The organism is Bacteroides sp. RCH18, assembly GCF_058231005.1.
Window position 1 is genome coordinate 749,730 of the sequence record NZ_JBIPTC010000001.1, and the last position, 57,671, is coordinate 807,400.

General features: G+C 46.6%; 47 protein-coding genes and 1 pseudogene (2 of these 48 cut by a window edge). 26 read left to right on the plus strand and 22 right to left on the minus strand.

Annotation, left to right across the window (positions count from 1 at the left end):
- From pyrI to glyA, 4 genes are all read left to right on the plus strand, one after another.
- On the plus strand, positions 1 to 118 hold the 3' end of the coding sequence (gene pyrI, locus ACHLI0_RS02850; protein ID WP_008761415.1) for an aspartate carbamoyltransferase regulatory subunit. The gene continues 344 nt to the left of window position 1, outside the view; 118 of the gene's 462 nt are visible here — the last part of the coding sequence; its start codon lies off the left edge, out of view; the stop codon is at positions 116 to 118.
- 34 nt (positions 119 to 152) lie between these two features.
- A complete protein-coding gene (locus ACHLI0_RS02855; RefSeq protein ID WP_008761414.1) occupies positions 153 to 719 on the plus strand; it encodes a flavin reductase family protein in 567 nt (188 codons plus the stop codon).
- A gap of 16 nt (positions 720 to 735) precedes the next feature.
- Complete coding sequence (locus ACHLI0_RS02860; protein WP_022471292.1) at positions 736 to 1,473, plus strand: porin family protein; 738 nt, start codon at positions 736 to 738, stop codon at positions 1,471 to 1,473.
- Positions 1,474 to 1,692: 219 nt separating this feature from the next.
- Entirely contained in the window at positions 1,693 to 2,973 is a 1,281-nt protein-coding gene (glyA, locus tag ACHLI0_RS02865; protein ID WP_008761412.1) for a serine hydroxymethyltransferase, read from the plus strand.
- Positions 2,974 to 3,359: 386 nt separating this feature from the next.
- Here glyA and ACHLI0_RS02870 read toward each other — a convergent pair whose 3' ends face one another.
- Positions 3,360 to 5,027, minus strand: coding sequence for a formate--tetrahydrofolate ligase (locus ACHLI0_RS02870; protein WP_055218080.1), 1,668 nt, complete (start codon positions 5,025 to 5,027; stop codon positions 3,360 to 3,362).
- Between the two features lie 206 nt (positions 5,028 to 5,233).
- On the opposite strand from ACHLI0_RS02870, the gene aspT reads away from it, so the two are divergent.
- Together aspT and aspD are read left to right on the plus strand one after the other, a co-directional pair.
- Complete coding sequence (gene aspT / locus ACHLI0_RS02875) at positions 5,234 to 6,928, plus strand: aspartate-alanine antiporter (protein WP_008765607.1); 1,695 nt, start codon at positions 5,234 to 5,236, stop codon at positions 6,926 to 6,928.
- A 60-nt stretch (positions 6,929 to 6,988) separates the two neighbouring features.
- A complete protein-coding gene (gene aspD / locus ACHLI0_RS02880) occupies positions 6,989 to 8,617 on the plus strand; it encodes an aspartate 4-decarboxylase (RefSeq protein ID WP_187324009.1) in 1,629 nt (542 codons plus the stop codon).
- 6 nt (positions 8,618 to 8,623) lie between these two features.
- Here the strand turns inward: aspD and ACHLI0_RS02885 are convergent, their stop codons facing one another.
- Positions 8,624 to 10,732, minus strand: a complete 2,109-nt coding sequence (locus ACHLI0_RS02885) for an outer membrane beta-barrel family protein (RefSeq protein WP_490748403.1) — start codon at positions 10,730 to 10,732, stop codon at positions 8,624 to 8,626.
- A gap of 133 nt (positions 10,733 to 10,865) precedes the next feature.
- Between ACHLI0_RS02885 and ACHLI0_RS02890 the strand changes: the two genes are divergently transcribed.
- From ACHLI0_RS02890 to ACHLI0_RS02900, 3 genes are all read left to right on the plus strand, one after another.
- Entirely contained in the window at positions 10,866 to 12,380 is a 1,515-nt protein-coding gene (locus ACHLI0_RS02890; RefSeq protein WP_490748404.1) for a sensor histidine kinase, read from the plus strand.
- A gap of 12 nt (positions 12,381 to 12,392) precedes the next feature.
- Complete coding sequence (locus ACHLI0_RS02895) at positions 12,393 to 13,088, plus strand: response regulator transcription factor (RefSeq protein ID WP_016267442.1); 696 nt, start codon at positions 12,393 to 12,395, stop codon at positions 13,086 to 13,088.
- 202 nt (positions 13,089 to 13,290) lie between these two features.
- Complete coding sequence (locus ACHLI0_RS02900; protein WP_008765599.1) at positions 13,291 to 13,827, plus strand: hypothetical protein; 537 nt, start codon at positions 13,291 to 13,293, stop codon at positions 13,825 to 13,827.
- Between the two features lie 149 nt (positions 13,828 to 13,976).
- Here the strand turns inward: ACHLI0_RS02900 and ACHLI0_RS02905 are convergent, their stop codons facing one another.
- Entirely contained in the window at positions 13,977 to 14,993 is a 1,017-nt protein-coding gene (locus tag ACHLI0_RS02905; protein ID WP_490748405.1) for an SDR family oxidoreductase, read from the minus strand.
- Positions 14,994 to 15,241: 248 nt separating this feature from the next.
- Here ACHLI0_RS02905 and ACHLI0_RS02910 point away from each other — a divergent pair, with 248 nt between their 5' ends.
- From ACHLI0_RS02910 to ACHLI0_RS02920, 3 genes are all read left to right on the plus strand, one after another.
- Positions 15,242 to 16,144 (plus strand): helix-turn-helix domain-containing protein, encoded by a 903-nt coding sequence (locus ACHLI0_RS02910; RefSeq protein WP_008765597.1) that lies wholly within the window; start codon positions 15,242 to 15,244, stop codon positions 16,142 to 16,144.
- A 33-nt stretch (positions 16,145 to 16,177) separates the two neighbouring features.
- Positions 16,178 to 17,077 carry a helix-turn-helix domain-containing protein gene (locus ACHLI0_RS02915; protein WP_490748406.1) on the plus strand — a complete coding sequence of 300 codons (900 nt, stop codon included), beginning with the start codon at positions 16,178 to 16,180 and terminating at the stop codon, positions 17,075 to 17,077.
- Positions 17,078 to 17,424: 347 nt separating this feature from the next.
- Positions 17,425 to 18,606, plus strand: a complete 1,182-nt coding sequence (locus ACHLI0_RS02920) for a clostripain-related cysteine peptidase (protein WP_490748407.1) — start codon at positions 17,425 to 17,427, stop codon at positions 18,604 to 18,606.
- 225 nt (positions 18,607 to 18,831) lie between these two features.
- On the opposite strand, the pseudogene ACHLI0_RS02925 reads toward ACHLI0_RS02920, so the two are convergent.
- A pseudogene (locus ACHLI0_RS02925) lies at positions 18,832 to 18,948 on the minus strand (RtcB family protein); the annotation flags it as partial.
- A gap of 206 nt (positions 18,949 to 19,154) precedes the next feature.
- Here ACHLI0_RS02925 and ACHLI0_RS02930 point away from each other — a divergent pair.
- The 3 genes from ACHLI0_RS02930 (at position 19,155) to ACHLI0_RS02940 (ending at position 21,489) form a co-directional block, all read left to right on the plus strand.
- Entirely contained in the window at positions 19,155 to 20,063 is a 909-nt protein-coding gene (locus ACHLI0_RS02930) for an SDR family oxidoreductase (protein WP_490748408.1), read from the plus strand.
- A gap of 530 nt (positions 20,064 to 20,593) precedes the next feature.
- A complete protein-coding gene (locus tag ACHLI0_RS02935; RefSeq protein ID WP_008765593.1) occupies positions 20,594 to 20,872 on the plus strand; it encodes a LysO family transporter in 279 nt (92 codons plus the stop codon).
- Positions 20,869 to 21,489 carry a LysO family transporter gene (locus ACHLI0_RS02940; RefSeq protein WP_008761396.1) on the plus strand — a complete coding sequence of 207 codons (621 nt, stop codon included), beginning with the start codon at positions 20,869 to 20,871 and terminating at the stop codon, positions 21,487 to 21,489. The genes ACHLI0_RS02935 and ACHLI0_RS02940 overlap by 4 nt, the downstream gene beginning before the upstream one ends.
- Positions 21,490 to 21,587: 98 nt before the next feature.
- Here the strand turns inward: ACHLI0_RS02940 and ACHLI0_RS02945 are convergent, their stop codons facing one another.
- From ACHLI0_RS02945 to atpD, 11 genes are all read right to left on the minus strand, one after another.
- Entirely contained in the window at positions 21,588 to 24,146 is a 2,559-nt protein-coding gene (locus ACHLI0_RS02945) for a helix-turn-helix domain-containing protein (protein WP_490748409.1), read from the minus strand.
- Positions 24,147 to 24,381: 235 nt separating this feature from the next.
- Positions 24,382 to 26,286 (minus strand): LruC domain-containing protein, encoded by a 1,905-nt coding sequence (locus ACHLI0_RS02950; RefSeq protein ID WP_490748410.1) that lies wholly within the window; start codon positions 26,284 to 26,286, stop codon positions 24,382 to 24,384.
- A 164-nt stretch (positions 26,287 to 26,450) separates the two neighbouring features.
- Complete coding sequence (locus ACHLI0_RS02955) at positions 26,451 to 27,347, minus strand: F0F1 ATP synthase subunit gamma (protein ID WP_195567880.1); 897 nt, start codon at positions 27,345 to 27,347, stop codon at positions 26,451 to 26,453.
- 89 nt (positions 27,348 to 27,436) lie between these two features.
- Positions 27,437 to 29,020, minus strand: coding sequence for a F0F1 ATP synthase subunit alpha (atpA, locus tag ACHLI0_RS02960; RefSeq protein WP_490748411.1), 1,584 nt, complete (start codon positions 29,018 to 29,020; stop codon positions 27,437 to 27,439).
- Complete coding sequence (locus ACHLI0_RS02965) at positions 29,020 to 29,580, minus strand: F0F1 ATP synthase subunit delta (protein ID WP_055218113.1); 561 nt, start codon at positions 29,578 to 29,580, stop codon at positions 29,020 to 29,022. Before ACHLI0_RS02965 ends, atpA begins: the two co-directional genes overlap by 1 nt.
- 5 nt (positions 29,581 to 29,585) lie before the next feature.
- Positions 29,586 to 30,089 carry a F0F1 ATP synthase subunit B gene (atpF, locus tag ACHLI0_RS02970; RefSeq protein ID WP_055218115.1) on the minus strand — a complete coding sequence of 168 codons (504 nt, stop codon included), beginning with the start codon at positions 30,087 to 30,089 and terminating at the stop codon, positions 29,586 to 29,588.
- 12 nt (positions 30,090 to 30,101) lie between these two features.
- Positions 30,102 to 30,359, minus strand: a complete 258-nt coding sequence (gene atpE / locus ACHLI0_RS02975; RefSeq protein ID WP_004295758.1) for an ATP synthase F0 subunit C — start codon at positions 30,357 to 30,359, stop codon at positions 30,102 to 30,104.
- Between the two features lie 58 nt (positions 30,360 to 30,417).
- A complete protein-coding gene (gene atpB, locus ACHLI0_RS02980; RefSeq protein WP_103877764.1) occupies positions 30,418 to 31,524 on the minus strand; it encodes a F0F1 ATP synthase subunit A in 1,107 nt (368 codons plus the stop codon).
- Complete coding sequence (locus ACHLI0_RS02985; RefSeq protein ID WP_008765589.1) at positions 31,508 to 31,942, minus strand: hypothetical protein; 435 nt, start codon at positions 31,940 to 31,942, stop codon at positions 31,508 to 31,510. The genes atpB and ACHLI0_RS02985 overlap by 17 nt, the downstream gene beginning before the upstream one ends.
- Positions 31,943 to 31,949: 7 nt before the next feature.
- Entirely contained in the window at positions 31,950 to 32,195 is a 246-nt protein-coding gene (atpC, locus tag ACHLI0_RS02990) for an ATP synthase F1 subunit epsilon (protein ID WP_032840972.1), read from the minus strand.
- A gap of 18 nt (positions 32,196 to 32,213) precedes the next feature.
- Positions 32,214 to 33,731 carry a F0F1 ATP synthase subunit beta gene (gene atpD, locus ACHLI0_RS02995; protein ID WP_008761388.1) on the minus strand — a complete coding sequence of 506 codons (1,518 nt, stop codon included), beginning with the start codon at positions 33,729 to 33,731 and terminating at the stop codon, positions 32,214 to 32,216.
- 589 nt (positions 33,732 to 34,320) lie between these two features.
- On the opposite strand from atpD, the gene ACHLI0_RS03000 reads away from it, so the two are divergent.
- The 7 genes from ACHLI0_RS03000 to ACHLI0_RS03030 all read left to right on the plus strand — a co-directional run bounded on the left by ACHLI0_RS03000 (position 34,321) and on the right by ACHLI0_RS03030 (position 45,660).
- On the plus strand, positions 34,321 to 34,857 hold the full coding sequence (locus tag ACHLI0_RS03000) for a DUF3575 domain-containing protein (RefSeq protein WP_490748412.1): 537 nt from the start codon (positions 34,321 to 34,323) through the stop codon (positions 34,855 to 34,857).
- Positions 34,858 to 34,874: 17 nt separating this feature from the next.
- Positions 34,875 to 35,816, plus strand: a complete 942-nt coding sequence (locus tag ACHLI0_RS03005) for a hypothetical protein (protein ID WP_490748413.1) — start codon at positions 34,875 to 34,877, stop codon at positions 35,814 to 35,816.
- Positions 35,817 to 35,874: 58 nt separating this feature from the next.
- Complete coding sequence (locus tag ACHLI0_RS03010) at positions 35,875 to 37,092, plus strand: hypothetical protein (protein WP_490748414.1); 1,218 nt, start codon at positions 35,875 to 35,877, stop codon at positions 37,090 to 37,092.
- A gap of 107 nt (positions 37,093 to 37,199) precedes the next feature.
- Positions 37,200 to 41,489: a hypothetical protein gene (locus tag ACHLI0_RS03015; RefSeq protein WP_490748415.1), complete on the plus strand. Its 4,290-nt coding sequence runs from the start codon at positions 37,200 to 37,202 to the stop codon at positions 41,487 to 41,489.
- Between the two features lie 47 nt (positions 41,490 to 41,536).
- Positions 41,537 to 42,694 (plus strand): FimB/Mfa2 family fimbrial subunit, encoded by a 1,158-nt coding sequence (locus ACHLI0_RS03020; protein WP_490748416.1) that lies wholly within the window; start codon positions 41,537 to 41,539, stop codon positions 42,692 to 42,694.
- 80 nt (positions 42,695 to 42,774) lie between these two features.
- A complete protein-coding gene (locus ACHLI0_RS03025) occupies positions 42,775 to 43,185 on the plus strand; it encodes a hypothetical protein (protein WP_234118035.1) in 411 nt (136 codons plus the stop codon).
- Between the two features lie 99 nt (positions 43,186 to 43,284).
- The gene (locus ACHLI0_RS03030) at positions 43,285 to 45,660 is read left to right on the plus strand and encodes a DUF3987 domain-containing protein (RefSeq protein ID WP_490748417.1); all 2,376 of its coding nucleotides are present in this window, start codon (positions 43,285 to 43,287) and stop codon (positions 45,658 to 45,660) included.
- Between the two features lie 598 nt (positions 45,661 to 46,258).
- Here ACHLI0_RS03030 and ACHLI0_RS03035 read toward each other — a convergent pair.
- On the minus strand, positions 46,259 to 46,504 hold the full coding sequence (locus tag ACHLI0_RS03035) for a DUF4248 domain-containing protein (RefSeq protein ID WP_008761384.1): 246 nt from the start codon (positions 46,502 to 46,504) through the stop codon (positions 46,259 to 46,261).
- 278 nt (positions 46,505 to 46,782) lie between these two features.
- Between ACHLI0_RS03035 and ACHLI0_RS03040 the strand changes: the two genes are divergently transcribed.
- From ACHLI0_RS03040 to ACHLI0_RS03050, 3 genes are all read left to right on the plus strand, one after another.
- Positions 46,783 to 47,292, plus strand: a complete 510-nt coding sequence (locus ACHLI0_RS03040) for an HU family DNA-binding protein (protein ID WP_054959328.1) — start codon at positions 46,783 to 46,785, stop codon at positions 47,290 to 47,292.
- A gap of 64 nt (positions 47,293 to 47,356) precedes the next feature.
- Positions 47,357 to 47,806 carry an N-acetylmuramoyl-L-alanine amidase gene (locus ACHLI0_RS03045; protein WP_016267798.1) on the plus strand — a complete coding sequence of 150 codons (450 nt, stop codon included), beginning with the start codon at positions 47,357 to 47,359 and terminating at the stop codon, positions 47,804 to 47,806.
- Between the two features lie 69 nt (positions 47,807 to 47,875).
- Complete coding sequence (locus tag ACHLI0_RS03050; RefSeq protein ID WP_149192761.1) at positions 47,876 to 47,977, plus strand: smalltalk protein; 102 nt, start codon at positions 47,876 to 47,878, stop codon at positions 47,975 to 47,977.
- A gap of 130 nt (positions 47,978 to 48,107) precedes the next feature.
- Here the strand turns inward: ACHLI0_RS03050 and ACHLI0_RS03055 are convergent, their stop codons facing one another.
- The 5 genes from ACHLI0_RS03055 to ACHLI0_RS03075 form a co-directional block, all read right to left on the minus strand.
- A complete protein-coding gene (locus ACHLI0_RS03055) occupies positions 48,108 to 49,046 on the minus strand; it encodes an outer membrane beta-barrel protein (protein ID WP_055229865.1) in 939 nt (312 codons plus the stop codon).
- Between the two features lie 101 nt (positions 49,047 to 49,147).
- Entirely contained in the window at positions 49,148 to 50,314 is a 1,167-nt protein-coding gene (gene purT, locus ACHLI0_RS03060; RefSeq protein WP_008765582.1) for a formate-dependent phosphoribosylglycinamide formyltransferase, read from the minus strand.
- A 50-nt stretch (positions 50,315 to 50,364) separates the two neighbouring features.
- Entirely contained in the window at positions 50,365 to 51,588 is a 1,224-nt protein-coding gene (locus tag ACHLI0_RS03065; RefSeq protein WP_490748418.1) for an acyloxyacyl hydrolase, read from the minus strand.
- A 36-nt stretch (positions 51,589 to 51,624) separates the two neighbouring features.
- A complete protein-coding gene (locus ACHLI0_RS03070) occupies positions 51,625 to 52,248 on the minus strand; it encodes a CatA-like O-acetyltransferase (protein WP_490748419.1) in 624 nt (207 codons plus the stop codon).
- 341 nt (positions 52,249 to 52,589) lie between these two features.
- Positions 52,590 to 54,107 carry a DUF4301 family protein gene (locus ACHLI0_RS03075; protein ID WP_008765579.1) on the minus strand — a complete coding sequence of 506 codons (1,518 nt, stop codon included), beginning with the start codon at positions 54,105 to 54,107 and terminating at the stop codon, positions 52,590 to 52,592.
- A gap of 106 nt (positions 54,108 to 54,213) precedes the next feature.
- On the opposite strand from ACHLI0_RS03075, the gene ACHLI0_RS03080 reads away from it, so the two are divergent.
- A complete protein-coding gene (locus ACHLI0_RS03080) occupies positions 54,214 to 56,430 on the plus strand; it encodes a RelA/SpoT family protein (RefSeq protein WP_008765578.1) in 2,217 nt (738 codons plus the stop codon).
- A gap of 130 nt (positions 56,431 to 56,560) precedes the next feature.
- Here the strand turns inward: ACHLI0_RS03080 and ACHLI0_RS03085 are convergent, their stop codons facing one another.
- Positions 56,561 to 57,671, minus strand: partial view of an MFS transporter gene (locus ACHLI0_RS03085; protein WP_490748420.1) — the 3' portion only. The gene runs 47 nt beyond the window's last position; 1,111 of the gene's 1,158 nt are visible here — the last part of the coding sequence; its start codon lies beyond the right edge, outside the window; its stop codon occupies positions 56,561 to 56,563.

The window sequence follows — 57,671 nt, forward strand, 5'->3', positions numbered from 1 at the left end:
TATCACGAACAATGAACCTATGCCTACGTTATTTCATGTGATAGACAAGGATAATTGCATCGTGAAGTGCCATTATTGCGAGAAAGAACAGAAACGCGAGGAAATCACCATCCTCTAGTTTCTCCATTCCTCATTCTTAATTTTTTGTTAAATTGAAACAAGACTGGAAACCGGGAACGATGATCTATCCGCTGCCTGCCGTATTGGTGAGTTGCGGAAAAGATGAAAGTGAATATAATATTATAACAGTAGCATGGACGGGTACGATTTGTACAAACCCGCCCATGTGCTATATATCCGTACGACCGGAACGACACTCCTACGACATCATCAAGAAGAATATGGAGTTCGTCATCAATCTGACAACTAAAGACATGGCGTTCCCTACCGACTGGTGCGGAGTACGTTCGGGACGGAATTATCGTAAATTCGAAGAGATGAAACTCACTCCGGGACGCTGCACCGTAGTCAGCGCACCGCTGATCGAAGAGTCTCCCCTCTGCATCGAATGTCGCGTGAAGGAAATTGTTTCGCTCGGTTCGCATGATATGTTTATCGCCGATGTGGTAAACGTCCGTGCAGACGACCGGAACCTGAATCCCGAAACCGGCAAGTTCGAACTGGCGGAAGCGAACCCACTGGTATATGTACACGGAGGATATTACGACCTGGGAGAAAAAATAGGGAAATTCGGCTGGAGTGTAGAAAAGAAGAAATAAAGAAAAAAGTACTGCCATGAATATACTGCGCAACATAATTCTTTTCGGTTGGATGGCGATAGCTTGCACAGCTTTCGCCCAAGATCGTAACGCAGATAAAGTGGAACGTCCCAACACAAAGAAAATTAACTTCGGTATCAAAGCCGGATTTAACTCCTCCATGTTCATGGTATCCGAATTGAAAATCAAAGACGTAACCATCGACGAAGTACAAAATAATTATAAGATCGGCTATTTCGGCGCGATCTTCATGCGCTTTAATATAAAGAAGCACTTCATTCAGCCGGAAGCATCCTATAATGTCAGCAAAGGCGAGATCACCTTTGACAAACTCGGTTCGCAGCACCCTGCCATCGAACCCGATTATGCTTCGGTACAATCCGTACTTCACAGTATCGACTTCCCTGTCCTCTACGGATATAATGTAGTGAAAAAAGGACCGTACGGAATGTCTATCTTTGCCGGTCCCAAACTCCGGTATCTATGGGGAAAGCAGAACGAAATCACTTTCACGAACTTCGACCAGAAAGGGATTCATGAAAAGCTGTATCCGCTCAATGTCAGCGTCGTGATCGGCGTCGGCGTCAATATCTCCCGCATCTTTTTCGACTTCCGCTACGAACAGGGGATAGGAAATATCTCCAAATCCATCGTATATGACAATATCAATTCAGACGGCAGCACGGGAGTCAGCCCTATCATTTTCCGCCGCCGCGACAGCGCATTAAGTTTCTCGTTCGGATTCATTCTTTAAGGGACATCCGACAACCGGCTGATTAACTTTTGATAGTCGGCAACCGGCAAAAACAGACACCTCCTATTCATTCCGTACGATAAATTATCCATTATCTATTAATTTCCTCTATTTACTAACATTTTTCTTATAGTTCCTTCGTTCTTTATTTATTTTCACTAACTTTGTGCGCTTAAAATAGGTATCTCGAATTAGAAATTTAATCATACTATAAAAAGAATGAAAAGAGACGACTTAATTTTCGATATCATCGAAAAAGAGCACCAACGTCAGCTGAAAGGTATCGAGCTGATTGCATCTGAAAACTTTGTAAGTGACCAGGTAATGCAGGCAATGGGTTCTTGCCTGACTAACAAGTACGCAGAAGGTTATCCGGGCAAACGTTACTACGGAGGTTGTGAAGTAGTTGACCAGAGCGAACAAATCGCTATCGACCGCCTGAAAGAAATCTTCGGCGCCGAATGGGCAAACGTACAACCGCATTCAGGAGCACAAGCCAACGCAGCCGTATTTCTGGCTGTTTTGAATCCGGGCGACAAATTTATGGGATTAAACCTCGCACACGGCGGACACCTTTCTCACGGTTCATTAGTAAACACTTCCGGCATTATCTACACTCCTTGCGAATACAATCTGAATCAGGAAACCGGCCGTGTAGACTACGACCAGATGGAAGAAGTTGCCTTGCGCGAAAAGCCGAAAATGATTATCGGCGGCGGCTCTGCTTATTCCCGCGAATGGGACTACAAACGTATGCGTGAAATCGCAGACAAAGTAGGCGCTATCCTGATGATCGATATGGCTCACCCTGCGGGTCTGATCGCTGCCGGACTGTTGGAGAACCCGGTTAAATATGCACACATCGTCACTTCGACTACACATAAAACACTTCGCGGACCTCGTGGTGGGGTCATCATGATGGGAAAAGATTTCCCTAATCCTTGGGGAAAGAAAACTCCGAAGGGTGAGATCAAAATGATGTCTCAATTACTGGATTCAGCTGTATTCCCAGGTGTACAGGGCGGACCGTTGGAACACGTAATCGCTGCCAAAGCCGTAGCTTTCGGCGAAATCCTGCAACCGGAATACAAGGAATATGCAAAACAGGTTCAGAAGAATGCTGCCGTACTGGCACAGGCTTTGATAGACCGTGGTTTTACAATCGTTTCCGGTGGTACGGACAATCACTCCATGCTGGTTGACCTGCGTAGCAAATACCCTGATCTGACAGGTAAAGTGGCAGAAAAAGCATTAGTTTCTGCTGACATTACCGTGAATAAGAACATGGTTCCGTTTGACAGCCGTTCTGCTTTCCAAACTTCCGGTATCCGTCTGGGTACTCCTGCCATCACAACCCGTGGTGCGAAAGAAGACCTGATGATCGAAATTGCCGAAATGATCGAAACAGTTCTGTCTAACGTGGAAAACGAAGAGGTGATCGCACAAGTACGTGCACGTGTCAATGAGACAATGAAGAAATATCCTCTTTTTGCTGATTAAGATTTCTTTCTTTGAGTAACCAAATGCCGGTAATGTGAATTAGCAGCATTTGTGTTCAACATTTCATAAAGAATTTCTTTTGAATTTTATAAGCCTGCTTTCTGTGAAGAAAACAGGCTTTTCTTTTTTATTTATTAACAGAGTCAGACAAACTATCTGCCCAAAAATATGTTTTCTTACTACAAAAAGAGAAATTGAAATACGCACTATACTCTTCCGGACAGCAGCGACTTCAATCGTACAGTGTATCAGACAAGGTCAACATACCGGTACACTGGACTCTATATACAATCATCCCCGTCTTCCCAAACTATCAGAAGTGGAAAGACGGGGATTTATATTGGATGATTGACAGTACAGAAATATACTAAATGAAATAGTAAAAATCAGCTCAGTCCTTCAATTTCACCATCTACAATGTCGATATGCAGCGCTTGCGGTTCTTTGGGCAGTCCCGGCATACGAAGAATTTCTCCTGCAATCGCTACAATCATTTCGGCGCCGTTATTAATCACTATATCCTTGATATGGAACTCGAAATTATTCACGGCACCATAAATTTTCGGATCGGCAGAGAAGGAGTATTGCGTCTTGGCAATGCAAACCGGATAATGAGTGATTCCCATTTTCTCAATCAGTTTGATGCGGTTGCGGGCGATGCTGCTATACGTAATGACGCTGGCTCCATAAAGGTTGGTAGCCACTTTCTCTATTTTCTGCTGTACACTGTCTTCTTCTTTATACGTATAACGCAAAGGTTCGGACGGATTATTTTCTATCGTATCGACTACGAGGCGGGCCATATCTACCGCTCCTTCACCACCTTCGCTGAACGCATTATTGATGGCGTAACCTACACCCAACTGTTCGCAGTGCTCGCGCAGCATTTCCATTTCCTCGTCCGTGTCGGTGGCAAACTTATTGAAAGCTACCACTACCGTCTGTCCGAAAGAGCGAAGATTACGAATATGTTTATCCAGATTGCGCAATCCTTCTTTCAGTCCTTCCATGTTCGGTTCCTTGATGCGGTCGAGGCTGACACCACCGTGCATCTTCAGTCCTTGTGCCGTAGCGACAATCACGGTCAGTTTGGGCTGGAGTCCGCTTTTGCGGCATTTGATGTTATAGAACTTTTCAGCACCGAGGTCTGCGCCGAATCCGGCTTCCGTGATCACATAGTCACCGAATGACATTGCCAGTTTGGTGGCAAGAATAGAGTTACAGCCATGAGCGATATTGGCAAACGGTCCGCCGTGTACGAAAGCGGCGGTACCTTCGGTCGTCTGCACCAGATTCGGATGGATGGCGTCTTTCAGCAATACCGTGATAGCTCCCGCCACTCCGAGATCTTTCACCGTAAAGGGCTGGTCATCATATGTAAAACCAAGCAGAATATTTTCAATGCGACGGCGCAAGTCTTCCACATCTTTGGAAAGGCAGAGAATGGCCATAATTTCCGAAGCCGGAGTAATATCGAAGCCTGACTCCTGCGTGATGCCGTTCGACTTGGGTCCGAGTCCGACTACGATGCTGCGCAACGAACGGTCGTTCACGTCGAGCACCCGACGCCAGAGAATTTCTTTCAATCCGAAACCTTTCGCCTGATTCTGATAAAGATAATTATCGAGCAAAGCAGAAATCATGTTATGCGCGGAAGTAATCGCATGGAAGTCTCCCGTAAAATGCAGATTGATCTTCTCCATCGGAAGCACCTGTGCGTATCCCCCACCCGCTGCTCCTCCCTTCATACCGAAGCAAGGACCGAGAGACGGCTCGCGCAAAGCGACAATCGCCTTCTTTCCGATTTTGTTCAGTCCCAGGGCAAGACCGATAGATACTGTAGTTTTGCCGATACCCGCCTTTGTCGCTGTGATGGCAGTTACCAAGACAAGGTTACTTTTCTTCACTTTCTCCTCGTCGATCAGTTGTTCGGGAATCTTCGCGATGTAGCGACCATAATTTTCGACTTCTTCACGAGGGATTCCGATGCTTTCGGCAACTTGCTTGATCTTTTTCAACTCGACACTGCGAGCTATTTCTATGTCTGATTTCATACAGAATATGATTAGTTTTATTTGAAGTGACAAAAGTATAACAAAAAAGCGAAACTGAGAAATTTAAGACGCTCTCTCGTTTGCCCGGAACTTCCGCACAATTAATTTATATTTTTATAAACTATGACGATAACGCACATACTCCCCTAAACTCTTTTTGTACAAGAACTGTTGTTAAGAACATAACCTAAACAAGAACAACATATATGGAATGGATTATTAATCAATTAAGGGATCATCCCGAACTTGCCATTTTCCTCACTTTATTCGCCGGCTTCTGGCTGGGCAGATTCAAAATAGGAAAATTTTCGTTGGGAACAGTAACCAGCGTACTACTGGTCGGAGTACTGGTGGGACAATTAAACATTAGTGTAGACGGCCCGATGAAAGCTGTCTTTTTCCTCCTGTTTTTATTCGCTGTGGGCTATAAGGTAGGTCCGCAATTCTTTCGCGGATTGAAGAAAGACGGATTGCCGCAAGTAGGATTTGCCGTCCTGATGTGCATTGTCAGCCTCATCGCCCCATGGATACTTGCCAAAATCATGGGCTATCATGTAGGCGAAGCTGCCGGATTGTTGGCAGGTTCACAGACCATCTCCGCAGTGATCGGTGTGGCAAGCGACACGATCAATCAATTAAGCATCAGCGATGCGCAAAAAGCGACATTTATCAATGCTATCCCCGTAGCATACGCTGTGACTTATATTTTCGGTACGGCAGGTTCCGCATGGATTCTGGCTTCACTCGGTCCCAAAATGCTGGGCGGACTGGAGAAGGTGAAAGCGGACTGCAAAGAGCTGGAAGCCAAAATGGGAACTTCCGAAGCAGATGAACCCGGATTTTACACCGCCCTCCGCCCCGTCGTATTCCGTGCTTATAAAATAGACAACGAATGGTTCGGCAAAGGAAAAACGGTCAGCGAACTGGAGAACTATCTGGTGGAAAACGATAAACGGCTGTTTGTAGAACGCGTACGGCAAAAGGGCGTCATAGAAGAAGTCACCCCGGATATGCTTCTACAACCGGGCGATGAAGTCGTGTTAAGCGGCCGCCGTGAATATGCAATCGGCGAAGAAGACTGGATCGGTCCGGAAGTGATCGACGCCCAACTGCTCGACTTCCCGGCAGAGACGCTTCCGGTAATGGTCACCCACCGCACATTCGCAGGTGAAAAGGTCTCCACGATCCGTGCGCTGAAATTCATGCACGGTGTCAGCATCCGCAGCATCAAGCGGGCAGGCATCAATGTGCCGGTACTCGCTCAGACAGTGATCGACTCCGGCGATATCCTCGAACTGACCGGAACAAAACTCGAAGTAGAAACTGCCGCCAAACAGATGGGCTATATCGATCGCCCCACCAACCAGACAGATATGATCTTTGTGGGACTGGGTATTCTGCTCGGTGGTCTGGTCGGCGCACTTGCCATTCACCTGGGAGGTATCCCGATCAGCCTGTCCACCAGTGGAGGTGCCTTGATCGCAGGACTCGTATTCGGCTGGCTGCGTAGCAAACATCCTACCTTTGGCGGTATCCCCGAACCTTCGTTATGGGTATTGAATAATGTAGGACTGAATATGTTTATCGCCGTTGTCGGCATCGCTGCCGGACCTAGTTTCGTGACCGGTTTCAAGGAAGTAGGATTCAGCCTGTTTATCGTCGGTGCGCTGGCAACCGCCATCCCCCTTCTCAGCGGACTGCTGATGGGAAGATATCTGTTCAAGTTCCACCCTGCCCTCACTCTGGGATGTACAGCTGGGGCACGCACCACAACTGCCGCACTGGGAGCTATTCAAGACGCACTGGAAAGCGACACTCCCGCGTTAGGATACACCGTGACGTATGCCGTCGGCAATACGCTGCTGATTATCTGGGGAGTAGCCATCGTATTGCTCATGTAAATGTCAGTATAGTGAATGTATAGGAAATCAAAATTAAGTATCAAAATAATAAAAACCATTATGGAAAAGAAAACAACTGGCACAGCTATCACCAAGAACTTTGCCAAAAAGATGGAAACGATCAGCCCTTTCGAACTTAAAAACAAGCTCATCGAAATGGCTGACGAGAGTATCAAGAAAATGGCCCATACCATGCTGAACGCAGGACGAGGCAACCCAAACTGGATTGCGACCGAACCGCGTGAAGCATTCTTCCTGTTAGGAAAATTCGGACTTTGCGAATGTCGCCGTGTCCAATCCCTGGAAGAAGGAATAGCAGGCATCCCACAACAGGAAGGAATAGCCGCCCGCTTCGAGGCTTTCCTCAAAGAGAACGAGAAAGAAGCCGGAGCCAGGTTACTGAAAGAAACCTATAATTATATGCTGATGGAACACGCAGCCGATCCGGATAGACTGGTTCATGAATGGGCGGAATCGGTCATCGGCGACCAGTATCCTGTCCCCGACCGTATCCTGCACTTCACCGAACTGATCGTACAGGATTATCTGGCACAGGAAATGTGCGACCGCCGTCCGCCCAAAGGCACTTTCGACCTCTTCGCTACCGAAGGCGGAACGGCTGCCATGTGCTATGTATTCGATTCATTGCAGGAAAATTTCCTGTTGAATCAAGGGGATTCCATCGCCCTGATGATTCCTGTCTTCACGCCTTACATCGAGATTCCGGAATTACGCCGCTATCAGTTCGATGTTACCGAAATATCTGCCGATCAGATGACACCGGACGGGCTGCACACCTGGCAATATAAAGATGAAGATATCGATAAACTGAAAAATCCGCAGATAAAAGCGTTGTTCATCACCAATCCGAGCAATCCGCCCAGTTACGCGCTGAGCCCGGAGACTGCCGCACGTATTGTCAACATCGTAAAGAATGACAATCCGAATCTGATGATCATTACGGACGATGTGTACGGAACATTCATACCTCACTTCCGTTCGTTGATGGCGGAGTTGCCGCATAATACACTCTGCGTCTACTCCTTCTCCAAATATTTCGGAGCCACAGGATGGAGAAATGCAGTGATAGCCCTACACGAAGACAACATCTACGACAAAATGATTGCCCGCCTGTCGGAGGAGCAAACAGCAATCTTAAACAAGCGTTATGCAAGCCTCAGTTTACATCCCGAGAAGATGAAGTTTATTGACCGCATGGTGGCCGACAGCCGGCAGATTGCACTGAACCATACCGCAGGACTCTCGCTGCCCCAGCAAATGCAGATGAGCCTGTTCGCCGCCTTCTCCCTTCTCGACAAGGAAGACCGGTACAAGGCAAAGATGCAGGAAATCATCCACCGTCGCCTGCATGCACTCTGGGACAACACCGGCTTTACGCTGATAGAAGATCCTCTACGTGCCGGGTACTATTCGGAAATCGACATGCTGGTATGGGCGAAGAAATTCTACGGTGACGAATTTGTAGACTATCTGCAAAAGACCTACAATCCGCTCGACGTTGTTTTCCGCCTTGCCAACGAGACTTCGCTCGTCCTGCTGAACGGCGGCGGATTTGCCGGACCGAAATGGAGTGTCCGTGTTTCGCTCGCCAATCTGAACGAAGCCGATTACGTAAAAATAGGACAAAGTATCAAGCGCGTACTGGATGAGTATGCAAAAAATAGATAATACTTATTATTTAAAGCGGGAAGTATCCACCTCTTCCCGCTTTTTCTCCTTGTATCCTCCAAATTTGTAGTTGAAGGAAATACCGAAGGCACGGGTAGTCTTCATATAGTGATTCTTCACATTCTGTTGTCCGAAACGGACATTAGTCGAAATGGTGGAAGTATTAAATATGTCATCACATTTCAAGGTCAGTTGTGCTTTTCCCTTTGCAAAAGTATAGCGCAGGGCCGCATCCAGATTTCCCGAACGGGGAAGGTCGAAAATGCCTTGTATCGCCTTGTTCTGATAAAATCCGCTTAGGGTAAACTTCAAATCAGGTTTGGTGGAAAGAGTGAAGGTATTGTTCATGGTCAATACAAACGTATATAGTTTGCGGTCGAACGGGATATCCCAGAAATCACTGTCTTTCTGACGGTAACGGAAGCCGATTGCCGTGATGCGGGAGTCCAGCCATTTCTTCACTTTAAAGGGAACTACCATTACCAAGCCCGCCTGTTCCGAGAAGTCGAAGTTAAAGCATTTATAGATCTCGACCAGACGTTCCGGAGACTGGTAAAGCGTCTGCATTTCCTTGTTTTTCGTGTGGCTGTAATAGGCGGTCAGCACATATTTACCTTTTAATATATAGCTAATGTTAGCTTCGTAGTTGGTTGCCGGTTTAAGGAAGGGATTTCCCTGAATTTCGGAATAAGCGCCCATGTAGGAAGTGGAGTTCTGCATACTCCAGTATTCCGGATATTCCTTGTCGCTGCTCAATGAAAATTGCAGGATATGTCCCGGGGCAGGCAAATAAGTCAGGTTGGCAACCGGATACAGACTCCATTCGTTCCACATATCCGTATGATATTGCTCGGCAGCCAGAGAGACATCCGCCGAAAGTTTCTCACCGAAGCTCTTGCTGAGTCCGGCATAAAAGTTCAGCGTCTGCTCGCGACGACGGGATTGCATGTTGTTGTCCGGCAATAATGCTTCCGTTTCGGGATCGTAATACATTTGATAACTATTGTCCAATGCGGTCGTATAAGCAACACCATAATTCAATCCCCAGTCTGCGCCCAAAGTATGTTCTTGTCCGGCATAGAAACGCCATTGGTTGATCCGTTGGTTATCTTTGCTCAGGAAGTTCAGTGTTTCTTCTCCCAGTGTGCTGTAAAGCAGCTGACTGCCGGGAGCATGATAATAGGTAAATTCCGCTCCGGCTTTCAGTCCGAAAGGAGTCTGATAGTCGAGTTTGGCATTATGGAGCTGTCCTTCCGAGTGCGAATCGGTGACCGAGTTCTGCGCACCGGTGACTGTGGCGTAAGGTTTGACATCGGTGAAAGCAGTGGTATAAACCAAGCTCAGCAAATGCTTGTCGGTAAAGGCATAGTCCATCCCAAGGCGTATCTGGTGATTGTTGTGGCGGGAAGTAGTGATATCATACATATTCATCGAATGCACCGAACCGTCGGCGAGCGTGTGAAGCGCTTCCTTGTCTGTCTCCCTCCGTTCGCGGCTGTAAGAGTAAGAGTAGAGAAGATCAGCAGAAAATTTGCGTCCGGAGTATAGAAGGCTCGCACGCTCTGCCAGAGATTCGTAGTGTAATTGGCTGTAAGCGGTATATAGTTCTCCCTGAAGAGAAGGTTCTTTTCCCATGCCCGAAGTCAGTATCAGATTGATCATCGGTCCGCGCACCTGATAACGTGCCGGAGCGGAATACATCACTTCCGCCTTTTCAATCCGACTGACGGGCATTGATTTCAGCAGGTTGCTTAATTGCTCTACAGAGAGGGTGGTCACTTTTCCGTTGATAACCACAGTGACCGGCTGCCCTCCCAACGTCAGGGCATCATTCATGGAGACAACCCCCGGCAGGTTCTTTACCGCATCATAGGCATTGTCTACCGGCAGGCTGCCGACCAGTCTCGGAACGTCGTATACCAGTTTCCCCTGTTCGGCTTTTACTACCGGACGTTCGCCGGTGATCATGACTTCGGGAAGTTCCCGATACAGGCTGTCTATATAAGCTACGTTCATTACGCTGTCGGCAGGTTCCTGCACTGTCTGTACCTGCTGTGCAGAAGCGTACATCCAATACATAAAAAGTAACAAAAGCAGTAAATAAGTTCGTTTCATATCGCATTTATTTTTGAGTATGCTGCAAAATACGGGAGAAAAAACGAAACTTTACGTTATCGCCGGCTTATCTAGTGTTATTTAGTCTTATCAAAGAGAAGAAAGATAATAGTTTCATACTATCTTTGTCCGTATGAAATTACCACTGAAACATATCATTATCCTTGTCATCTGCTCGCTGACAGGCATCTTTGTTTACCAGACATATTGGCTGACAGGGCTTTACCGCACGATGAAGCAGGAAATGAACAATAATATCAAAGACGCCATGCGTACGAGCGACTTTAATGAAATCGTGCTTCGCGTCAACGAGCTGCAAAAGGATAATGTGGAACATGGTTCGGTCACCGTTTCCGCCGGATATGGTGCAGACGGCAAGTCGCTGGTGACAAGCCAGACCGTCTCTTATACGGACAGTACCTACAAAGACACCCTGCATACACGCACGGAAACAGCAGTAGATACCCTAGCCGTCAATGCCAACGATCCGGATGCCAGCGCCGTTGCCTCCAGCGAAAGCGGACTTGATGTATTATTAAAGAAACAGGACTCGATGAAAGAACTCATACTCAGCGTCCAGCAGGGTATGCACTCCGGTGTGGACACCTACATCGACATCAACCTGCAAAAATATGACAGTCTACTCACCGATGTACTGAAAGCACACAACATAGATGTGCCTCACCATACCTTATATATATACAGCGGAGCCACTCAGGATTCATCCCAGACATTCGTAGATACACTGGGCATCGCAGGAGACAGCACCTATATCCCCAGCCCGAAAGCCATCCGCTACGACTACGAATTCAACAGACATCACAGCCAACGCTACCAACTGATAATGGAACCCATCACCTCACTGGTATGGAAACAAATGACCGGCATCCTAGTCACTTCATTTGTCATCTTCCTCATCCTCGGATTTTCCTTCTGGTTCCTCATCCGCACACTGCTGAAACAAAAGACGCTGGAAGAAATGAAGAGCAACTTTACGAACAACATCACGCATGAGTTAAAGACTCCGATTGCCGTGGCGTATGCCGCCAACGATGCGCTGCTGAATTTCAACCAGGCGGAAGAGAAGAGCAAACGTGACCAATATCTGCGCATCAGCCAAGAACAGCTACAGCGCTTGAGCGGACTCGTCGAACAGATTCTTTCCATGAGCATGGAAAGCCGCAAGACGTTCAGACTGCACCCCGAAGAGATTTGTCTGAAAGAACTGATTACTTCTTTAATAGAGCAGCACCAGCTAAAAGCGGATATCCCCGTACACATAACACTGGAAACAGAACCGGAAGCACTAACGATAGTAGCCGACCGCACTCATTTCAGCAATATCATCAGTAACCTGATAGACAATGCCGTGAAATATTCGAAACAAGAAGCAGAGATTACGATTCAGTGCCGCCAAACGGAAGAAACGGTGACTATCACCGTCTCTGATCATGGAATAGGTATTCCGCTGGATAAGCAGAAACATATATTCGACAAATTCTATCGCGTTCCGACCGGGAATCTTCATAACGTGAAAGGATACGGCTTAGGGCTTTTCTATGTCAAAAGCATGGTCGAAAAACATGGAGGCACCATCACCGTCAAAAGTGAATCCGGCAAAGGAAGTACATTTACCATTACTATCTAAAACATCAGAACCATGAGCAAAAACGACATTACAGTATTGTTGGTGGAAGACGAGCTGACACTCGCCATGATTATCAAAGATACGCTCGAGGAAAACGGTTTTACCATCCATACCGCCTCCGACGGCGAAGAAGGATTGCATCTTTTCTTTGAACTTCGGCCGGACGTGCTGGTGGCCGATGTGATGATGCCCAAAATGGACGGCTTCGAAATGGTACGCCGCATCCGGCAGACGGACAAGCAGACACCTGTACTGTTTCTGACTGCCCGTTCGGCCATCAACGATGTGGTAGAAGGATTCGAACTCGGAGCAAACGATTATCTGAAAAAGCCTTTCGGCATGCAGGAACTGATCATACGTATCAAGGCGCTGATGGGAAAAGCGTTCAGCTTCACGGAGACAAAGGTATCCAGCCGTTTTGAGATAGGAAGTTATCTGTTCGATCCGGTCGCGCAGACATTGCTGCATGCCGGAGTGAGACAGGAACTCTCCCACCGCGAGTCGGAAATACTGAAACGGCTTTGTGAGAACCGGAATCAGGTGGTCAATACGCAGGACGTTCTGCTGGAACTTTGGGGGGATGACAGTTTCTTCAATTCCCGGAGTCTGCATGTATTCATCACGAAACTGCGGCATAAGTTGTCGCAGGATGAGCAAATACGTATCGTCAATGTGCGGGGAATCGGCTATAAACTCATTGCAAACTAAGCTCTAAAATAGTGTCACTATCCTACTGGCATAGTGTCACTATCCCCACAGGATACTTACACTATCTTAGTGGGATAGTGACACCATCCCGACGAGACAGTGGCACACTCCTTTTTAAAGGATTTTTCTCTAAGAAAACATAACGGAAGCAGGCAGTCAGACTAAAAATCTCTATCTTTGTCATCAATCAACCTTTACGAAGATGAGAAAACTGATTCTATTTCTTTCGCTGATATTATCGGTCGGTTTTGCATCCGCACAGTCGGAGGTTCCTTCCGATAGTATTCGTCGTGCTCCGTCGAGCAATATAAAGGAATTCGGTGGCTTCCTGCTCGATATGGGATTAATGAATGTGGCCCCTCCCAAACTTCCGAAATTCAGTCTCGATGTACCGGATGTGAGTAAAGACTATAATCAGATATTCCGTCTGAATACAGACGCCAGCTATACACAGGGATTCACCGACGCATTTTCTTCCCCTTTCTCCGGTTTCGGATATGGGTATGGCTGGGGATTGTCGTCTTCACCGCAGTTCATGCAGATGGGCACCTTCAAACTGAAAAACGGATGGAAAATCAATACATACGGAGACTATGACAAAGACGGATGGAAAGTGCCCAACCGTAGTGCCATGCCTTGGGAGAAGAATAATTTCCGGGGAGCATTCGAACTGAAGTCCTCCAATGGTAATTTCGGTATCCGGATCGAGGTTCAGCAGGGGCGGAACGGTCTTTATTAACTACGCTACTCATTATGATCGACTTGTTTCGGCTATTAGCATATTCTGATTAGCTATTAGCATAATCCGATTAGCTAATAGCTAATCAGAATATGCTAATAGGATATTTCAATCATCAATAACAAGATGGTTATTTACTCAACTAACGTTTATTCTGCTTCAAAAGCTCTGTCTGCCGCAGCCATCGCGTCGGCTACACGGTCGCACCATGAATCGAACTCCGGATCAGGAGTCTGTGTTTCGGGGTGCAAAAGCATGTATTGTACTGACTGCTTTAAACCGTCCGCCATCGAAGTTGTACAGATAAAGTCCGGCACAAAGCGTTTTATTTTCGAATTATCAAAGACTACCGTTGCGGCTTTGTCCCCCAACAGTTCGCCCCGAAAGTCATAGTTCCCGCCATGTCTCGCAAGAAAATCGGAAGCCACATGGAGTGCGTTCAAAGGTCTCCCCAGCGCATCGGCAATGGTTTGATAAATCTGATTCCAAGTCATACTCTCATCTGTGGTGATATGGAAGGCATTCCCGATGGCATGAGGGTTAGCCATCAGTCCTACATATCCTTTGGCAAAATCTTTGGAATGTGTCAGTGTCCACAAGGAACTTCCGTCACCAGGGATAATAACCGGTTTCCCGTCAAGGATACGTTTAAGTATCTGCCAGTTCCCCTTATTTCCATGCAGGCTTACAGGAGGTTTCGTTCCATTATACGTATGGCTGGGACGGACAATCGTAATCGGGAAACCGGTGGTACGGTATGCTGTCATCAACACTTCTTCGGCGGCAATCTTATGCCGTGAATATTGCCAGTAAGGATTCACTAAAGGGGTACTTTCCGTGATACGGTAATCAGCCAACGGTTTTTGGTAGGCGGATGCACTGCTGATAAAAATATATTGTTTCGTCTTATTACGGAACAGACGGATATCACGTTCTACATCTTCTGCCGTGTAAGCGATGAACTGAGCTACGACATCATAACTTTCATCTGCAATAGCTTTCGCCACGGCTTCCTCATCGTGAATGTCGGCAATGATACTGTCCACACCTTCCGGCAGTTTTTTTGAGCCCCGGTTAAGCAGTGTTATCTCCCACCCTCTCTGTTGAGCCAATTCTACTACATCGGTACTGATCGTACCGGTTCCTCCAATGAATAATGCTTTCATAAAACAAGTCTTTTTAAATTCACAGGAACAAATATATTAATTCTACTATTCACATCCCGTGATTATCCCGTTTTTTTGTTTCCGACACGCTGATATTTAGCTGGAAAAAGTGAGTTTGCCTCCCACTGCCCGCCGGCATTGTATACAAATTACTGAATCTTATACCCAAATTACTGTTTTGCAAATCCGGAATGAGAAAGATACATTTAAAAGCCTTATCTTTGTGACAGATCAAAACTGTAAGCCGTATGGAAGAAATAACAAAAATTGAAAGCATTGACCAGTATGACCAACTGTTCGGACTAGAGACCTTGCACCCGCTGGTAAACGTGATCGACTTTTCGAAAGCGACAAAGACGGTAGACTACTATCGTATGAATATCGGATTCTACTCTCTGTTTCTGAAAGACGCAAAATGTGGCGATCTCAGATATGGACGGAAGTATTATGACTATCAGGAAGGAACCGTTGTCTGCATGGCTCCGGGACAGGTTATCGGGATAGATAACCGCAAGCAGACACCAATTCGTACAAAATCTATCGGCCTTTTATTTCATCCCGATTTAATCCGGGGAACTTCTTTAGGGCAGAACATCAAACACTATAGTTTCTTCTCTTACGAAGTGAATGAAGCACTGCATCTCTCCGAACAGGAAAGGGAAATCGTGACCGACTGTATCCACAAAATACAAATCGAACTGGAACATGCCATCGACAAACACAGCAAGCAGCTCATTGTCCGCAATATAGAACTATTGCTCGACTATTGCATGCGCTTCTACGAACGGCAATTCATCACCCGTAATCAGGCGAATAAAGATATCATCGTGAAGTTCGAACAGTTATTGGACGAGTATTTTCAGAATCAGACTGCACTTACCGAAGGACTTCCTTCTGTAAAATACTTTGCGGACAAAGTCTGCCTTTCTTCCAATTACTTCGGAGACCTGATCAAGAAAGAAACAGGAAAAACAGCGCAGGAATATATCCAGCACCGGATCATAGAACTTGCCAAGGAACGGATATTAGAAGGTAGCCAGACGGTCAGCCAGATTGCGTATGAACTGGGGTTCCAGTATCCGCAGCATTTCAGCCGGTTGTTCAAGAAGAATGTCGGATGTACGCCAAACGAATATAAGCAACAGAACTAAAACAGCTCCATTAATCAGGATATTAGTTACATCATGGGAGATAAAGTACTTAAGATAGGAAGTGTGCATCAATGTAATTGCTGCATGGGGAGTAAGACGCTGCACCCTCTGGTCAGTGTCATCGACCTTTCAAAAGCCGATTTATCCTCCCATACGGATTTCAAATTCGGATTTTACACGATTCTGTTGAGCGAATGCAAATGTGAAGCCTACAGATACGGACATCAGTACTACGACTTCTCAGACGGGACACTTCTCTGTCTGACTCCCGGCGAGGCAATCAGTATGAAGGATAGTGACAACACACGTCCCTCCAAGGGATGGATACTGGCGTTTCATCCCGACTTGATCTGCGGCACTGCGCTTGGAGCAAACATTCGTGACTATACTTTCTTCTCTTATCGCCCCGAAGAAGCACTGCATGTTTCATTACGTGAAAAGCAGGTCATACTGGAACTTCTGGATAAAATAAATCAAGAATTGCAACGCTGCATCGACTGCTATAGTCAGAAGATCATTTCCAAATACATCGAACTACTGCTTGATTATTGCGAACGCTTCTACGAACGCCAGTTCATCACACGCAATGAGGCTAACAAAAAGATTATCGAACGGTTTGACCGTCTTTTGGATGATCATTTCAATATTATACAAAGTCAGTCCTCCGATCTTCCCACTATTGAGGAGTGCGTCAGAGTACTTCGTCTTTCTCCCGCATATTTCAATGATTTGCTGGAATATGAAACGGGGAAATCGTACAAAGAATATCTTCAGTTCAAGCGTTTCGAGACAGCTAAAGAGTGGTTGATAAATACAGATAAACCACTCAGCCAGATAGCACAGGAACTCGGTTTCCGGAATCCGCAATATTTCAGCCGCCTGTTTAAGAAGATCACCGGTTGTTTGCCGAATGATTTCAGGATGCCTAACTGAATTTTCTCTTAATAAAAATAGAATTGAGATTTCAAATTCTTAATCAATGTTATAAAACATACTATTTTTCTTGGATAATTTGCAAAGTTCACAGAAGTCTGTACATTTGCAATGTGTTTTTCATAGTATTAGATTTAAGGTTAACAAAGGTTGGAGCAAGGCGTTGCTCCTTTTTTTATGTCCATACGTGAGCTATTGGACTTTCGTATATAGTAGAATTACATTATTTTTCAGTAGATTTGCAGTAACACTTGAAAAGATACATCAGATTATATCTAGATTATATAAATCAAAAAGTGCTCCTTTTACGTTATATATCAAGAAGTAACTTTAATCCTGACAAAACAATGAAGACAGAGCGGAAATATCACCATTTGATTAAATCAGTAGTCATCGTACTATTCCTTTCTTTTGGCATGACTTCATGCGAAAAGGAAGAGCCTGTTCCAGTACCTACAGAACAAACGGTATTCATGTATCTCCCTTGGTCTGATAATCTCACATCCAATTTCTATCAGAACATCAGCGACCTTGAAAGTGTAGTTGAAAAGAATATCCTGAAGGATGAACGAATAATCATTTTCATGTGTACCACAGCAACGAAAGCCACTCTTTTTGAACTCGCTTATGAGAACGGCAAGAGTGTGCGTAAAACTCTAAAGAACTATACAGACCCTGCATATACCACAGCAGAAGGTATCACATCCATTCTAAATGACGTGCAACGCTACTCTCCCACCAAACGCTATTCGATGATCATCGGCTGTCATGGCATGGGATGGATACCCGTATCAAATTCTAAATCACGTAGCGGTCTTCGTACCAAAATGCACTGGGAATACGAAAATGTACCAATGACACGCTACTTCGGAGGATTAAATGCCCAATATCAGACTGATATAACCACACTTGCCAAAGGAATATCCAATGCCGGACTTAAAATGGAATATATACTCTTTGACGACTGCTATATGTCAAGTATAGAAGTGGCCTACGATCTCAAAGACGTAACTGATTATCTGATAGGATCTACAAGTGAAGTGATGGCGTATGGTATGCCATACGCCGAAATAGGTCAGTATCTAATTGGGAAAGTAGATTATGCCGGTATCTGTGACGGTTTTTACTCTTTTTATTCCAATTATAGCACACCCTGCGGAACAATCGCTGTCACTGATTGCTCAGAACTTGATAACCTGGTAACTATTATGAAAGAAATTAATCATCGATATACTTTTGATCCTTCACTAACCAGCTCTTTACAGAGACTGGACGGATATTATCCGGTCATCTTCTTTGACTACGGTGACTATGTTTCAAAATTATGCCCCGATGAAACTCTAGTGGCACAGTTCAACGAACAGCTCAATCGTACGGTGCTATTCAAAAGAAATACAGAATATTTCTATTCGATGAGCAGAGGAAAAGTGAAAATAAATACCTTCTCCGGTATCACAATCTCCGATCCAAGTACGCACTCACTGGCCTCAAAAAAAGAAGAAACAGCGTGGTATGCAGCTACTCATTAAGAACAAAAGATAAGATCAGGAAATCTCTTAATAAAAATAGAATCGAGAATTCAAATTCTTAATCAATGTTATAAAACATACTATTTTTCTTGGATAATTTGCTAAGTTCGCAGAAGTCCGTATCTTTGCAATGTGTTTTTCATAGTATTAGATTTAAGGTTAACAAAGGTTGGAGCAAGGCGTTGCTCCTTTTTTTATATCCATACCTCATCTCGTCAGCTAATTTTATCCTTTGATCACCGCCATAGGCGCCAATTCCACCAAAGGCTTTACTAAATCCCGCTCATTAGCGATTACCTGCGCAATATCTTTGTAAGCTCCCGGTGCTTCATCCAATCCATCCGGCATGCGCATCGGACCTGATAATGATATGCTTAAATTCGCAAAAGAGCAAAATAAAAAGGGAACTACAAAATCTATTTGCGTAACTAAAATTATTTTCTACTTTTGTGAAAATAAATATAGAAAAACCATATTTCTGAACCGAAACTCACTCATGTGACTGAGAAAAACTCATATGACTGAAACGAACGACTATAAAACAGCCCATGAAGAATATAATGATTATCGGTGCCAATGGATTCACCGGACGCCAAATACTGAATGACCTGTCAAGCAAGGCACAATATAAGGTAACAGGATGTTCCCTGCATCCGGATATCCTTCCGAAGAATGAAGACAACTATCATTTCACCACCACAGATATACGGGATGAAGCAGCTGTAAAGCAACTTTTCAAAGAGGTACAACCCGATGTGGTCATCAACTGTTCCGCCTTATCCGTCCCCGATTATTGCGAAACGCATCACGAAGAAGCCTGGCTAACAAATGTTACGGCAGTAGAACAATTGGCACATCTCTGCGAAAGTTACAAAAGCCGGTTCGTTCATTTATCTACAGACTTTATCTTTGACGGAAAGATAGACGAGAAGTCCGGACAGCTTTATACAGAAGAAAGTCTCCCCGCTCCTGTCAACTATTACGGTTTCACCAAATGGAAAGGAGAAGAGAAAGTGGCTGAAATCTGTAGTAACTATGCCATTGCCCGCGTAGAGATTGTCTACGGAAAAGCACTACCGGGACAGCATGGAAACATCGTGCAACTGGTGATGAATCGTTTGAATGCAGGACAAGAAATCCGTGTCGTATCAGATCAATGGCGCACGCCCACCTATGTAGGTGATGTATCAGCCGGAGTGCAACACCTGGTAGAAAATGCCGCAAACGGAATTTTTCATATCTGTGGCGACGAATGCCTGACCATTGCAGAAATTGCTTTTCAGGTAGCAGACTACATGAAGCTGGACCGTTCGCTCGTTCACCCTGCCACAACGGAAGAAATGCAAGAAGCTACTCCCCGTCCCCGTTTCAGTGGAATGAGCATAGCAAAAGCCCGGACTATACTTGGTTACCAGCCACGAAAGCTGAAAGACATCCTCATGGAGTGGAAACATTAACCGGCAAATCCTATTAATCAGATTGTTTGCACAAATGAAAGTATGTGCTCTACACAACATAGAAATTTGACTCAGGCATCGAACTGGCAACTAAATAAAAATGATATAAGCACATAATACATAAAGGTTAAGGTCTACATAACCAAGTTTTTACTACATTCTATTTCTTGCTTCAGCTACCCTACCCACTCTAATTATTGCATATTTATTTTGAAAATATGCAATAAATTCTTATCTTTGCACCCGAATTAAAGAACCAGAAGATGAATCAAACATTACAATTACATAACGCCCTTATATTTCATGCGGAAATTCCCAATTTCTGCACGTCATGTTGCGTGCATGTACATTGGTTCAGCGGATTCATCTAAATTCCCCTTATCCATTCTTATCCCCAACTGCCTGTTGACTTATTTCGTTACTCAACAGACAGTATTTTTACCTGATTGTCAATAAGATGTATATCTTTTTGGGGATTATCCATGCTATTTATGAATTGTTTAACCTAACCAACTAAAATATATTACAATATGTTCTCTATTATATCTACCATGTTTTTGGGAATCGGTATCGGATACGGATTGCGCAACTGGAGTATCTTACAAAAGACTGAAAAGACAATTTCTCTTACAATATTCCTGTTACTCTTTATCCTTGGAGTATCCATTGGCTCTAATAGCCTGATTGTGAATAATCTCGGCAAGTTTGGATGGCAGGCGATCATTCTTGCCGTATCTGGCGTATTAGGGAGCTTGTTGGCTGCCCGGCTTGTGTTACAACTATTTTTCAAGAAAGGAGGTAAACAATGAAAGGAAGTCTCATCGTTATCGTATTTTTCTGTGTAGGCTGTATCATGGGAGTTTTTAATAAATTCCAGTTCGACACACATACTGTTTCCATGTATATACTTTATGCGTTGATGCTGCAAGTAGGAATCAGTATCGGTTCCAATAAAAACCTGAAAGCAATCATCTCACATTTGCACCCGAAAATGCTGCTGATTCCGTTGGGTACCATTACCGGCACATTGTTGTTTTCTGCCTTGGCAAGCATTTTGCTAAGTCAATGGAGTGTATTCGACTGTATGGCAGTAGGAAGCGGATTCGCCTATTATTCGCTGTCTTCCATCCTGATCACTCAGTTCAAGGAACCGACCATCGGAATACAGTTGGCTACAGAACTGGGTACCATTGCCCTGCTGACTAATATCTTCCGCGAAATGATGGCACTTTTGGGTACACCGCTTATCAAGAAGTATTTCGGGAAACTTGCTCCCATTTCGGCGGCAGGAGTCAACTCAATGGATGTATTATTACCTTCCATCAGCAGATATTCGGGAAAAGAAATGATTCCTATCGCTATTTTGCATGGTATTCTGATTGATATCAGCGTGCCTGTATTCGTTTCTTTCTTCTGTAACTTATAACTCTGTACCCCATCATACCATAATGTCCGAAAAGCATATCTGACCTATCGTTCTGTCAGTAGCTTTTCGGACATTATTTTTTTATTAAAATGAGTTTTTTAATGCCCCGCCGTCGCCAATACAAAGCGAATATCAGCGTAAGAAACTTCATCTCCCAATGCAGCTTTAATAGCCACCACTCCCATAAACTCATGGGTTTCCAGATAATTCCGGACCTTCTTAATCTTGTCCGCTGTCACTACCTGTTCCAATTTTATTTTATCTTCGCGGAGATAATGTTCCAGATGAGCAGCAATCGTTCCTGTCACCAAATCACGGGTTTTGGCTATCTCCTCTATAGTCATCCCTTGGCAGAACATTTCATAACTCACCAGCTTTGAATCTTTCTTCTTCTCTTTCTGCTTCTCCTTATCCTCATGATGCTGCGCGTCCAGCTTTTGTTCACGTACATCCTCTCCGCCCGAAACAGAAGTAAAAATCTCCGGTCGGTCCAGTTTGTTCTCCTTCATATATTTGCGCACAATGCCCAAAATTTCAAGTCCGTACTTCTCCACTCCTTTTGCGCCGAAATAAGGTATCGCTTCCAAAGCTGTCGGTGTATCCGGCAACAGATTCACAATACCCATCAATGCCTTTTGCTGCATGATCACATAAGCCGGCATATTCACTTCGCGCGTCTTTGCCGTTCTCCATTCCGACAGAGCACGATAAAGTTCCGGATGCAGAATATCCGTCGGAACTTCTACTTTCACCTTTCCTGAATTGCTGTGAGTGCGTTCTTTCCGTTCTTTTTTCTCCTTCGGAGCCTTGGTGGAAAAACCGGAAGAAGCAGTTTCCCCTTCGAGACTCAACATCACTTTCGCCTTCCGTTTCAGATAATCCGTTACCGTAAATTTCTCCGTCCGCATCACATCCAACAAAGACTCTTTAATCCATAAAGCATCATCCAATGCCTGCAAACGTTCATTCAGTTGTTTCCGCAACTCTTTATTATCAAGAGGCATACTGGTCTTGTCAAACAGCACCCGAACAGGAAGCAATGCTTCACAGAAATAAGCAGCACCGGAATGAATCCTTTGCTGTAACTCCTCATTTCCGGCATAGTTCTCATTCTCATTAATCAGACGCGTATATTGATTACGAAAGCGATTAGAGACCTCCACCACCTTCTCTTTGAGATGCGGAGCCAGTTCTTTATACTCAGCAAGCAACTTCGGATAAAGTTTATAAAGCTCTTCATCCATCATCCGAAGCAACCGCTTATAAGCCTGCTCAAGCGAATAGAAATTAAATAAATCATTCAACAGATCATAGAAATAAGCCTTCTGCATATCGTTCAATTGCTTACTTCCCGGTTTATTCTGTTCCACATCTCTTGTGAAATTATCTACAATGCTATCGCTGATTATCGCCTCCCTACGCAAAGGAGTCTCCAACACCATTCCTTCCAGAGTCTTGCAACGGCTCAATGCTACATACGTCTGCCCATGAGCAAAAGAGTTACGAGCATCGATAATCGCCCGCTCAAACGTCAGACCCTGACTCTTATGAATCGTGATAGCCCACGCCAGACGGATGGGATATTGCCGGAACACACCTTCTATTTCTTCCGTGATCTCCTTCGTTTCTTCGTTCAGCACATACTTATAATTCCCCCATTCTTCGGGCAACAACTGAAAGACATCACTACTGTCTTTTCCACGTACGGACATTCCTTTTTCGTCAACACTCATCACTTCGCCTATCATGCCGTTATAGTAACGTTTTTCTGATGAAACGTCATTCTTAAGGAACATGATCTGTGCTCCTTCTTTGACTGTAAGCACTTCATCCGCAGGGTACGAGTACTCAGGAAAATTTCCTTCTATCTCCGCCCGAAAACTATAAGCCCGTCCGGACAGTGATGCCAGTTCACGGTCGTTCACCTGCTGGGCCTGATAGTTATGCGTTGTCAGTCGGATATACCTTTCTTCTTTCCGTGGACGAAAACCGGGCTGATAACGACGATTCAATTCGTTCAACACTTCATCATCTGCTTTATTTTCGCGTATCTTGTTCAGAAGAGAAAGAAAGAAAGTATCACTCTGACGGTAGACTTTCTTTAGTTCGATGGTCATATACACCGTTTCCTTCAGTGCACGGCTGGCAAAAAAGTATGAAGTCTCGTAATGATTCTTCAGCAGTTCCCATTCATTGTCCTTTACCACAGGAGCCAACTGCTGCAAGTCACCGATCATCAGCAACTGCACACCCCCGAAAGGTTTTTCACGGTCACGATAACGACGCAAAGCCGCGTCCACAGCGTCCAGCAAATCTGCACGTACCATACTGATTTCGTCGATAACAAGCAGATCCATGCTGCGGATAATATTCCGTTTCTCTTTGCTGAAACGGTAGTGCATCTTGGCAGAATTGAAAGTTGTTTCCGGCACAAACGGAGCAAAAGACAACTGAAAGAATGAATGAATCGTCACCCCTCCGGCGTTGATAGCTGCGATTCCTGTTGGAGCCAATACGACCATGCGCTTGGGGGTATGTTCTCTCAATCGTTTTAGAAATGTAGTTTTTCCGGTTCCGGCTTTTCCGGTAAGAAACAGATGCGTGCCTGTATTTTCAATGAACTGCCAAGCTAGTTGTAGTTCAGGATTATTTTCCATGTTTCCTCTAATTTTCGGTAAAGGTACTGAATAGATTCCAACCACCGAAATTGAATGTAAGGAAAAGCAATAATCACGCCGGTATTTTCATCATCATTTCTTTACTCCCCAAAATATTTGTATACAAATAAACAAAAAAAGGTCCCGGTTTCTTCTCGCTTGAAGTACACCGGGACCGGATCAAATCAGAACACAAAGTCGTGTCACAGTTATATATCGAAATTGTTTTTGTTTCTTAATTCTTGGGAGACTGATGTTTCTTGTACCAATCTGTAGATTTTGATCCCCAAGAATCAGCCCAATTCTTGAAATAAGGATATTCCGTATCAATGTTATGCGTCTCCGTCACCGGAATGAAATTCAACATCGGAATATCGATGGCAAACGGATAAGCTCCGTCACGATTAATGTAATAGACATCCTTACTAGAACCTATCAGCGATTTGTCAGCATAAGATGTCGATGAATATTTAGGCAGATGTACTTCCGTCCGGTTCTGCTGACCTGCCGCATATTTTACTATAATGTACGGATTATATATCTTCAGATTCTCCTTATTAAAAGTGGCCTTTTCAAAGGTTCTGGTTATCGTACATGGCCCCACTTTGCCCTTAACAGCTTGTTTTACACTTGGGAATACAATAATAGAGGACGTTTCGCTCTCCACTTTTATATCCTTATCCGAAGTCACTTTACCAAACTGTCCTCCATCTATCTGATAAGCAAATGCATTATCATACATCGCTCCGTCGTGTGTGGGCGTAAATGTATCTATAATCTTATTTATCATGTTATCTGCATTGAAATATACAGTGCATTTATATTCCACGATCACATCATTCATATCATAATCGCCTCCGTTAGGCCAAATGTCTTCAAAAGCTAACGTACCTTTTACCCCTTCATCCGCATCCGGTACTTCAATTGGTTTATTGTCATCCGGAATATTGGGTCTGTTCGGATTATCAATAGAACTTTCCGGAGAAGCGTCTACGTAGAATAACAAATCACAATAACTATCATTTGCTCCATCTTCTACACCAATGATAGTTTTCCCACTCTTTTCATCTTTTACTGTAACGAAATTACTATTGTAATTAACCAACTTTATTTCGTTATTACTAAAGTCATAAGCATTAGGAAGAATAAAAAATCCCACAGTATACCCGGCAGGGAAAGTAGTACTAGAGTTACCTTTATCATCAAAATAGAGCAAATGGACTTTATCACCACATCGGAGGACCGGTGCTCCCCAACCGTCTCCTGTAGTCAATGCCACATTGGGGAATATTATATATTTCTTCACCCCCGAATGTACATTAGCATTACCCATATCGTCTGTCCGATAAAAATAATATCCGAAAGTATTATGATATGATGCATCTTTATTTACAAATACAACATCTAAAGAAGTCCCTTCTTGTGTTACTGCGATATTTGCCACATCAGGACTTATAAACAAATAAGAATTATCATAATTGTTTTTACTGAAAAATTGCTTCATACGGCTAACAAGATCACCAATATTTTCATCGCCAACTTTCCCTACATTAGTAATATATGGAGAACGAGGTACACCATTCTCATCCCATGCACATAATGAGTATAAATTTAGTATAGGATTAATAGAATATGGTGCATTTCCATTAAAAGAATAAGAACGCGTTACTGCTTTAGTCTTAGCAGTAGAAGAATCCTTTTTACTCATATCAAAACTAGCCATCCCATCTTTGATATCTAGTTTTACGCATCGGGGCACTCCCCAGCTTGATGTATACAAGTAAACACTTTCTACGGAAGTCGGAATATTCATTTTCCCTTCATATTTTCCATTTCCATCCGTGAAAATTTTGAATAAAGCATCAACTCCTTCTTTCTTTACCGGAACGTTGTCCACTACTTCCATCGGGTCTTCATCATATACTTCAAGTAGAGCCACAAGTCCGGGGACATCATAGTTTACTGAGAGTTTCACGTCGCCACGTGTTTCAAATCCGAAATACTCGCTAGGGTCCGGAAGAGGTTCTTTTCCATAATTAGGATCGTACAGATCTTTTTCCATACATCCAGCCAACAGCCCACCAATCAATGTTGCCGTAGCAATAGCACCAGAAATGCCGAATAATCGCTTTTGTGTCATAATCTATATATTTGTTTTGTTAGTTATCAAGGTTTGTTTTGTTCCCATCAAAACAATCTCACCTCTCAAATAATTTTCAAATATATAGATTATTTAATTACTAGCCGGACAAAGCTTAAAAACGGAATACCGATTCACAAAATAGTGTTATCGTGCAAAGTTATTTACTGCATAGAGCCACCCACGATATCCAATAATTCGTTGGTAATAGCTTGCTGGCGACTCTTATTATATTGCTTTGTCAAATCCTGAATCAATTCGTTCGCATTGTCCGTAGCCACCTGCATCGCCAATGTGCGTGCCGCATGTTCCGAAGCGTTCGAATCCACGGCAGCCGTAAAGAGTTTCTGGCTCAATACCGTCGGGATCAGGTTGGCGATCAGTTCCTCTGCAGAAGGTTCGATAATATAATCATTCGCTATTTCACCTCCTTGTACTTCTTCTTCCTTTTGCTTCTCTTCCTCATCAACGACCCGTGTCAAGTCGATAGGCAGATAAGTTTCGCGAAGCAGAATCTGCACGCCCATTGATTTAAAATGATGATAGATCAGTTCTACCCGGTCTATTTCTCCGGATACGTACATTTCCATCAGGCGATGCGCCAGTTCGGAAGCCTCCTGATACGAAGGTTTGTCGGAAAGCGTCGGTGAAGTCTCCTGCGGTTGGAATCCCAGACGTTTCACTGCTTCATCCACCTTCTTTCCTACCGGGAATATCAGGATATTATCCTGTCCCAGTGTACGGAACTCGCCGACCGTTTGCAGCAGCATCTTAATCACATTTGCATTAAAAGCACCACAGAGCGACGTATTCGAAGAAAAAACAACGATTGCCACACGCTTCACTTCCCTCGCCTTGATGTAAGGAGATTCAACAGGAAGGTCGGCACTCAGGAAGTTGGTCAGAATCTTGTTGAGCTTCCTTTCGTAAGGCAGCATATTCTCAATGGCTCCTTGTGCCTTGTGTAACTTGGCAGAAGCCACCATCTTCATTGCTGAAGTGATTTTTCGGGTACTCTTTACCGAATTTATTCTGGTTTTTACTTCTTTCAGTGAAGCCATAACTATTTAAATTAAGAATTAAGAATGAGTGTGTGTCAAAAGTCAGTCCCAGTTCAGTTACTATTGACTTTTGACACAGCGTCTTCATTTTATAAATATTGTTTGGCAACCATAGCGGCAGTCTCTTCGATAGCCTTGGTCACGTTATCGTCTATCACACCGGTTCTCAGAACGTCCAGCACATCTTCCTGATGATTGAGTTGCAGAGATTCGATGAAACTGCGTTCAAAGTCCTGTACGTTTTCCAAGGGAACATCGTGGAGCAGACCGTGTGTACCGCAATACAGGATTGTAATCTGTTGTTCTACCGGCATCGGACTATACTGAGGCTGAATCAGCAATTGCGCATTCTTACGTCCCTTGTCGATAGTCATCGCCGTAATGGGGTCCATATCACTGCTAAACTTGGAGAAGGCTTCCAGTTCACGATACTGCGCCTGGTCCATCTTCAAGGTTCCGGCCACTTTTTTCATCGCCTTAATCTGCGCGTTACCACCTACACGGGATACAGAAATACCGACATTGATAGCCGGGCGGACACCTTGATTAAACAAGTCCGTTTCGAGGAATATCTGTCCGTCGGTAATAGAAATCACGTTCGTAGGGATATATGCCGAAACGTCTCCTGCCTGTGTCTCAATGATAGGCAGAGCCGTAAGTGAGCCACCACCTTTCACGATATCTTTCAGACTCTCCGGAAGATCGTTCATTTCGCGTGCCACATCTTCTTCCTTGATGATCTTTGCCGCACGTTCCAACAGACGGGAGTGCAGGTAGAAAATATCACCCGGATACGCCTCACGTCCGGACGGACGGCGAAGAATCAACGATACTTCCCGATAAGCAACTGCCTGCTTGGAAAGGTCATCATAAACCACCAGCGCATGGCGGCCGGTATCACGGAAATATTCACCGATGGCAGCTCCTGCAAACGGTGCATAATACTGCAACGCAGCCGGATCGCCTGCCGTAGCGGCTACGACAATCGTGTAATCCATTGCTCCATACTCGCGGAGCGTATTTACGATAGAAGCCACGGTAGAACCTTTCTGACCGATAGCCACATAAATACAGTACACCGGGTCACCTGCCAGAAAGTTATTGCGCTGATTGATAATCGTATCAATCGCAATGGAAGTTTTTCCTGTCTGACGGTCGCCGATAATCAGCTCACGTTGTCCGCGTCCAATAGGGATCATGGCATCTACTGCCTTCAGACCTGTCTGCAACGGTTGGTTCACAGGCTGGCGGTAGATAACTCCCGGTGCTTTGCGTTCCAACGGCATTTCATAGAGGTCGCCGCCAATCAGCCCTTTTCCGTCGAGCGGTTCGCCCAGCGGGTCGATGACACGTCCCAGCATGCTTTCACCTACACGGATTGAGGCGATACGCTTGGTACGTTTCACAATAAAGCCTTCCTTGATTCTGTCGGTAGGTCCCAGCAGAACGGCACCCACGTTGTCCTCTTCGAGGTTCATTACAATGGCTTTGATGCCGTTGTCAAACTCCAGCAATTCGTTGGCTTCGGCGTTCCGCAATCCGTAGATACGTACCACTCCGTCGCTTACCTGGAGCACCGTACCGATCTCGTCGAGCTGCACGTTGGTGTTGATACCTTCGAGCTGCTTACGCAATATATCGGATACTTCGCTTACTCTTATATTTTCAGACATTATACAATTCTCCTATTCTTATCAATAAACTGTTGTTTCACTCGTTTCAACTGTGTGGCAATGCTTGCATCGAGCCGATAATCATTGATATCGAAGATGAAGCCCCCCTCTATCGAGGGATCGATCACAGTATCCAGTTCCATTTGAGCATGCAGAATATGTGCTGCTGCGGAACGGATGCGGTCTTCTGTCTCCTTGTCCACCGGGACTGCCGTGATCAGCTTGCCTACTCCGATGTGTTTCAGTTTCCGGTAAAGATCGAGATACATCAGGCTGATGAACTGCAAATAGCCTTCGCGCCTGTTTCGCAGAACCAGCGTGATGAAACGGACAAACTCTCTGCTGGATTCACCGTTACCATCGGCAGCCGTACATATCAGCGCCAACTTGTCTTTTACCGACACCACAGGATTATCAAGCACTTCGCGCAGTTCCGGCTGGGCACGAAAGCTGTGAGATAATGTAAAGAACTCGTTGTAGAGTCTGTCTTCCACACCTTTCTCCTGCGCGTATTCGATCATCGCTTTGGCATATCGCATTGAGAGTACTCCGACTTCCATCTTCCTTAATTCTTATTAGAGGTTAATACTTCATCCAGCATACGGTCGATCATTCCCATCTGGGATTCTTTGTCCTGAAGGTTTTTACGGAGCACCTTCTCGGCGATATCGACAGAAAGCACAGCTACCTGGCGACGGATGTCGCGGATCGCTTCGTCCTTCTCTATCTGGATTTGTTGCTTCACCGCATCCAGCTCCTTCTGTGCGGCTATCTCTGCTTGCTTACGGGCCTCGTGAACAATCTTGTCACGTTCTTCCATTGCCTCCTTCAAGATTCGTCCTTGTTCCTTGTTGGCAGCAGCCACAAGCGCCTCGCCCTCTTCCTTCAAATGAGCTAACTGGGCGTTGGCTTCTCTTGCCACCTCCAAGGACTGGTCGATATAGGTTTTACGGCCTTCCACCATCTTGATGATGATGGGAAAACCGTATTTCGCCAATATCACGAACACAACCCCGAATGCGACAAACATCCAGAACAACAGGCCACTATCAGGTAATAGTAATGACATATCTATTTAATATTACAGGAAGAATACCAATAGACATACTACTACCGCCAACAGAGCCACACCTTCGATCAAGGCGGCGGCGATAATCATATTCATACGGATATCACCCGAGGCTTCCGGCTGGCGTGCGATAGCTTCCATAGCCGAACCACCAATCTTACCAATCCCCAAACCAGCTCCGATTACTGCAAGACCTGCACCGATAGCTGCACCTAATTTACTTACTCCTACTGCTGCTGCAGTGGCTTGTAACAATACTGATAGTAACATAATTTTCAGTTTTAAAATGGTTTATTTTCTCGTTTATTTATTTGCTCTCTCTTCGCGTTTATTCCGCTTTTACTTTTGCACCTTCCTGCGCCAATCCGATAAATACGGCCGAAAGCATGGTGAATACGTATGCCTGGATGAAAGCTACCAACAGTTCAAGCGCATTCATAAAGATGTTGAACAGTACGGAAGCTACCGTCAGTGTACCGTTGAGCGCAGGTCCCATGCTTGCCGAGATAAAGATCAGGCAAGTCAGTACCAGCATCGCCATATGTCCCGCCAGCATATTGGCAAAAAGACGGATCATCAAGGCAAACGGTTTCGTAAAGATTCCGAAGAACTCGATGAAAGGCATCATCGGTACAGGCACTTTCAGCCACCAGGGCACATCCGGCCAAAAGATATCTTTCCAGTAATGTTTCGTTCCAAAGATGTTGACTGCAAGGAACGTACAGATAGCAAGCACCATAGTAATGGCAATGTTTCCCGTCACATTCGCACCACCGGGGAAGAAAGGAATCAGCCCCATGATGTTATTAATGAAAATGAAGAAAAACGCAGTCAGCAGATACGGTGCAAACTTCCGGTAGTTGGGTCCGACACAACTCTTGATGATATCATCGTTCACCATCATGATAAACATTTCCATGAATCCGATAAAACCACCCGGTGCCAATGCTCCCTGCGGACGCTTCCTGTACCATTGCGCCACACTCAGCACGATAACCAGCAGCAGCACACTGTTGAACAACAAAGCGAATGTCACCTTCGTAATGGAAATGTCCCACGGACGAACCTGCTCTCCGGCTGCATTATACTCCACCAGTTTGCCTTCGTACTTACTTCCTTCGGGGGCGACGGAGAGCCCTTCATAAGTGCCTCCATTCTCAGCGAGACGGGAAGAAAGGAACGTATGCCAACCTGTAGTAGAACTATAAACAATGATAGGTAATGGTATAGTAATATGCGTTTTACCCCACGTCGTAATATGCCATTCATATGAGTCGCCGATATGCCCGAACACGATCTCCTTCACATCGACCGTATTCTCTTTCTGCTCCTGCGGAGTCACATCTTCCTGTGTCTGCGCAGAGACCGGCAGACCAGCTACCAACATCAGGCAGAGCAAAAATATCGGAGCTACTATGTTACGCAACTGTTTCATTTTTATTCTTATTTTTCTTTTTCCGTTTCAGGTTCACTTCAAAGGAGAAGAAGAACCACGTTTCATATATCAGATACAACAGATAGAACGAGATAAACGTCAGCAAGAAAGCCTTGGCTTCTTCGCGTACTGCCAGACAATAAATCAGCAGCAGAATCAGCGAGAGAATCATTTTTATCATCTTCATTGCCAGATACAGCAGCGACAACTTCTGCGGAGCATGCCGCCGACACGCATCGAACATATAAATACTAAACAAACCGAAGATATAGAAGTATACCGGTATAAACGGATATCCTCCGAAATAATGCCCCGGCAAGGCTATGTGTAAAATCACTGCTCCCGCTGCTCCGCTTAGTATAGCAAACAGCGTATTCAGTGCGATAAAATTCCGTTTAGTCTTACTAATGTTCACCATGTCTTCCTTACGAGACACATACCGAAGCTGTCCCGTCACTCATTTCAACAAAACCACCCTGAATATCCAATGTATGCTCGTCGCCGTCCATCGTGGTATAACCTAACGTTCCCGCTTTCAATGACGAGACGATCGGCGCGTGTCCCGGCAGAATAGAAAACGATCCTACCGTTCCCGGCAGTGTGACAATCTTCACTTCTCCGTCGAATACGCTCTTTTCGGGCGATACAATACTTAAATGTAATTCTTTCATCATGGAATGTTGTTTCGATTACTTTTTCGCTTGTTCCAGCAATTTCTTGCCTTTCTCTATCGCTTCTTCAATCGTGCCCACGTTCAGGAAAGCCTGTTCGGGGAGGTTGTCTACCTCACCGTCGAGAATCATTCTGAACCCTTTGATTGTATCCTCGATGCCTACCATCACGCCCGGAACGCCTGTAAACTGTTCGGCAACGGCAAACGGCTGCGAAAGGAAACGCTGCACACGGCGCGCACGGTTCACGACCAGTTTGTCTTCTTCCGAAAGTTCCTCCATACCAAGGATGGAGATGATATCCTGCAATTCCTTGTTGCGCTGCAAAATCTGTTTCACGCGCTGTGCCACGTCATAATGTTCCTGTCCCACGATGTGCGGGTCGAGGATACGGGACGTAGAAGCCAGTGGGTCGACAGCCGGATAGATACCCAATTCCGTAATCTTACGGTCGAGCACGGTCGTTGCATCCAGATGGCTGAAGGTCGTTGCCGGAGCAGGGTCCGTCAAGTCATCCGCAGGTACATATACTGCCTGTACGGAGGTGATAGAACCTTTTCGGGTGGAAGTGATACGTTCCTGCATCGCGCCCATTTCCGTGGCAAGTGTCGGCTGATAACCAACGGCGGAAGGCATACGTCCCAGCAGAGCCGAAACTTCCGAACCCGCCTGCGTGAAACGGAAAATGTTATCGATAAAAAACAGGATATCGCGTTTCTCACCTTCCTTGCCGGCATCACGGAAAGATTCCGCTACCGTCAGTCCGGACAATGCCACAGAGGCACGTGCGCCCGGAGGCTCGTTCATCTGTCCGAAAATCAAGGATACCTGCGACTTTTCCAGTTCATTATAGTCTACTTTCGAAAGGTCCCAATCGCCCTTCTCCATACTCTCCTTGAAAGCCTCGCCGTAGCGGATGACGCCCGACTCGATCATTTCACGCAGCAGGTCGTTACCTTCACGGGTACGCTCGCCGACTCCGGCAAATACGGAGAATCCGTTATGTTTCTTGGCAATATTATTGATCAGTTCCTGAATAAGTACAGTCTTTCCTACACCGGCACCGCCAAAGAGTCCGATCTTGCCACCTTTGGCATACGGCTCCAGCAGGTCGATTACTTTGATACCCGTGAAGAGTACCTCCTGCACAGTTGTCAAATCTTCAAACTTTGGGGGATCACGGTGGATGGAATATGCGCCTGTACGGTCGAGACTCTTCATACCGTCGATAGAGTCGCCTACTACGTTCATCAGTCGTCCTTTAATCTGTTCGCCTATCGGCATTGTGATCGGGCCTCCGGTGGGATACACCTTCATGCCTCGCTGAAGTCCGTCAGTGCTGTCCATAGCCACGGTACGAACCGTATTCTCGCCGATGTGTTGCTGAACTTCTACAACCAGTATTTTGCCGTTTGGCCTCTTTATCTCCAGTGCGTCGTGAATGCTTGGTAGCATTAACTCTGCGTCCGTACCTTCAAAGTACACGTCGACCACAGGGCCGATCACCTGTGAGATATGTCCGATAATCTGTGACATAAGCAATCTTTATTTATATTATTCTTTCTTTACCTATCGAATTTTAGTAGCATGACAAGGAACGTTTCGCGTTTTATCTACTTTAATCTACTATAGTAAACAGTTAAATTTAGCTTTTGTTCAATCACGCCCGATTTCTTTTTAACAAAATAGTTAAATAAACAACCGCACAAATGTAGACACAAATTGGCATCGTTGTTCTTCCTTTTTCATTATTTGTCGTTCAATAACACTTGTTAGGCCAACAAAGACTACAAACAGACCAATATCGGAACATTTCAATTACGATTGTATAGTAAAATAAGTCTGTTACTTATAAAATATCAGCAAAACTCTGACTTAATATCAAGTTTTCTCTTTCAACGGTAATATTCAAACACTTAAACGAGCGATAAAATAGTAGCGCATGCAACTAGTTTTGTGTTCGGGCACGAAAACAATACATATCTCCCCGGAGCCTTCCATCCTGCAAATGATTTCAGTCCTTCCCACCCCACTTGGCCCTTTCTTCCTTAACAAAGATAAAAAGCCCTTTTTCGGAAAACAAATTCGAATCACGTTCTGTTGTCTCCGAAACAAAACCTAAACAATGAAACGAATACTGTCACTGCTGATATCCACTCTCGGATTCTGGCAAATTATGGCAGCGCAGAATGTAGCTATCAAGACGAATACGCTCTACTGGCTGACGACAACTCCCAACATCGGAGCTGAATTTTCTCTGAGTAGCAAACTGACCATCGAAGTGACAGGAGCCTATAATCCGTGGACCTTCAAGGATGACAAGAAAATGCGTTTCTGGCTGGTTCAGCCGGAACTCAAATACTGGACGTGCGAAAAATTCAACGGACACTTTATCGGAGTACACCTGCATGGCGCACAATATTACGGGGGATTCAGCTCCAAGAGGTATGACGGATACCTTGCCGGAGGAGGTCTTACCTATGGATATGACTGGATATTATCTCCGCACTGGAACCTGGAAGCAGCCATCGGCATCGGCTACGCCCGCCTGTGGTACAAGGAGAGCGAACGGATTCCCTGCGGGAAATGCTACGAACAGAAGCATAAAAACTACTTCGGGCCTACCAAAGTAGCCATATCTCTGACCTATTTTATCTTTTAACCCCCTGCCCGACCACCATGAAAACGAATACAACCGCCTACTGCGGACATTCCCTCCGGAAGTCCGCAAGAAGAAATATCCAGTATCTTCTGATCTCCATCGCCACTTTGCCACTGCTCTCTTCCTGCATCCGGGATGATGTAGAGCCTTGTCCGCCCCTGCAAGTAGAGATTTCGGTAAAAGATAAGAACTACTTCAACATAGACAACGTGCCGTTGGAAGCCCGCAAAAGTGAATCCCTTGCTTTCCGCGAATACGTCCCTACGCTTTACTATACGCTGCGTGACGCCTCCACCGGAGAAATCGTTGAAGAGCAGGGAGTGTTCAGCGTAACGGGCAGCGAACCTACCCAATCCGTCACCTTCTGCGAATGCCTGCCTTTCGGCAAATACGTCCTGACCGTATGGGGAGGACTGCCGGACAATACCCCGCTGACGGATCAATCACTGACCAGTATCCTGCACGCCAACCGGACGGAAGCAAGCGACATCTATCTGGCACATGATACATTGGTGTATGATCTTCAGCACACGAACTACTCCGCAGCCCTGCAACGCGTCACCGGAAAGCTGGTGATTCAAATCACCAATCTGCCCGCTACCATACTTTACGAGGCCAACAGTATCGGACAGATATACGAACGTGTCAACCATAAGTTTGAATATATGAATCCGGTTAGCATACGCAAGCAAAACGCATGGAGTCCGGCTTCGGAAGTTGTCCTGTCTGCAATCCTCGCACCCTCTACGGGAGAATATCAGTCACTCCTGCACCTTGACTTGTATGACAAGGCGGACCGTCAGGTCCCTACACTTAACCCCAAAGACGTAAAGATCACCTTGAAACGTAACGAGCTTACGACTCTGAAATACGTGTACGATGATGAACAGAGAGACTTTAACATCTACCTGTTGCTGGGCGACACTTGGGAGACGATATACAATCTGGATATTAATTAAAATTGTTTTCGCATATTATTTTTTCTCACAAAATGTTTAATTCTAAAACTTAACTCAAATGAAAAATTATTTGTATGTATCCGCTGTCGGCGCCATGTTGTTGGCAGCATGTAGTAATGACGACACAGTTCCCCTAGGTGGTGAAGAAGCAGTTCAGCCGGGTTCGGCAATTACCCTTACCGTCAACAGCAGCGGTGACGGACTGAGCACCCGTGCAGGTCGTCCGGTGAACAGTTCGGAGGCTGCCAACAATGTGACAGCCGTCAGACTGTATATCTACAATCCGTCGGGAACAGACGTAACCAATGCTGCACTGGCAGCAGGAACACAGAATCCTGTGCTATGGACCGCCGGTCCGTCGGACTCCGCAACGCCCGGTAACAATCAAAATCACAAAGCCAGCCAGACCGTGAAATTGAATAAGTTAGCGACGAACGGTGTATATACTGTTGTGGCTTATGGCTACAATACAGCACTCGACTATACTATCACAGCAGGCACCAGTGCCGACGATTCTTTCATCGCCACCCTGCCCGCAGCCACCAATGAATCCGAACTGTTTGCAGGCAAAGCTACCTTCAACGTAGTCAACGGAAACATACAGGCAGGCACCACCAGCGAAGTAGAACTACGTCGCCACGTAGCCGGTTTATTGGGATATTTCAAGAATGTTCCGATACTGTATCCGAATCCTGTCAGCGGTCTTCCTACTCCCGTTGCATTCGTCCGGGTATATGCTTCTTCTCATGCGACGTCCTTCACTTTCCCCAGCGTTTTGAATGTGAACGGTACAGGCAATAATACCAAAACAAGAGTATTGGATCTCGGACTTTCTACCTTGATCACTGACTATCTTGCCCAAGTAACGGCTGCCGGTACTAACCTGACCAAAGTGTTCTCCATTCCGGCTATCAGCACCGGAACGACTGCTACCGTGCCCAACAGTATCCTGAAGGGTAGATTCCTTGTTCCTTTTGCTCAGGTAGCAGGAGCCACCACTTTTACCGTACAACTGGAGGATGCTTCGGGAACCGTATTGAAAACATGGGATGTAGTGAACAACGCGCTTACCGGAGATAAAAAGATTTATGATGTGAGACGTAATTACTTCTACTCAATCGGTCAGAAAGTGAAAGCCAGCTCTATCGATGGCGGCACCACCGACCCCGGAACAACCGACGATAATGATAACCCCATCGACTTGTCACAGGAAACAGTGATCACCGTAACCGTGAACGACGCTTGGGATACAATTTATAATCTGGGAATCGAATAATTACATTTTAAAGGTTTATTGAAGTGATTAGTATCTGACGATTAGCAATGAGCGGCTGCGCAGCCATGCAATGCCGCTTCTTGCTAATCATAAATCCTTTTTCGGCCATGAAAACAAAACATATCTTCCTCACATACGCCTTCTTCCTCTGTCTCTCTGCCTGTCAGGACGAAGAAATCATATCCGCTCCTCAGGATGAACAACTGTCGAGAGCCGTTACAGCCACTTCCGCCTCTGCCTCCGCCCTCACCTCTGCCGATGGAGGAAAGACGTGGACTGCCAGCCGAAGAGTTCCCCTTGTGGGCGAAGGACGTATCGTAGACGATATGTCAAACGCTTTGGTAGATGTGCTCACCAACAACAATGGTATCGCCAATATGCTCGATACCGACCTCACCAACTACGCCTCTTTCAGCGGTGTGGCAACCGCCAACCTGATAGGCAACCAGATAGCTTCCGTCCGTGACGTCAACCGCACCTATGCCGGAGGACAAAACGCAGGTTTCGTCTATCTGATAGACAACTCCTCCCTGCTCACCCTCGACGTACTGAAAGGATTCTACCTTAAAACTTACCTCAAAGGTGTGGAACAGGAAATGAAAGGCAGCGACACGCAGGAAGTGCAAACCCTGCAACTCAACCTGATCGGCGCAGCCAACAACGGCGGCCAGCAGGCGCTCTCCATCACCACCTCACTCACCAAACCTTTCGACGAGATTAAAATAGGAATGTACGGTGTATCCGCTACCGTGCTCAATGCGTTGAAACTATATTACGCCTTTGTAGGCGAAAACCCCATACAGCCCGCCGTAAACGGAAACACTCATTTTGCAAACGGAGTTAGTGTTCACAATAATACCGGGTTAGACCTTACATGGACTACCGTACCCAACAGTGCGCAACTGATAGACGCCAACCTGACCAATGGTCCCACATTCAGCCTGATAGGATCATTATTGCAACCCCGTGCCACCATCGACTTTAAACAAACCATCCCCGTAGGTGCCGAAGTCGGCTTCAACCTGTCAAATCTCGGACTCGCCAACATCAATCTGCTGGGAACCACCATACTGACCACCTACGATGCCAATGACGTACAACAGGAGCAAGTTTCCGTCAGCAGCCTGCTCGGTGTCTCCGCCATCGTCGGAGGCGGCACGCAAGTCAGCATGATATTGAAAAAGCCGTGCACGCAGATCAAGATACAATTCTCCGGGATCAACGTGAACTTGGGAACTACAACCATCAATTACGCCTTCGTGCGTGACGCCGTAGTAGTGGATGCTTCCAGCTTCTTCTCGCTGGGCAATGCCACCATCACCGGAAACGCCTACCAATTGACGACTCCCGCCACCGGAAACGTGAGCTATGTCATCACCCAGTCGCCCGCAGGAACCAACCCCGGCATCAGCAACAACAAGATAACGGGCATGACCGTCAACGGTGACTACAAAGTGACAGGAACTTACACCGCCACCGACGGCACTACCTATACGCAGACCGCCACCATCACCCGCAATGCCAATGGTATCAGCGATACCGCATCCTGCAACACACTGATCACCCTTGCCAGTAACGGAGCATCCGTCTACGCTCCTTCCGGCGGCGGATGCCTGCTCTGCGTAGGCGAAGGAACCAACTTCACCGGAAAGAATAACCTCATAGACAGCAATCCCGACAACTACATTACTTATAATAATGTAGCCAGCATCGCTGCCAATACTTCCATCGTCGGTATCCGCACTGCCACCGACAAGCCTGTCAACGCTGCAAAGAGCTCCATCCGCACCGGATTCGTCATCCAGACCTCTACGAAGCTGCTCAGCGCCAATGTGCTGAAACTCTTCATCATCCGGCTATACCGCAACGGTGTGAAAGTGTTCGAAAGCGCCGCGGACGGCAACAACGCTATTTCCGCCGGACTGATAGGCGATAACGGCAACAAAGTGCGCATCGGCGTCACCACCAATCAGGAATTTGACTCCATCGAGCTATGGACAGGCGGTGTGCTGAACCTCAACCTCAACGCTTTCCGCATCTACTACGCTTTCTGGGAAAACGCCGATGCCTCCTGCTACAGCGGCAGTCCCGCCAACGCCTGCCTCCAACTGATGACTCCTTCTACCTACGGCGCCAGCATCAACTATGCCGCTACCCGCAGCACGGGAGTCGCCAACGTGGGCACTTCGTTCAATGACTTGGGCAACCTGATCGACAGCGACGTAAATTCCTACTCCACCATCACCACGACCAACGTACTGGGAGCGGTCACCGTAGCTGTCAAATTCAACAAGATCCAGCAGAAACAACCCGTAGGATTTATCGTAGTAGACCCGACGGGGATAGCCGGAGCCGACCTCCTCTCATGGACAACGCTCACCGTATATAATGCCGGCGTAGAAGTAGGACGCACCGGAACAGGCGGCGTGCTGGGACTCGACGTCATCGGCTACGGAGGCCGGCAGTACATAGAAACGACCCCTTCCACCGTACCATTCGACGAAGTACGTATCACCTTTGCCGGAGTGACGGATGCGCTGAAAACACTCCAACTGGCAGGCGTATACACCCGTCAGGACAGCAATGGAGACGGTATCCCCGACTGTGCCGAAACGACCGGATCGGGTGAAACAATCGACTTCCTCAGCGTGACCGGGCATCTCTGCCAAGGCTCGCCCATCGTCATTCAAGTGCAGGGTGGCACGAACGGCAACAGTTACCTCCTGCGCCTCTACAACGCCGCCAAAAACAACGAAGTGACGGACAAGACCGTGACGCTCACCAACCAGACATTCACCATCCCAAGTTTGCCTGCGGGCGACTATTACATCTCGATCTACGATGCCGGAGGTACCAACATTTACTACAACGGCATCCACTCCACCGTCCACCCGCTGCGCACCACCTGGAAAGCCAACGCCGCCACCTCCAACTGGAACACGTGGACCAACTGGAGCGACGGCAGCCCGTGGCAATGTACGGACGTCATCATCCCGTCGGACTGCGCCCTCTACCCTGTGCTCGTGCAAGGCGATGCCAACTACTGCAACAACCTCCATTTCGCCCCGAACGCCGAAATAGTAAACACCCACTATCTCACTTACTCGCAGGCATGGGTGGCAATAGCCTTACAATCGGGACGCTACTATATGCTGTCCGCACCACTGAAAGCCACCTTCACCGGAGATATGTTTATCCCCGCCGCCATGAACGGCACTCAGAACAACGACTTTTTCGTGACACTGAACGAGACGACTTCTCCCGAGAACCGCTTCAACCCGCGTATCTACCAGCGCCTGTGGAGCCACGACGCTCCGGGACAGAAGATCAGCGGAGGAACGCTTACTCCCGTCACCGTAGTGCCGGACAAGACGAACTGGACACCGCCTTTCAACGCCCTCAACCAAAACTATGGCACGGGCATCGGCTTCTCGCTACTGGCGGACAAAGAATCGGCATCGACAAGTACCCTTACTTTCCGATTCCCCAAAGTGCATACACGTTACAATTACTATAACGTCTCCGGTCAGGGCACTTCCTACAGCGAAACCCTTACACGTACGTTGCCGGGACGCTTCATCTACGAGAACAGCAGCGGAACCGCCACTTTCCCGATCACGGTGAACGCCACGAACAAGGTTCCCGGAAACACTTTCTTAGTGGGCAACCCGTTCATGACACATATCCGCATAGACCGCTTCATGACGGAAAATCCGACGATCACTTCCGTCAAGGTGTACGATGGCAACAGCAATAATTCCGTCATCAAAGCCAACGGAACGTTACTGACAAACGAAAACGATTTCATGTATATCGCTCCCATGCAATCCGTTTTCGTCACGGTAAACGTTGCTTCCACCACGCTGCCCATCAGGTTCACGGAAGCGATGCTGACACAAGCCCCCGGTTCGTCCGGAAAGTTGAGGAGCACCCGCGCTATGGCTTCGGGCAGTATCGAAAATGCCGGAAGTTCCGGTCGCTCCACCGTCTCCGGTCGTTCTGCACTGATACTGACCGCCACCGTCGGAAACGTTTCCTCACAATGTCTGTTGCGCCTCCATCCGTCCGCTTCCACCGCCTATCGTCCGACAGAAGATTCCGAACTGCTGATGGACAACGAAATACCGCCGAAGATCGCAGTTTTCAGTATCGCCGACGAGAAAGCGCTCGACATACAGCAGCTCAACGACGCCACACGCATCCCGCTGGGATTCAGCCTGTACAACCCTGCACGGGTAACACTGAAACTCTCTCACGGCAACGGTGACGCTTGGAAAAACTGGTCACTCATAGATACGCAAACAGGGAAACGAACTCCGTTATCCGCTTCGGAGATCACGCTCGATATCGGCATCCTTTCCACCAACGTAGGACGCTTCTATCTGGAAAAGAATTGATCATCAGGCACGGATTATTTTTATAAAACCATCAAAATAACAGACTCATGAACCATCGAAAAATAAAGAAACATCTATACGGCTGGCTTCTTGCATCGGCATTGCTGGCTGCCGGTTGCGGACAGGAAGAGGACATCACCGAAACTCCTTCCGATCCCGCCAAGCCTGCGGAAACAAGCAACGTAATACTCAACTTCACCGTAGCCGGTGAACTCTCCACCCGTACCGACCTGTCCGGATCGGACAACGTGCAGCACGTGACCTCTGTCCGCCTCTATATATTCGACGGCACAGGAGACAATGCCACCTGCCTTGCCTCCGAAGACATCGGCTGGCTGGCCTATTTCGGCAATCAGGCGCCCACCGTCACCTCCACCATGCGCTATCACGTAAAGTACACCGGACTGGCAAACGGCTCTCCTTACACCTTCCTAGCCATCGGCTTGGACGACCGTTCCGGCAGCACCTACGGACTTCCCTCAGCCATCAAAGTCGGCACTACCATGCTCTCACAAGCCATCGCCACCCTCGCAGGCAGCGAAGCCGCCACATGGACTGCCATGCGCCAATCCGAACTGTTCGCAGGAGCCACCGTGCTAACGCCCAACAGCTACGGCACACAAGGCAACGTAGACCTCTGGCGTCGTGTGGCTGGAGTGATGGGCTGGTTTACCAACATCCCCACGCAAATCGGCGGGAACACTGTATCCGCCGTCCGCATCACCCTCTACACACAACAGAATAAGAGCGTCCCGTTATTGCAACGGCAGCAAACGCCCGTATTCCTTGACTATCTCAGCAGTCCCCTCAATGCCTCCACCGGCGGACAAGTATTGGTGGAAATCCCCGTACCGGCAGGCACCACGGCTCTGACCGTCCTCTCAAAAGGTTCTTACGTACTCCCCGTACCTGCCCCCGCACCGGTGAACGCCAACGACTATACGCTGAAAATAGAAATAGTAAACGCCTCCGGAACCACCCTCCGCTCCACCCGCGTGACATTATCGGACAGCGACGACTCTTCTACCGGCAACGGCACAGGCATCATCGACCCCGAAGGAGTCTACCGTTTCCCGATCGTAGCCAACCGTTTCTATGGAGTCGGAACGAAGTTAGTACCCATCAATCTGGGGGCAAGCCTGACAAGAGGTTACGTTACTTCAAGAATTTTACCGCATTGGGAAGAAATGCAAGAAGATAAATAAGCATAAAGTATTCTACTTTGATAAAAAAAGAAGAAATTTGCAACATTATTAATCCTAAAAATTATGGTAAAAAAAACCTTTTGGATTTTGCCGAAAAAATCGGCAACTTTACGTTAAACGTAACAATGGTAGATAAAGCAGGCAATCCGTTGACAGCAGATGACATATCTCAATGCCACCTACCCGGATTCCCCATCTTATTTACTCAAAATGAATTACTTGAAATCCTTGCAAAAGAGATTTTTAAGCAACAGTTCCTTTGGAAATCCGTACAGGATAAAGACATCAAAGAGTGCAACAAAGAAGAACGGATCATCAAGCAGATACCGCTGATGCCACGCTGTCCGGACGTACTGAAAGGGTTGTTCCATTGCATCGAAATCCGCGACGAACGCTCTCCGAAGCATGCCATAGCCTATAAAAGCTGTCTGGGAAAACTGGAGGAGATGGTGAAAGACCAATGGGACGATTGGAACAGAAATCAGTCCTAATAGTCGATTTGGTAAAAAAAGCGAAGTTCCTACCTTCGCAGCCGGAAGCCCGTGATAACGACACCGCCCGCTTCCGGCAACCAACATATTATATTTCAAATGAGAAAGCACATGTACCAAGTGTCACTATTTACCAACACTTGGAGTAAAAATTCCACGACTATAACTTTTGAAGATTTTTTCGCAATGGTGCGCAACGGACATTGGAAAGTACCCGCAGAAGGCCACCGCAATTGTCTGGCAAAAGACCGCAAACACGACGCACAAACCATCAAAGACAGCATGGCATGCGTCATCCCCGCAGGCGTATGCAAGAATGGACACGCAAAGAACAACCTGACCTCCCTGTCACTCGCACTCTGCATCGACATCGACCATACGGACGAACAGACAAAGGATATTTTCGTACGTGCCTGCCTGCTCGAATACGTGTTGGGAGCGTTTATCAGCATCTCCGGCCGTGGCGTGAAATTGTTCATTCGCATAGATATCGACGGAGTGAACGATTATCCTGCCATTTATGAAGCGACGGCAAAGCTCGTTTCCACCGTTCTCGGTGTAGAGAACGACGGGAAATGCAAGGATATCACCCATCCCTGCTTCGGATCATACGACCCGGACGCATACTACAACGGTGACGCAAAGGCCGTCAACGACTTTCTGCCGAACGGTGCACTCACTCCGCGCGTCACCTACGCTCCCGTCACTTCCGCTCCCCGCACCACCTGCACTCCCACCTCTTTCTCCAACGGACATCCGCCTGCAAAGGCGGGTAACCGGATTTCCGCCGCTCCCTTCGTACAGTCCTACCTCACCCTCTACCCTGCCGCAACGGGCGACCGGAACGGAACCGTTTTCCGGCTCAGCTGCGCTGCCTGCAAACGCGGCATCGACCGTAACGAACTGACCACCGAATTGGTTCGCACCTTGGAAGAAGACAACTTCCGTGAACCCGAAATCGCACGTACTGTAAAATCAGCTTACCAGAATATAATGACTGCGGCAGAGACGGAAAGCTTCGAAAATCCTCCTTCAAATTCCAGTAAAGTCCAAAAGTCCGTTATAGGATTTTCAGAAAACGAAAATCCGGCAGAAAAAGAGGATGAAATCATCGGAGAAGAGCTCAGAGAGCAGACTCCGACCTTTCCTGACGAAATTTACGATCTCATTCCCGCCATCTTCAAGGAGTGCGTCTCCATCGCAAGAGACGAGCGTGAAAGGGACGGACTCTTGTTGTCATGTATTACCACGATAAGCAGCATGCTCCCCAGCGTAAACATCCGCTACAACCGACGGAATTATCAGCCCAACATCTACTGCATCGTCGTAGCTTCCTCCGGTGCCAACAAGAACCTCATCGGCTATGGCATACGCCTGCACAAGCACTATTGTGAGTATTGGGAGAAGCAGAGTCTGAAGATCGAAAAGGAATACAAGAAAGCACTCAGGGACTACACCCTCTCCTTGCAGGCGATACGCAAAAAGAATACTGCCGCCACCAACCTGCCGGACGAACCGGAGGAGCCGAAGCTGGCATTTCCGCTGATCCCTGCCGACATCAGCCGTGCACAGCTCATCACTCACCTCATCAACAACCAAAGTTGTTCTTCCTTGCTCACCAGTACCGAAGCCAGCAGCGTCAGCACAGCCCGCAACCAAGATTACGGACACTTCGACGATATCCTCTGCAAGGCATTCGAACACGAACTGATCAGTTCGTCCTACAAGATCAACGGACGACATCCGCTGAAAGTGGAATATCCCTCCCTGTCGGCTTTTCTCACCGGCACTCCATCCAGCCTCATTTTATTCATCCCGACCATGGAGACAGGGCTGTACAACCGCTTTCTGATCAATACCTTCAGACTTCCGGCAGCATGGCAGGATGTGTTTGCAGAGGAAAAGGTGCGTGCGGACGATCTCTTCAACGAGTTGTCCATGCGCTTCGCACAGATGGCATTGTTTCTGAAAGATTCTCCTACGGAAGTAAAGCTGACAGATACACAGAAAAAAGAATTCAACCGGGTATTCACGCAACTGCTCAAAGATACGGACCAGTTAGGTAATGATGACCTGCTGGGGGTGGTGAAACGTTATGGAGTGATAACGGCACGCATCTGCTGCATTTTCTCCGCCATCGACAAGGGAACCATGAGAATGGAAACACCCGAAGTATACTGCTCGGACGCACATTTCAAAGCAGCGCTCGCCATCGTGCTGTGTTGCTTCGAACATAGCAAACTGGTCAGTACTTCGGTAAAAAGCTCTGCCGAAGATACAAAACCATTACAATCGCCCGATAATCTCTCGCGACTTCTGACGAAACTCAAAAAGAGTTTTTCAGCCAAAGAAGCATGTGCTTTGGGAGAAGAATTGAACCTCTCAAGAAGCACCGTTTACTACTTATTGAATAAAGGCATTAAAGCAGGGAGAATCAGCAAGTTAGGTCACGGTTCGTATATTCTGAAAATCTAATATGGACTTTCTGGACTTTACTGGACTTTGAAAGGGGAAATTCGTGACTTTTACTTCATTGTCACAAGAAAAAAATACTATCTTGACTAAAAAGTCAATGGTATCATCAAGTGAGAATGACTAAAAAGTCGGTTGTATCCACATTTGAGCTGACTAAAAGTCGGTTGTATCTTAAATCTCCTCCTTCAGGAAGGAGGAGTGGTCGAAGACCGAGGTAGTAGGTGAATACGTAAATTAATGGTAATAAACAAGTTATATGCTTACCTACCACCTCCCCCTACGGGTACTCCTCCTTCCAGAAGGAGGAGATTTGAGATAGTACCGACTTTTTAGTCAGCTCAAATAGGGATAGTATTGACTAACAATTAGCTCATAATCGCGCCGGAATGAATAAAAAAAATTTCGCAAACCAATCCTGTTTTAGTATAAAAGAAAGTGGTGACAAATGGGAGGATTTCTCTCTATATTCTCCCCAATAAGCCTATTAGCATATCGAAATTAGCTATTAGCAAAAACAAATTAGCTAATAGCTAATCGAAATATGCTAATAGCTAATTTGTTTCTTCCTTACAGACGGACGACTTATCAAGAAACAGATTCACGGCTCATCGAGAAACTTCACGATCAGCCTCACCTGTCTGCTGCTATAAGCATGATCGTTTTTTCCTTCTCCACCGCTATACATAGCGTCATAAAGTTCTTTATTATTTCTGATCCATCCCCGTAGTTTCTGCATGGCATAAATCAATGGCAAATGTGGATTGTATTTGTGAGCCAGCTCCGACTTCAAATACGGACGGATGACAAACGGTTCTTCTTCCGCTTCTTCTTTTTCTGTTTTCATATCGTTGTTATTAAGTTCTTTCGTACTTCAAATATACTAAAACATATTTGCGCACACAAGCAAACAAGTAAAATAAAATCAATCAGAAATAAAGTAAATACATTCTGAACGAAAGTACGACGAAGTACGATAAAGTACGTATTCTCATGGCTTAGAAACAGGCTATCTTTGACACATCGAAAGAAAGAAACAGAGCTCATTCTCTCTCCCGACACTGATCGAGTGACAGCAATCAGTAATTATTAATTTATATTTTTCTAAATCTTTAATTTATCATTATGGCAATACCATTTAAAAGAATGGGTCGTAAAGACCCGCGAAAAATTGACGGGGTGCTGAAGTACCACCCCCAACTGGTGACGATGGGCCAAAGTGTAGACCTTGACGGCATCGCCTACATCATGAAAGACAAGAGTTCCCTCTCCCTGGGCGACATCCAAAGCGTACTGACCAACTATGTGGAGGCAATGCGAGCGGCGCTCTTCGACGGAAAATCGGTCAATATCAGAGACTTCGGTGTATTCAGCCTATCCGCCCATACGCTGGGAGCAACCACGAAAGAAGAGTGTACGGTGAAGAATATCAAATCTATACAGATCAACTTCCGCCCTTCCAGCAGCGTCCGCCCCAACCTGACGTCTACCCGTGCCGGCGACAAGATCGAGTTTCTCGACCTCGAAGCCCCGAAAAAGAAGAAAGGCGACGGATCAGGCGAGGACAACAACCCCGGTGGCGGTGGAAACGAAGGCGGCGGAGGCGACGAGGAAGCTCCGGACCCGACAGTGTAAGAAGTGGAGAGCGGAGAGTTGGTAATCAATGTACGAGGGGTTGATAGTTAGAATTAGTGGCTTTATGAGGAAGATTCATTTAATCGTGATTCATTGTTCCGCTACGCGGGCAGACAAGGAGTTGACGGCTTTTGATCTGGATACGATGCATCGCCGGCGAGGTTTCAACGGGACAGGTTATCATTACTATATCCGCAAGGATGGAACAACGCATCTTACCCGTCCGGTGGAACGGATCGGGGCACATGCGAAAGGTTTTAATGCGGAGAGTATCGGAATTTGCTACGAAGGCGGTCTGGACTGCCGGGGACGCCCGGCGGATACACGGACACCGGAACAGCGGGCAGCGCTCCGGCTGCTGGTGCATCAGTTGCAAGAGAGATTCCCCGGTTGCCGGGTGTGCGGTCATCGCGACTTGTCGCCGGATCGGAACGGGAACGGGGAGATTGAGCCGGAGGAGTGGATCAAGGCGTGCCCGTGCTTTGAGGTAAAGGAGGAAAGTTATGCCTTGTAATCATTCATTCGGTAATGATTCACTTAGTAATCAATCATGTAAAGAGTCGGAAAGGAGGTGTGTAAAGTTATGGCAGTCAAGAGATCCCTTTGGGATACCATTTTGAAAGTAGTCATCGCAGTGGCTTCGGCAGTGCTGGGTATTGTAGGCGGTAATGCGATGAGTCTGTAAGATCAGAGAAATAACAATGTTATAAACGCGAGAGAGAGGATGCAGGTTCAGACTTCTGCCCTCTCTCTTTATTTATAAATCTAAGTACAGTATAAACATTGATATTCTTCCTAGAAAGAAGGAGTTATCATCAGAAGTAATAGCGCAACCCACCCAACAGGTTAAAGCGGGTGATTCCACAACGCTCGTCTTCTTTCAGCAGCATCCAGTCTTGTTTGGGCAGGCTACCGCTAATTCCGTTCAGAGTCAAGCCGAGTCCCCAATTGGCGGAAAGCATATATTCCACTCCCACCGTGGCATGAAAACCAAATCCGGTAGCACTGTAGAGGGGATCATGATAAAGGAAAACGCCCATCCCGAGTCCCGACTTTAAAATCCATCTGTCGAACTTCGAGCGACCTACCCACTCGGGAGCTATATAAGAGAAGGTCATGTCTCCTCCATCGGAGAAAGACTTTCTGAAACCGGAATATTGCAATCCGATTCCCATACCATTGCTCCACGTATATTCGTAAGCGAGCTTCCAATCGATTCCTCCTTTGGAGTCTAAAGTCGCACCGTTGATATCATACATCTTGCTGGTCACCCAACCATACCCGAAGCTCGCTTCGAACGTGTTGGCAGGTGCTCTCCGCTCTTCCTTTTCTTCTTTCACAGCCACCCGGCCAAGGTCAATCATGTCTTGTACAGGGTTTCCTTCAGTCGCATTCACCTTTGTGTCCGTCAGGCGAAGCATTAAAGCGTTGATTTGATGGCAGGAACTTCCCCAGAAAGAAGGTTTCACATGTTCGGTAATGGCGAGTCCGTTTCCACCGTTCTTCCCGGTGGCTTCTTGTGCCAGGCGCAGCACTTGATCATAACGACAATTTCTGGATGTACCCCGGTCTACAACAGAAACACTTCCGAGCGTTTCGGCTGTGTTTGGAACTGTATCTCCCGGTTCGATGACATAAACCGAATCTGCCGGAACGGGATTCGGATAGGTTCTTACAATATGAGTGACCACTTTAGGTGAACAGGAAGTCAGTAATAGCATAGCAGTAGCTGCCAATAGTTTAGTCTTTTTCATGTTTTTCATTATTAGTTATATAATAAGAGGAGATGATGAGAGAGAATCAAAAGCAATATTCACTATCCTTTTGCTTTTGACTCACTCTCATTCTTTTTTATTTAGTACACCTCTACTTTCTCGGCGATTCGTTTCGCTTTATCACGCAACGCATCCAGATCGGAGTTCAGCGGTGCATAGCAAAGTACGACTCCCATGCGACGGTTGACGCGGGTAAACGGCTTGCCGAAGATGCGCAGATAAGTGTCTTCTTCTTTCGTCACTTCTTCCATGCCACGATACTGAGGACGTTCCTGACTCGCTATCGGAGAAAGGATAACGGCACTTGCACCGATCCGCTCCTGCTTGATGCCGGGGATGGGCAGACCGAGTACGGCACGCAGGTGAAGTTCGAACTCATTCAGATTCTGTGTTCCTGCCAATGTCACCATGCCCGTATCGTGCGGACGCGGAGAAAGCTCGGAGAAGTAGACTCCGTTTTCATGGCTCAGGAAGAATTCCACTCCCCAAAGTCCGGCACCAGTCAAGGCACGGGTTACTTTTTCCGCCATTTCTTCGGCTTCTTTCAAGTGTGCAGGGTCGATGTGTGCAGGCTGGAAACTCTCACGGTAGTCACCGCCTTTCTGTACGTGTCCGATAGGAGGACAGAACAGCGTAGGTCCGTTTTTCTGTGTAACGGTGAGCAGGGTGATTTCACTGTCGAACTTGATGAATTCTTCGATGATCAGTTCGCGGATATCGCCACGGCTGCCACTGCATCCGTATTCCCAGGCATGTTCAAGCTCGTCGGCACTCTTGACGAGAGACTGTCCTTTGCCGGAAGAAGACATCAACGGTTTGACGACACAAGGGAAACCGATTTTGGCGGCTGCTTCCTTCAGTTCGTCCAGGGTCTTGGCATAAAAATAGTTGGCTGTTTTCAAGCCGAGTTCTTTGGCGGCAAGGTCACGGATCGCCTTACGGTTCATCGTGAAGTTGACGGCACGGGCACTGGGCACTACCTGGATTCCTTCTTTTTCAAAGTCATAGAGACGCTCTGTGCGGATGGCTTCTATCTCCGGAACGATGATGTCCGGATGATGTTTTTCGACAACGCGTTCCAATGCTTCACCGTCCAGCATGTCGAAGACTTCAAATTCATCGGCAACTTGCATAGCAGGTGCTCCGGCATAAGAATCACAAGCAATGACGTGTTGCCCCTTGCGCTGTGCAGAGATCACAAACTCTTTTCCTAACTCTCCGGAACCGAGTAACAATATTTTCTTCATTATTTTGAGTGTTTTATGTTAGTGATGCAAAATTAGTATATTTCTTTTTATTAATGACGTACCTTAGGATATTTATTGTGGAAACGGAAACCGAGTCCGAGCATCAGATAGTTGGGCGTCTGGAAGTTCTGCAAATTGTATCCGATGTGAAGAAAGGAACTGCGGGTAACGGCTATTTTCAATGCAAGAATCTGGTAAAAGCCTCTCATATCGCCACGGCTGAGCACGTTGGCTCCCATACCGACGCCAATGGTAAAATAAGGCATCACATATTCCGCACGTCCCGAAAGTCCCAAGGCCAGCTGATGCTGAATGCCCGGTTTCAGGAACTCACGTTTAGAACTGCTGCTTCCATATTCTACAATTACATCTTCCCTATATACATTGGCACTGCCATCATAGACACCGTCCAGTGAAGCTCCCACGCGAAACTTATAACCCAGATTATACATCGGGGTAAAATTGAATCCGGCAACGGGATACGCATTGGGAGATGCGATCTGCTTCTCTCCTACCCACACTCCCTTCCGACGCCATGACCCGAACAGCACGACATCATAACTGATATGCCGGGGAAAACGGGTGATGACAGGCTGGTAGAGTGATTTCGAGAGGTCTTCTTCCGTACGATTGAAATTGTAGACGAGTCCGATCTTGGCTCCGGCAGTATTGATTCCGGCATTCGGGAATTTAGTGTTACCATTGGAGAAGTGCGTGAAATCGCCTCCGACAATCAGATCGAAGTATCGGGAAAACGCCCAGTTTATGTAAACTCCGGCATTGATATAAGCATTCATCCGTGAGCCGACCGCACCATTATAGGAATTATAATAATTGTCGTATGGCTTCCATCCGGCGGACAGACCGAAATTCCACTCATAATTGAGCGAGACACGGGAAGAGAAACGGGCAATCCGCGCTCCCTGAAATACATAGAATGAGAAAGGATCGCCCAACTGTTTTTTATCACCAAAGGTGGTAAGGGATACGCCGATACCCTGATAAGCTCCACCGTAAATACGGTCGGCACAAGTATTGGGACGAAACTTGAACGAGTATTTCAAGTGGGCGGCAAACGATGTCTGAATCGGTTTCCAGCGTTCGTTCTCTCCTTGCAGGAAGGGATTGGTAGGAAACACATACTGCGGACGGGCTTCTATCCCCAAACGATGGATAAAACCAGAAGACTCCTGCCCTGCCAAAGGAATCTCCGGCAGGCAAAACATGATGGAACAAAGAGCGATGGTTTTCCATCTCAGGGTCTTGTTTCTCATAGTGCCGTCATTGTTAGTCTTCAGTTCCTGACGGTTTCATAAATCAAGGGTCTCAATAAACTTGGCAACATGATAACCATCCATCAGTCCGTGATGACAAGTGACGGAAATAGGGAGCATCAGCTTCTCTCCTTCCCGAAAGTATTTTCCGGTAGATATTTTGGGGACGCTATCGCCCGAACGCATGTTCGTAGGGTGTTTCATATCTGTAAAGGCCAGCCATGGGACAGCCGAATAGTGAATGGCGTTGGGATGGAAAGTTCCTCCTTTGTTCAGTCCGGTGGTGGCTTGCAGCCGCTCCATTTCGGTTTTCGCCTTACTGATAAAGGTGAGCTCATCGGGATCGTACTCAAAGGCGGCAAAAGAAAAAGTATGATCGGCACGCCCTACTGTCGCTTCGGGAAGAAGACTGTCATAGCAGACTACCTTGTCGCCCTCGATGCGGTAGCGGAATTCCTCGACTTTGCTTGCGGCAGTGATGATACGATGTAATAGTAAAAGAGAAAAGGAGACGCCTTTATCTTTAGCCTCCTGATAAGAACGGGTACAGTCTACATGGACTGTCACTCCGAAAAAGGGATCATCGAATGCGCTGAAATGTTCAAAATGCTCTTTTCTGTTCCATGTTGCAATGTCAATGATCTTTTCTATCTGATTCATCCTAAATACTCTTTTTATTATAAGTAGTGACTAAAAGTCGGCAGTATCTTAAATCTCCTCCTTCGGGAAGGAGGAGTGGTCGAAGACCGAGGTGGTAGGTGAATACGTAAATCAATGATAACAAAAATGTTATATGTTTACCTACCACCTCCCCCTACGGGTACTCCTCCTTCCCGAAGGAGGAGATTTAAGATAGTACTGACTTTTTAGTCAGCCTCTCAGATTTTGCTTTTACTTAATTAGTAATTATAATGATTGGGAGAGACATTTGTCTGTATCTGCCATTCGGACGACCGCGGAGGAGGAAGAATGACAGACTGGACCCAATCTTGTTTTAAATCCTACTGATGCTGCTCGCGCAACAGGTCGTTCACCGTTTTCACCGGATTGAAAGTGGTAAGAGGAACTTCTACGAATACTGTGTTCCAGTCGCTCATCGCACCATTCCATAAGCCGGGAAGTTCAAGCGCTTTCAGGTCTTTTCCGTTCTTTGATTTATAAGAAATGAAGCCGGTCGCTTTATCTACATATTTCACCAGGTCGAACTTGTGACCTTTATAATCGCGTACGGCACAAACCAAGTCTACCGGATTGAAGTGCGTACCCTTTTCGAACATTTCCTTTTTGGCAGGATCGTTCATGTCGATCTGAGAGCTTTCGAGGATTTGCAGTGAGATAGTTCCGTCACTGTTATAAGCAAGGAACGGACCGCCACCCGGCTCACCTACATTCTTCACCATACCGCATACACGCATCGGACGGTTCAATTTGTTCTTCAGGTAGATCACCAGTTCGGCATCTTCGAGGTTCTTCGTTTCGGGATTCTTGCAGAAAAGTTGTTTTTGCAGGAATTGGAGAATTTCCATGATTTGCTCGTGCGTATACTTTCCGCTGTCGAGCAGTTCGAGGTATTCGAATGCCTTTTTCTGCAAGGACACGAGTACGCCGGCAATCAGTTTTTTATAAGTAACGGTGTCGGCTTTCAGTTTATCGGGTACTACGTTGTCGATATTCTTGATGAAGATAATGTCGGCGTCGAGATCGTTCAGGTTCTCGATCAGTGCACCGTGACCACCCGGACGGAACAGGAGTTTGCCGTTGTCGCGGAACGGTTGGTTGTCCATATCGGCAGCGATGGTATCGGTATTCGGTTTCTGTTCGGAGAAGGTGATGTAATAGTCTACTCCGTAGCGTTTGCCAAATGCTTCGGCTTTCTCTTCCACCAGTTTCTTGAAGAGTTCGCGATGCTCGGTAGAGACGGTGAAGTGTACGTTGACTTTTCCACTCTTTCCGGCTGCATACATAGCGCCTTCGGCAAGATGTTCTTCCAGTGGAGTACGTGAACCTTCGGGATATTTATGGAATTTAAGCAGACCTTTCGGAAGTGCTCCGTAGTTGAGTCCGGCAGTTTCGAGAAGGGCAGCTACTACAGCTTTGTAATTACCTTCTTCCATCAGCCCCGGAATATCTTTTCCGGCTGTACGCTGACAAGCTACATTCAAGTCGTCGAAGAAAGCAAAATCCCTGATTCCGTCGAAGAATGCCTGCTCAAACTTTGTAGTAGGTTTGTCATACTCTGCGGACAGAAACTCGAACAGATTCTTGAACATACGACTGGCAGCGCCCGAAGCAGGAACAAACTTCACGATGATTTTATCCGTATTCTTATAAGCATCCCATGCAGCCAGATATGCGTTCTTTTCTTCTGCGTCAGGAGCCAATATGCCTTTTTCTATGGAAGCGGCAGCATCCAGTTTCAAATAAGGAAAACCCGTCTGGAAGCAAGCCAGCTGTTCTGCTATCTGCGCCTCCGTGATGCCTTTCTTGGCAAGCAACTCTTTGTCCTGTGTCGTTATCATAATATCTATTTTTATTAATTGATGCCCAAAAATACAAAATGTTATTTACTTCTTGCCGAATAACCGGGAAAAAAAGTAATTTTACGTCGAATTAACAAGATTGAATATGGACGACTTTTTTACATCAGAGGAAAAGAAGGAGCTTTTTTCACTCTACAGGCATCTGTTGCAATCTGCCGGAGATACGATTTTCTGGAGGGATTGCCAAAAATTAAAGAAACATCTTATCAAAGCTGCCCAGTGTAACGGGCTGCAACGCAATAACTTCGGGATGAATCCCGTCATCAGAGATTTACAAACGGCGGTTATCGTAGCCGAAGAAATCGGCATGAAAGGTTCGTGCCTGATCGGCATCATGCTTCACGAAATAGTGAAGGCACATATCCTGTCTATCGAAGAAGTGAATGCCGAATATGGCGAAGATGTGGGAAGTATCATCAAAGGCCTGGTGAAAACAAACGAACTGTACTCCAAAAGTCCGGCGATCGAATCGGAGAATTTCCGCAATCTCCTGCTCTCTTTTGCCGAAGATATGCGCGTCATCCTGATTATGATCGCAGACCGTGTGAATATCATGCGCCAGATCAAGGATACAGGCAACGAGGAAGACCGGGTGAAAGTGGCGAACGAAGCTGCTTACCTGTATGCTCCGCTGGCACACAAGCTGGGACTTTACAAACTGAAATCGGAGTTGGAAGACTTGTCGCTGAAATACACGCAGCGAGAAACTTACTATTATATAAAGGAGAAGCTCAACGAGACGAAAGCATCCCGCGACAAGTATATCGCTTCTTTCATCGATCCTATCCAGAAGAAGGTAAAGGAAGCCGGACTGAAGTTCGACATCAAGGGACGTACCAAATCCATCCATTCCATCTGGAACAAGATTCAGAAGCAGAAGACTCCGTTTGAAGGTATATATGACTTGTTCGCTATCCGTATCATTCTGGATTCCGAACCGGACCCGGCCAAAGAAAAGCAGGAATGCTGGCAGGTCTATTCTATCGTAACGGATATGTATCAGCCGAACCCGAAACGTCTGCGGGACTGGCTCTCGATTCCGAAGAGCAACGGTTATGAATCGTTGCACATCACTGTGATGGGTCCGGAAGGCAGATGGGTGGAAGTACAGATCCGTACCCGCCGGATGGACGAGATCGCCGAACGGGGACTCGCCGCCCACTGGAGATACAAAGGTATCAAAGGGGAAACAGGACTGGACGAATGGCTAACTTCGGTACGTGAAGCGCTTGAAAATGCGGATAACGACTCACTGAAAGTGATGGACCAGTTCAAGATGGACCTTTACGAAGATGAGGTATTCGTATTCACGCCTAAAGGAGATTTATTCAAACTTGCCAAAGGAGCTACCGTACTCGATTTCGCATTCCATATCCATAGCAAACTGGGATGCAAGTGTATCGGTGCGAAAGTAAACGGCAAGAATGTACAGCTCAAACAGAAACTGAACAGCGGTGATCAGGTAGAAATCATGACGTCGAATACCCAGACTCCCAAACAAGACTGGCTCAACATCGTGACGACTTCCAAAGCCCGCACCAAGATACGGCAGGCACTCAAAGAGATGGTAGCACGCCAGCACGATTTCGCCAAAGAGACACTGGAACGGAAGTTCAAGAACCGGAAGATGGAGTATGACGAAGCCACCATGATGCGTCTGATCAAGCGGCTGGGCTTTAAGAACGTGACAGAGTTTTATCAGAAGATTGCTGACGAGACATTGGATGTCAACGACATTCTGGATAAATACCTTGAACAGCAGAGACGGGACAATGACACGCACGACGAGATTGTGTATCGTAGTGCCGAAGGATATAATTTGCAGGCAACTCAAGAAGAACCTAGCTCAAAAGAGGATGTACTGGTCATTGATCAGAATCTGAAAGGACTGGAATTTAAACTGGCCAAATGCTGTAACCCGATCTATGGGGATGATGTATTCGGATTTGTGACCGTGAGCGGAGGTATCAAGATTCACCGGTCAGACTGTCCGAATGCCAATCAGATGCGTGAACGGTTCGGATACCGGATTGTTAAAGCGCGTTGGGCAGGGAAGTCAGTCGGTACGCAGTATCCTATCACGTTGCGCGTAGTAGGTCACGATGATATCGGCATTGTTACCAATATTACTTCTATCATTTCCAAAGAGAATGGAATCAGCCTGCGTTCCATCGGAATCGATTCCAACGACGGACTATTCTCCGGAACGCTTACAGTCATGGTGGGTGATACCGGACGACTGGAAGCACTGATCAAAAAGTTACGGACAGTGAAGGGAGTCAAACAGGTAAGCAGAAACTAAGCACTCTATGCTAACAGCAAATCTGTTGACAGGTCTTTAATAAAAAGACTGGCATTATCTCCGTCAGGATAACGCCAGTCTTTTTATTTATGATAGACAATCATGTCGTGGAAATAGTGCGCAAAACGATTTATCTCACTTTCTTTCTCTTATAATATGGATATGTAACCAATATAAAGAAAATCAAAGCAATCACAGCTACCACCTGTCCTGTATAGAGCATCTTATCCGCTTCCAAATCGAAGTAACACGCAACAGCTATTCCGGATGCGAATCCGACTTCGCTGGCCAACAGATGAGTGGTATTTGCCGTACCCCGCTGACAATGATGAGACAATTTCACGAACATGACCAGAAATTCCGGCATCACCAACCCCAGTCCCAAACCCAAAAGTACGGAAGGTACGCCTACCGGAAAACCGGAGGCCAGTAGAGTGATGGCTACAATCTCCAGTATGATGCCGACGAGCACCAGCCGCAGAGTTTTTTCTTTCAGAATAAACAGACGCGCCAGCAACAGGGAGGCAAGATATCCGATGCCTGTACCGACAAAGAACGGTATAGGGATTCCACTGCTTCCCAATACGGAATCGTTAAGGAAACGGTGTACAAGCGGAATCAACAACCCCGGAACGAAGGTAATCAGAATCATATTGATGGCAGGCACCCATCCCCGCAACAACAAAAAGCGGTCGAAGGAATAAAGCTTGGTCACGATCGGTGCACGAAAAGGCACATATACTCCGGATACCATCAAAACACCCGCTGCTCCGGTAATCACCGACACGGACAACAGATTCTTAAAGGAATAACTCTGATAGAGCCAGACGCCCAGAACAATACCTATAATCATCCCCAAACGTGCCATCCAGGAGAAGCTGACATTTCCGGCACTACGAAGTGTGGCGTTCGTTATGTCAATGGCTAATGTGATTCCTGCGGTGGTAGCGATTCCGAAAGCCAGTCCCTGTACGGTGCTCAACAAGATGAGTTCCGTGATGTTCGTCACAAAAGCATATCCTGCCGTTGCTGCCACCATCGTGGTAAAAGAGAACATGCATACGTACTTACGCTTATAAGCATCTACGAGATAAGCATGGAACGGACCGATAAGGAACATTCCTAAAGTGAAAAAAAGAAAGATCACTCCTGTCTGTGCCACCGGTACTCCGAGACGGTCTGCCATCTCAACGGAAAGTACCGGAAACAAGATATACAAGGAGATAAACAACAGCAAATTA

Coding starts and splice junctions, on each gene's coding strand:
- aspT (WP_008765607.1), top strand. CDS start 5,234: ATGGAATGGATTATTAATCAATTAAGGGATCATCCCGAACTTGCCATT.
- ACHLI0_RS02895 (WP_016267442.1), top strand. CDS start 12,393: ATGAGCAAAAACGACATTACAGTATTGTTGGTGGAAGACGAGCTGACA.
- ACHLI0_RS03030 (WP_490748417.1), top strand. CDS start 43,285: ATGAGAAAGCACATGTACCAAGTGTCACTATTTACCAACACTTGGAGT.
- ACHLI0_RS02945 (WP_490748409.1), bottom strand. CDS start 24,146: ATGGAAAATAATCCTGAACTACAACTAGCTTGGCAGTTCATTGAAAAT.
- ACHLI0_RS02920 (WP_490748407.1), top strand. CDS start 17,425: ATGAAGACAGAGCGGAAATATCACCATTTGATTAAATCAGTAGTCATC.
- ACHLI0_RS03065 (WP_490748418.1), bottom strand. CDS start 51,588: ATGAGAAACAAGACCCTGAGATGGAAAACCATCGCTCTTTGTTCCATC.
- atpE (WP_004295758.1), bottom strand. CDS start 30,359: ATGTTACTATCAGTATTGTTACAAGCCACTGCAGCAGCAGTAGGAGTA.
- ACHLI0_RS02890 (WP_490748404.1), top strand. CDS start 10,866: ATGAAATTACCACTGAAACATATCATTATCCTTGTCATCTGCTCGCTG.
- aspD (WP_187324009.1), top strand. CDS start 6,989: ATGGAAAAGAAAACAACTGGCACAGCTATCACCAAGAACTTTGCCAAA.
- ACHLI0_RS03020 (WP_490748416.1), top strand. CDS start 41,537: ATGAACCATCGAAAAATAAAGAAACATCTATACGGCTGGCTTCTTGCA.
- ACHLI0_RS02870 (WP_055218080.1), bottom strand. CDS start 5,027: ATGAAATCAGACATAGAAATAGCTCGCAGTGTCGAGTTGAAAAAGATC.
- ACHLI0_RS03010 (WP_490748414.1), top strand. CDS start 35,875: ATGAAAAATTATTTGTATGTATCCGCTGTCGGCGCCATGTTGTTGGCA.
- ACHLI0_RS03050 (WP_149192761.1), top strand. CDS start 47,876: ATGGCAGTCAAGAGATCCCTTTGGGATACCATTTTGAAAGTAGTCATC.
- ACHLI0_RS02915 (WP_490748406.1), top strand. CDS start 16,178: ATGGGAGATAAAGTACTTAAGATAGGAAGTGTGCATCAATGTAATTGC.
- ACHLI0_RS03055 (WP_055229865.1), bottom strand. CDS start 49,046: ATGAAAAAGACTAAACTATTGGCAGCTACTGCTATGCTATTACTGACT.
- atpF (WP_055218115.1), bottom strand. CDS start 30,089: ATGTCATTACTATTACCTGATAGTGGCCTGTTGTTCTGGATGTTTGTC.
- ACHLI0_RS02905 (WP_490748405.1), bottom strand. CDS start 14,993: ATGAAAGCATTATTCATTGGAGGAACCGGTACGATCAGTACCGATGTA.
- ACHLI0_RS03080 (WP_008765578.1), top strand. CDS start 54,214: ATGGACGACTTTTTTACATCAGAGGAAAAGAAGGAGCTTTTTTCACTC.
- ACHLI0_RS02885 (WP_490748403.1), bottom strand. CDS start 10,732: ATGAAACGAACTTATTTACTGCTTTTGTTACTTTTTATGTATTGGATG.
- ACHLI0_RS02935 (WP_008765593.1), top strand. CDS start 20,594: ATGTTCTCTATTATATCTACCATGTTTTTGGGAATCGGTATCGGATAC.
- glyA (WP_008761412.1), top strand. CDS start 1,693: ATGAAAAGAGACGACTTAATTTTCGATATCATCGAAAAAGAGCACCAA.
- ACHLI0_RS02955 (WP_195567880.1), bottom strand. CDS start 27,347: ATGGCTTCACTGAAAGAAGTAAAAACCAGAATAAATTCGGTAAAGAGT.
- atpB (WP_103877764.1), bottom strand. CDS start 31,524: ATGAAACAGTTGCGTAACATAGTAGCTCCGATATTTTTGCTCTGCCTG.
- ACHLI0_RS02950 (WP_490748410.1), bottom strand. CDS start 26,286: ATGACACAAAAGCGATTATTCGGCATTTCTGGTGCTATTGCTACGGCA.
- ACHLI0_RS02910 (WP_008765597.1), top strand. CDS start 15,242: ATGGAAGAAATAACAAAAATTGAAAGCATTGACCAGTATGACCAACTG.
- ACHLI0_RS03015 (WP_490748415.1), top strand. CDS start 37,200: ATGAAAACAAAACATATCTTCCTCACATACGCCTTCTTCCTCTGTCTC.
- ACHLI0_RS02930 (WP_490748408.1), top strand. CDS start 19,155: ATGAAGAATATAATGATTATCGGTGCCAATGGATTCACCGGACGCCAA.
- ACHLI0_RS03040 (WP_054959328.1), top strand. CDS start 46,783: ATGGCAATACCATTTAAAAGAATGGGTCGTAAAGACCCGCGAAAAATT.
- atpD (WP_008761388.1), bottom strand. CDS start 33,731: ATGTCACAGATTATCGGACATATCTCACAGGTGATCGGCCCTGTGGTC.
- ACHLI0_RS02940 (WP_008761396.1), top strand. CDS start 20,869: ATGAAAGGAAGTCTCATCGTTATCGTATTTTTCTGTGTAGGCTGTATC.
- ACHLI0_RS03035 (WP_008761384.1), bottom strand. CDS start 46,504: ATGAAAACAGAAAAAGAAGAAGCGGAAGAAGAACCGTTTGTCATCCGT.
- atpC (WP_032840972.1), bottom strand. CDS start 32,195: ATGAAAGAATTACATTTAAGTATTGTATCGCCCGAAAAGAGCGTATTC.
- ACHLI0_RS03070 (WP_490748419.1), bottom strand. CDS start 52,248: ATGAATCAGATAGAAAAGATCATTGACATTGCAACATGGAACAGAAAA.
- atpA (WP_490748411.1), bottom strand. CDS start 29,020: ATGTCTGAAAATATAAGAGTAAGCGAAGTATCCGATATATTGCGTAAG.
- ACHLI0_RS03075 (WP_008765579.1), bottom strand. CDS start 54,107: ATGATAACGACACAGGACAAAGAGTTGCTTGCCAAGAAAGGCATCACG.
- ACHLI0_RS02900 (WP_008765599.1), top strand. CDS start 13,291: ATGAGAAAACTGATTCTATTTCTTTCGCTGATATTATCGGTCGGTTTT.
- ACHLI0_RS03045 (WP_016267798.1), top strand. CDS start 47,357: ATGAGGAAGATTCATTTAATCGTGATTCATTGTTCCGCTACGCGGGCA.
- purT (WP_008765582.1), bottom strand. CDS start 50,314: ATGAAGAAAATATTGTTACTCGGTTCCGGAGAGTTAGGAAAAGAGTTT.
- ACHLI0_RS02860 (WP_022471292.1), top strand. CDS start 736: ATGAATATACTGCGCAACATAATTCTTTTCGGTTGGATGGCGATAGCT.
- ACHLI0_RS02965 (WP_055218113.1), bottom strand. CDS start 29,580: ATGGAAGTCGGAGTACTCTCAATGCGATATGCCAAAGCGATGATCGAA.
- ACHLI0_RS03005 (WP_490748413.1), top strand. CDS start 34,875: ATGAAAACGAATACAACCGCCTACTGCGGACATTCCCTCCGGAAGTCC.
- ACHLI0_RS03000 (WP_490748412.1), top strand. CDS start 34,321: ATGAAACGAATACTGTCACTGCTGATATCCACTCTCGGATTCTGGCAA.
- ACHLI0_RS02985 (WP_008765589.1), bottom strand. CDS start 31,942: ATGGTGAACATTAGTAAGACTAAACGGAATTTTATCGCACTGAATACG.